The following is a 42,741-nucleotide window of genomic DNA, read 5'->3' as shown; positions in this document are numbered from 1 at the left end:
GGGACACTGAGTACTTCTTCCTGAAGATCAAAGACGCGTTTCCCGGTAAAGCGCGATGAACCAAACAAAAAACCCGGCGTCTGAACGACGCCGGGCTGAGGCTTGCAGAGGCAAGCGCGTGCCCAACCAGGCACGCGCTGTGAAGCACGCTCAGCGGGGTGCGAATTCGGGGTAGGCTTCGAGGCCGCACTCCGAGATGTCGGCACCGGCATACTCTTCCTCTTCGGAAATGCGCAGCCCGATCACCGCTTTGATCACCAGCCAGGTCACGGTGCTGGCAACGAGCACCCAGCCACCGATGACCACGAGACCGAGAAGCTGGCCGCCGACGGTTGCATCGCCGTTGCTCAGCAGGACCGCGAGAACGCCCCAGATACCGCACACTCCGTGCACCGAGATCGCACCGACCGGGTCGTCGACACGCATCTTGTCAAAGGTCACGATCGAGAACACCACGAGCACGCCACCGGCAGCGCCGATGACCGTCGAGAGCAGCGGCGTCGGCGCGAGCGGCTCGGCCGTGATCGACACCAGGCCTGCGAGGGCGCCGTTGAGCACCATGGTCAGGTCGGCCTTGCGGAACATCATGACCGAGGTGATCAGGGCGGCCACCACACCACCGGCGGCGGCGGCGTTGGTGTTGACGAAGACACGGGCAACGGCGTTGGCCTCACCGACATCAGACACCTTGAGCTCCGAACCCCCGTTGAAACCGAACCAGCCCATCCAGAGGATCAGGGTACCGAGTGTCGCCAGCGGCAGGTTGGCACCCGGAATCGGTGCTATGGAACCGTCTTCCCTGTACTTGCCCTTGCGTGCACCGACCAGCACTGCGCCAGTCAGGGCCGCCATGGCACCGCACATGTGCACCACCGCAGAACCTGCGAAATCCTGGAAACCGGCCGCATCGAGGAAGCCGCCGCCCCACTTCCAGTAGCCCTGAAGCGGGTAGATGAAGCCGCACATGACCACCGCAAACGCGAGGAAGGCGAACAGCTTCATCCGCTCGGCGACCGCGCCGGAGACGATGGACATCGCTGTGGCGACGAACACCACCTGGAAGAAGAAGTCCGAGTAGCCCGAGTAGTAGGTGTCGCCGCCGCTGGCGAGCACGGCCTCGACCGTGTTGTCCTCCGGGATCAGGGAGCCGAAGCCCGGCCAGTAGGCGCTGACGGCCTCGCCCGGGTACATCAGCGCGTAGCCCATGAGCAGGTACATGATCGAGGCGATGGCAAACAGGGCCACGTTCTTGGTGAGGATCTCCGCGGTGTTCTTGCCGCGGATCAGGCCCGCCTCGAGCATGGCGAAGCCGGCGGCCATCCACATGACCAGCACACCCGACACCAGGAAGTAGAAGGTGTCGAGCGCATAGGCGAGTTCAGTTACTGTCGATTCCATGGTCGTCCCCTTTTACAGTGCAGCGTCGGAGGTCTCACCCGTGCGGATGCGCACGGCGGCCTCAAGTGGCAATACGAAGATTTTTCCATCCCCGATGCGGTCGGTGTTCGCCGCGGTCTGGATGGCGGTGACGGCCGCGTCCGCGATGTCGTCGCTGACGGCCACTTCCACTTTCAACTTCGGCAGGAAGTCGACGACGTATTCCGCGCCACGATAGAGCTCGGTGTGGCCCTTCTGGCGACCAAAACCCTTGACGTCGGTGACGGTCATGCCGGTGACACCGATCTCGGCGAGTGCGTCGCGCACGTCGCTTTGCTTGAAGGGCTTGATGATGGCTTGAATCAGCTTCATCTGGTTTTCCTCTGTGAACAGTGCCCGTCAATGTCGCAACCGCTGTGCCAGCCCTTTTTTACTATATATATCAATACTTTATGAGAATTACAGGCGCGTAGAATATGGCTATTTGCACTTATTAAGTGCATGGAGATGATATGGACGCACTTTTTCAGTGCGTTTTTTGGGTCTGCGCTGCTGATGCACCATCTTGGTTCGCCACCCGGTGCGCGAGCCCCCTTCCGACGTGCCACAATGCCGCTGACACCCCCCAGTCATTCAGCCGATGTCTTCTCCGCCCCGCGCTGCCGCAGACCTCGCGGCCCGCTTGCACCGACGGCAGCCGTTGAAGGCCTGGTCGCTCATCATCACTTTCTTCGGCGACAGCGGATTACCGCGAGGCGGGTGTGTGCCGCTGTCGGTGATCGTCGCCGTGCTCGCCGAGTGTGGTGTGGACGCGACAACGGTGCGCACCGCGATCGCGCGCCTTACGCGAGACGGCTGGCTGGTGCGCGAACGCCGGGGACGCCGAAGTGACTACCGGCTCGACTCCCCGGGGTTGTCGACCTTCACCGATGCCGGCGAGCGGATCTACGCGCGCAACCCGCCGGCATTTGCCGAGCGTTGGGCCCTTGCAATCACCACATTGAACGCGGGCAAAGGGCGTAAGCAACTGCGCAGCCTGCTGCGCAATACCGGGTTTGGTGCGCTCGACGACACGGTGTTTCTGCGCCCCGAAAACAGGCCGATGCGCCCACTGCCCGACGCGGAAGGCGTGCATTTTCTGCGCACCGAGACGGCACCTGGCCCCTTGCCACCGGCACTGCTCGAGCGCGCTTTCGACCTGGTTGCACTCGATGCGCTCTACCAACAGTTCATCGCAGACGTCGACCCCTGGCTCGAACCACCTGCCCCCGACGACGGCGCTCAGTGCGCGGCCCTGCGCACCTTGTTGATCCACGCCTACCGACGTGTCGTGCTGCGCGACCCGCAGCTGCCGGATGATCTGGCGCCGACGCTGGTGCACCGCGCAAGGGCCCGCGACACCGCGGCTCGCCTCTACCGCCGCTGGACGCCCCGGAGCGAACACTGGCTGGACAGCGCCACCGACACACCGTGGCTCGCGGACGGTTCAGCCACGGTCTCGGCACGCTTCTAGCGTGACAATTATTAGATTGACGAATTGAAATTTGTCACATAATATTCGCCTGACACCCTCGCCTGATACCAGGAGACAGCGCATGTACTCACAAGGCCTGATTGGTGCCAACGGTGAGACCCACGAGGACGAGGCGTTCCTGGACGCGTTCCAGGCGCGGATCGACAACGAGGAGAAGATCGAAGCCAACGACCCGATGCCAGCGGGATACCGCCGCACCTTGCTCAGGCAGATCAGCCAGCACGCCCATTCCGAGATTGTCGGCATGCTGCCCGAGGGTAACTGGATCACGCGCGCGCCCTCGCTCAAACGCAAGGCCGCGTTGCTCGCCAAGGTCCAGGACGAGGGTGGACATGGCCTGTACCTCTACGCCGCGGCCGAAACCCTGGGCGCCTCGCGCGAATCGCTGATCGACGACATGCTGTCGGGCAAGGCCAAGTACTCGTCGATCTTCAACTACCCCACGTTGAGTTGGGCAGACATCGGCGCGATCGGTTGGTTGGTCGACGGCGCTGCGATCATGAACCAGATTCCGCTGTGCCGGTGCAGTTACGGCCCCTACGCACGCGCCATGATCCGCGTGTGCAAGGAAGAGAGCTTCCACCAGCGCCAGGGCTACGAAATCGTGATGGTGCTGGCCAACGGCTCGGATGAACAACGGGCGATGGCGCAAGACGCACTCAACCGTTGGTGGTGGCCTTCTCTGATGATGTTCGGGCCGCACGACAGCGAATCCGCACACGGCGAGCAATCCATGGCGTGGAAGATCAAGCGGTTCTCCAACGACGATCTGCGCCAGAAGTTTGTCGACGCCACCGTGCCACAAGCCGAGAAACTGGGGCTGACAGTCCCCGACCCGGACCTGTCGTGGAACGCCGAGAAGAACGACGGCGCAGGTGGCTACGACTTCGGGGCAATCGATTGGGATGAGTTCTGGCGAGTGGTCAAAGGTGACGGCATCTGCAACCGCGATCGGCTCGCCGCCCGCCGCAAGACCCACGCAGACGGCGCCTGGGTCAGGGAAGCTGCCGCCGCCTACGCCGAGAAAAACGCCGCACGCGCTGTGGCGCTCGAGGCTGCATCGTGACCACGCCCAACACGCCGCTGTGGGAGGTGTTCATCCGCGCACGACAAGGCCTGCACCACCGCCACGTCGGTTCGGTGCACGCAACTGACGCGACGCTGGCCCTGCAGGCTGCACGCGATGTGTACACCCGTCGCGGTGAAGGCGTCTCGATCTGGGTCGTGCCGGCGGGCGCAATCACGGCCTCCGACCCCGCCGACAAGGACATGCTGTTCGAACCGACGTCGGACAAGATCTACCGCCATCCCACGTTCTACGACATCCCGGACGACGTGGGTCACATGTAATGCAGCAGGCGCTCTTCAACACCCTGATTGCCTGGGCTGACGACCAGCTCGTGCTCGGCCACCGCCTGAGCGAATGGACCGGCAAGGCGCACGCGCTCGAGGAGGAACTCGCGCTTGCCAACATGGGACTCGACCTGGTCGGTCAGGCCCGCAATCTGTATCAGTACGCCGCAGAAGTCGAGGGGCTCGGCCGCGACGAGGACCAGTTGGCGTACCTGCGCACCGAACGCGAATTCCGCAACCTGCTGCTGCTCGAGCGCCCGAACACCGATTTCGCCCACACCGTGCTGCGTCAGTTCTACTACGCCGCTTTCATGCAACGTTACTGGGCTGCCCTCACGCACTCGACCGACCCACAGATTGCCGCAATTGCCGCCAAGGCGACGGTCGAGATGCAATACCACCGGCGCCACAGTGCCGAGTGGGTGGTGCGACTCGGTGACGGCACGGACGAATCCGCGCGCCGCATGGCCGAGGCCGTCGACAGCCTGCACCGGTACACCGACGAACTGTTCGACTGCAACGCCGATTTGAGCGCCTTGGTCGAAGCGGGTGTCGCGGTTGCCCCGAGCACGATTCGCGCGGACTGGCAGGCGGACATCGAATCCGTTTTCACGCGGGCGACCCTTGCGTTGCCCGACGCCGATGTCCCCGGCCAGCGCGGCGGCCGCGCGGGACTGCACACCGAATTTCTCGGATTCCTGCTCGCCGAAATGCAGTACCTGCAGCGCAGCCACCCGGGCCAGACCTGGTAGCCGATGTGAACGTCGCCTCTTTCGACAGCGCCGCCCGCCAACGCGAGGCCTGGGCCGTGGCCGCAGCGGTACCCGACCCGGAAGTGCCCTGTGTCACGGTAGCCGACCTTGGCATACTGCGCGCGGTGCGCGTGGAGGCCGATGGCGCTGTGGTCGCGACCGTTACACCCACCTACTCCGGTTGCCCCGCCACCGCGATGATCGAGGCGATGGTCGCGAGCGCGTTGCGCAAAGCCGGCTACCGGGCTCGCGTCGTCACGCAACTCAGTCCAGCCTGGACCACCGACTGGATCAGCGACGCGGGCCGAGAAAAATTGCGTGCCTATGGCATCGCGCCGCCGGTGGTCCGCACACCCGACCCGGACGCGCTGTTCGATCAGCCCGAGGTCGCATGTCCACGGTGCGCCAGCGTTGACACCGAACAGCTCGCCGCATTCGGCTCGACGCCGTGCAAAGCGCAGTACCGGTGCCGTCGGTGCCACGAACCCTTTGACTATTTCAAGTGCCACCGCCAGTTCGGCTGAACGGCGCCGCCACCGGATCAGACCATGTCAGGTTTTCATACCCTCACAGTCGACAAGGTGCAGCGCGAGACACCCGACGCCGTGTGCGTGAGTCTGGTCGTGCCGGACGCACTGCGAAATACATTCGCCTTTCAGCCCGGTCAATACATCACGCTGCGAGCGGTGCTCGAGGGCGAGGACGTGCGACGCCCGTACTCGATCTGCTCCACACCGGCTGACCGACTGTTGTCCGTCGGCATCAAGGCGGTTCCAGGCGGGCGATTTTCGACCTACGCCAACACCGTGTTGCAAGCGGGCGATGCGCTGGAAGTGATGCAGCCGTTCGGTCATTTCGGTTTCAATCCGGACGCTTCCCGTGCGCGCCACTACGCGTTGTTTGCCGCCGGCTCCGGCATCACACCCGTGCTCTCGATCGCGGCCAGTGTGTTGGCGATCGAACCCGACAGCCGTGTGTCGCTGTTTTACGGCAACCGTGACACCACCTCGGTGATGTTCAGAGACGCGCTGAACGACCTCAAGAACCGCCACCTTGAACGCTTTGATGTCATGCACTTCCTCTCGCGTGAACCCCAGGATGTGGCACTGCACGCCGGTCGTCTCGACGGCGACAAATTGCGCGACGTCATCGACAGCGGTTACCTCGATCCGGCCCAGGTGCACAGCGCGTACCTGTGCGGTCCGGGTGCGTTCATCAGCGGCCTGGAGACCGCGCTTGCCGACGCCGGTCTGACCCCCGATCACATTCACCACGAGCGGTTCACGACCGACAGCCAGGAGGCCGATGGCGACCCGGCCGACGCGCCGACACCGCGCGGTGCAGACGTTCAACAGGGCTGCGAAGTCACCGTGCACCTCGACGGCGCGAGTCGGGTATTCTCGCTCGAGGCCTCCGACGCGAGCGTGCTCGATGCCGCCCGCCGCAACGGTATCGAGTTGCCCTGGTCTTGCAACGGTGGCATGTGTTGCACCTGCCGTTGCAAGCAACTCGGCGGCGACGCCAGCATGCGGGTGAACTACTCGCTCGAGCCGTGGGAAGTGGAAGCCGGCTTTGTGCTCGCGTGCCAACTCGAACCCACGTCCAACCGGCTCGAACTCGATTTCGATGCGACCTGACGCGGCGCAGGTCTACAGCGTTGCCGGCCTGCGACCGGTCGTCGACCCCGGCGGCTACGTGCACCCGACGGCCGTGCTCGTCGGGGACGTGATCATCGGGCCCGAATGCGACATCGGCCCGAACAGTGTGCTGCGCGGCGATTTCGGTCGCGCGCGCCTGAGCCGAGCAGCCCATTTCCAGAAGACCTGTGTCGCGCACAACGTCCCGGGGGAAGACGCGACCGGCGAAGACCACGGTCACATCGGCCACGGCGCCATCCTGCACGGCTGCCACACTGGCGAGAACGCGAACCGACTGGGTCGCGCCAGCCGGGCACCTGATGGTTGGCAACCCGGCCCACGTGGTGCGCGAACTCGACCCCGGTAAGATCGACTGGACGCGGCAGGGCACGCACGGGTACCGCCGGTTGGCCCTGGACGCACCGACCCGCTGGGGGGTGCGCACACCGTTAGTATAAAAACAACCTAGCTGGCCGCGCGACCCGCGCTACGTGTTGCGCCGGACGTCGTATCGGGACTGATTCCGGGTCCCGGCTGACGGTGTTCGGTGCAATCGCCTTCACGCGTTGCATCGCCGCACCGCTCTTCTCTATAGTGGGGCGGTGCCGGCGCAGGCCAGCTCTGGCACCCACGCGTCAGGTTGTGCGACTGCAGTGTGGCTCGAGGCAAACTCGGTGGAGCTGCAAGGGGGCACGGCGCGCCGCTGTCCGCTCGCCGGTTTCGGTGGGAACCCACCACCGCGACCCGAACGTCTTCAAGACACTGAATCAGGAATGGACAGCCACAGATGCTCATTTTCAAGAGACGGGTGGGCGAAACCTTCACGGTGGGAGACAACGTCACGGTGACCGTCGTCGAGGTGCAGAACGGCCGCGTGCGGTTTGCCATCAGCGCGCCAGACCACACCCCGGTGCACCGCGAAGAGCTGCTGTCGCACCGCGCACCAGAGGGCGCGCCACACGAAAAAGGCAGCGACGCCTGAATGCAAACACGCAGCCGAGACTGCGCTGCGCTCTCGGCCCTAGGACGCGACCGGCGTCAGCCAGTCACGGTAGCGCTCGGCGCGACCGCTGACTGCGTCGAAGTAGAGCGTCTGCAAACGCTCGGTGACCGGTCCGCGTCCGCCCGCACCAATGGCGCGGTTGTCGACTTCGCGGATGGGCGTCACTTCCGCTGCGGTGCCAGTGAAGAAACACTCGTCGGCGATGTAGACATCGTCGCGGGTGATGTTGCGCTCAACCAGCTCGATGCCAAGGTCTGCGCAGAAGCGCATGATCGTGCGACGCGTGATGCCGTTGAGCGCCGAGGTGAGCTGCGGCGTGTAGACGACGCCATCCTTGACCAGGAAAAAGTTCTCGCCGCTGCCCTCGGACACGTATCCGTCGACATCGAGCATCAGGGCTTCGTCGTACCCGTCGGTGAGCGCTTCCTGCAGCGCGAGCATCGAGTTGATGTACTGACCGTTTGCCTTGGCGCGGGTCATGCCGATGTTCACATGGTGGCGCGTGTGCGACGAACAGCGGATGCGGATGCCCTTGGTCATGCCATCGTCACCGAGGTAGGCCCCCCAGGGCCAGGCCGCGATGATCACGTGGGTGCTGAGGTTGTCCGCCCGCAAGCCCATGCCCTCTGATCCGTAGAACGCCATGGGACGCAGGTAGCACGCGCCAAGGTTGTTCTCCGCGATCACGCGCACTTGCGCGGCGTCGAGCTCCGCGGCGTCGTAGGGCATGTTCATGCGCAGGATTTTGGCCGAGTCCAGCAGACGCTGGGTGTGGTCGTGCAGTCGGAATATCGCAGGCCCGGAATCGGTGTCGTAGGCACGCACGCCCTCGAACACACCGAGTCCGTAATGCAAGGTGTGCGTCAACACGTGCACCTTCGCTTCCCGCCAGGGCACCATTTCACCGTCGAACCAGATCAGGCCATCGCGATCAGCAAAAGACATTGTTCGTTCCTCAGCCACGGTGTACGTCCGAAGCCATCATGAGTTGTTCCCAGATCGCGCTAACGCGCGCTCTGTGTGCATCCAGGGTATCGGTTCGCATCGCCAGCGGCGAACCACCCTCCAGACTGAGTCGGTGGGCGGTTTCGCGAAAGTACAGGTACGCGTCCGAGAGTTCTGTCGCGGTCCGATGCGTCAGCACACCACACGCCGTCAGGCCGTCCAACAGCCGCACGGTGTCGGTGGTGTCCACCAGGCTCGGCGTCTCAGACGCTGCGCTCAGAACCGCGTATTGAACCATAAACTCGATATCGGCGATACCGCCCTCGCCCTGCTTGAGGTCGACCCGACCGGGGGCCGTGCGCACGAGTTCGGCGACCATGCGCGCCCGCATGTCGAGCACCTCAGCACGCACTGTGTCGCTGTCGCGCGGGCGACACAGCACAGCCCGCCTGAGGCGCTCGAAGCGCGCGCGATCATCCTCACCGCCGACGACTGCGCGGGCACGGATCAGCGCCTGGTGCTCCCAGGTCCGGGCCTTGGCGTGCTGGTACCGGTCGAACGCGTCGAAGCTGCTGACCAACTGGCCGGCGCGCCCATCGGGTCTGAGCCGGTGGTCGGTCTGGTACAGCACACCCGCGGGTGTCAGCGCCGTGAGGAAGTGGCTCAAGCGTTGCACGAAGCGCGCGTAGAACCGGGCGTTGTCGAGTGGCTGGGGACCGTCCGTGCGCTGGTTCGAGCCGGCCGAATCGTGCAGGAACACCAGATCCAGGTCCGACCCGTATCCGAGCTCGAGGCCGCCCAATGTGCCGAAGGCGATCACCGTGATACCGGGGGATCGCCTCGGGTCGCTGTCCCCGCACCGCGGCTGGCCGTGTCGCGCAACCAGGGCCTGCCACACACAGTCGGTCGATACCTGGAGCACCACCTCGGCGAGCAGACTGAGTTGCGTCGACACTTCACCGACCGTGAGCGCGCCGAGTACGTCGGCGATTGCCACGCGCGCGGTGACGCTGTGACGCACCTGCCGGAGCCGATCCATGCGCTGTTCGAGGTCACCGACGGGCACGGCGGCGATACGTTCGGTGAGGTCGGCCAGCAGCGCATCGCGCTCGATCGGCTCGCGCAGCGTGTTGTCAGCCAGCACATCGTCGATCACGATCGGGTTCCGAACGATGTAGTCACTGATCCCGCGGCCGGCCTGGCAGAGTGTCAGGAGCAGGTCGAGTGCCGCCGGGTGGTCGATGAGCAGCTGTGTGTAGGTACCCCGCCCGGCGATACACCGCACCACGTCCAGCGCGCGCTCGAGGGTTTCAGTCGGTCTGTCGACGGAGGCCACCGCATGAATCAAGCGTGGCACCAGGCGATCGAGCCGCGCCTGACTCCGCGCCGAGAGCCGACCGTAGAACGCGCCGGCGCGCAACGCCAACAGGCGTGACGCCACGGCGTCGGCCGCACCGAAGCCGTGTTCAGCCAGGCTGCACACGAGCTCGCCACGATCGGCGTCGGGCGTCCAGAGGGCGTGCACGTCGACGGGCGACGCGTCGTCCGAGTCCATGGCCAACACCCTGCTGAACAGCGTCTGCACGCGCTCGCGCAAGGTGGCGAGGTCGGCCTGCAGCTTGGACCAGTCGCGCCGGCCCAGCGCCAGGACCAGGCGTTGTCGTGTCGCGGTGTCCTCCGGCAGTGTGTGCGTCTGTAGATCGGCGATCATTTGCAGGCGGTTCTCGAGCACGCGCAAGTCGCCGTAAGCCTGCGCCAGAAACGCGTGTTCTTGCGCAGAGATCAGGCCCCGGTCCGCCAGAGCGGCCAACGCCGACATCAACGACTGGCCTTGCAGCCGCAGGTCCTGACCGCCGCGCACCAATTGGATGCTCTGGACGATGAACTCGATTTCACGGATGCCACCCACCCCCCGTTTCAGGCAGTGCTGCCGCCCCCGGCGCGCCGCGTCCGTGGCAATGGCGCGTTTGAGTTCACGCAACGACGCAAGCACGCCGTAATCGAGGTAGCGGCGGTAGACGAATGACCGGATCAGTGACGCCACCTCACGCCGGTCGGCGCTGTCGCCCGTCAACACGCGCGCTTTGACCAGGGCATAGCGCTCCCAGTCGCGGCCCTGGGTCTGGTAGTAGGCCTCGAGGCCATCGAGGCTCATGGCCAGCGGTCCGCTGGCGCCAAAAGGACGCAAGCGCGTGTCCACTCGGAAGACGAAACCCTCGCCAGTCACTGAATGCAACAGGTCGATCGCCTGTTGTGCCACCTTGGTGAAGAACTGGCCGTTGTCCAGCCGTCGTCGCCCGCGCGCGTCCACGCCACGGGTTTCACCCTCCTCGCCAAACACGAAATACACGTCGATGTCGGAGGAGAAATTCAGCTCCCCGCCACCGAGTTTGCCAAGGGCCACCGTGACCAGCCGTTGCGCGCGGCCCCGCTGGTCGAGCGGTTCACCGTGGCGCGAGACCCACGCGGCGTGGCTGTGCGCCACCGCCGCCCCGACCACACTGTCCGCAAACGCCGACAATTCGCGCAGCGTCGCGTGCACGCAGGGCTCGAGATGCAGCAGGTCGCGCCAGGCGATGCGCACCATCTCGCGGCGCCGCAGTCGCCGCAGCGCCGACTTCGCCGACGCGAGGTCGGTGCCCGCTCGCCGCATCGCCTCGTCGACCAGCGCCTGGTAGTCCGCGGCTGTTCGCGCGACGTTGAGCGCCCCGTCGAGCAACGCGGACAGCAGCCCCGGGGTGCTGAGCAGGGCCTGCGAGGCAAATTCGCTGCAGGCAGCAAGGTGCCGCAGCTGCACTCGGAGCTCCGCTGCAGCCTCGTCGTCCGCCAGCTCGCCCCGCGCTACCAGCGCCGCCACCACGCGCTCGCCCCGCTCCGCCAACGGCGCCGGTATGGGGGTGCTGCTCAGGGGTGACACGGGCAAGGCGTCCATCGACCACGGGCCCACCACGTCTTTGCGGAACAGCCGTTGTACCATAGGCAGGTCCGATCCCGGTCGATGCCGACACCCCAGCCACGCGCATGCTCACAGCGTCTCCAGAGCCCCAGCCCACGTCGCCTGCTCACCTTGCGTTCGACGCCGTCTGCGTGCGGCTCGGCGGGCAGGATATAGTCCGAACGGTCAGTTTCGATTTGTCTGCTGGCGAGATCGGGTGTTTGCTCGGGCCCTCGGGTTGCGGCAAGACCACGATCCTGCGCGCCATTGCCGGGCTCGAGCGTATCGATGCCGGATCCATCCAACTGGGCGGGGAGGAACTCTGCAGCGCCTCGCGGCACGTGCCCACCGAGCTACGCGGTGTCGGTATGGTGTTCCAGGATCTGGCGCTGTTCCCGCACCTCGACATCACCGCCAACATCGGCTTCAGTCTGGCCGCACAGCCGCGCAATGCGCGAAAGGCACGTGTCGAGCAGCTGCTCCGGTTGATCGACCTGCCCAACGCCGGAAAGCGCTTTCCGCACGAGCTGTCAGGCGGCCAGCAGCAGCGGGTCGCACTCGCGCGGGCCATCGCCAACCGACCGGCCTTGCTGCTGATGGATGAACCCTTCAGTGGCCAGGACGCCGAGCGACGGGAAATGCTCGCGCGGGATGTGCGAGACCTCCTCAAGCTCGAGGGCATCACCGCATTGGTGGTCACCCACGATCAACTCGAAGCCTTTGCGATTGCCGACACCATCGGCGTGATGAATGCCGGCCAGATCGCACAGTGGGACGTTGCCTACACGCTCTACCACGAACCCGCCGACCGCTTCGTTGCAAACTTCATCGGCGAGGGCGTGTTGCTCTGTGGCAGCGTGATGAACGCGCACGCGTTGATGACCGAACTCGGCGAAATTCCGCTGCAGACACCCTCGCCTTTCGAGGTCAACACGCCGATCGAGCTGCTGGTGCGACCGGATGACGTGGTGCTGGACGAGCGGTCGGCGTACACGGGCGACGTGGTCGAACGCAAATTCCGCGGCTCCGAACACCTCTACACCGTGCGCTTGCCCGGCAGCACACGCGTGCTGTGCGCCGCGCCGAGTCACCTCGATCGTCGGGTGGGTGAGCAGATCGGCGTGCGACTGGCGCTCGATCACCTCGTCGTGTTTCGCCGCGACGCGACGCTGGAAGCGCCGGTCTGACGCCGTCAGCGCGGCGCCGCCACCCTGTCGGAATCGCAGTCGCTGCGCCCGGGTTCGTCCTCAGCGCTCGGACCACCCGACTGCCGAGCAACCACCGCCCCGTTGCGCTCACCACAGGCCCACACCTCCGCCACGTCCTGTTGCAACGCAGCCGTGGGCGGCCCGACAACCACCGCAGGCGCCGGGCCCTGGGACAGCATCAGCCAACCGAGCAGCGCCAGCACGGCACTGTACGGCAGGCCACGGCTGACACGCCGCGTCACCCAAGCCACCTGCGACGCAATCCGAGCAATGCCAACGCACTCAGCAGCAACCACGACAGCGCACCCGAACTCGCGTTGTCGGCGCCCGTGCCCAGGCTGCCGATTTGCACCGGATAGACGAAGGTGCGTGCATCGCGCCCGTCAGACACGGTGGCGCGGATCACCGCCGAGCCGGCGGTGGCCACGCGGCCGCGAATCACACCGCTCGCGGCGTCGAAGCTCAACCCGGCCGGCAAACCCGCGACCTGGTAGCTGAGTCTGTCGCCGTCGAGGTCCTGGCCATTGAGGCTGATGTCGACGGCCTCGTTGACACCCAGTGTGAGCGCACCCGAGCTGGCCAGGGTCGGTGGCGTGTTGTCGTCGCCGTCCAACACCGTGTCGAAGTCGCGGTCAACACCGACCCGAGACTCGGTGCCGGCCATCACGAGGGTCACGGTCAGACTGCCGGCGCTGCTGGCGTCCACCAGCTGATCAACCGTCACGGCGACGGCGCCCGCGCGGTCGGGGACGAAACCCGTGCCGGCGTCGTACCGGTACCCGAACCACCGTGTGCCGTCGTGGCGCTTGGCCACGAGCGCCAGGTGCGGGTGACTGGCGTAGCCGACCAGCGTGTTGATCCGCTGCCGGTCGGCCAACGAGGGCGTACCGCGAACCGTGTGCTGGCGTCCGAGCGCCGCGTGGCTGTCCTGTCGCAACTGGGTCACGGCCAGGCCATTGTCCGGTCCGTCGAACGCCAGCAGGGCGGCGAGGATGTCGGCGTCCGGTACGGCCGCCATCAGGCTGTCGGCGCCATCGTGAAAAAAACCGAATCCGCTGGTTGACAGGTTGCCGTCGTCAGCGTTGAAACCGAGGCGCTTGTAGAACTGCACGAAGTCCGGCGGGATCACACTCTGACCCAACGCGTTCGATTGCACGTCGCTGCGACTGAGGTTGTTGCTGTGGCAGCCGATGCAGGCGTTCAGTTTCTGTCGGCCCAACACGGCGTCACCGGTCGCCGCCACCGGATTGTCCGGCAACAGCACACTGCCGGGCAGGCTGTTGTTTTCGTTGCGCCAGGGGCTAGGCGGAAAATGCACACCGGACAGGAAGTCTTCGAACTCGCCGATCTCAAGGCCATTGATCGGGGTCGCGGCTTGCAAATTAGTGAAGGTTTGCAAGAAGTCGCGAAGCTCGCTGCGATCGCCACGCCAGTGCATGTTGGGGTGGCGAATGGTGTCGAGCAGCGGCTGGGTGCGCATCGCACTCTTCATCGCGTGGTGCAACACACTGTTCTCGCCATCGGGCTTTCCGAGGTCCCAAACCAGGCGGTCGGTGCGACCGTCAACGTGGCAACTCGCACAGGCGAGGTGACCGTGACCCGAGCCCTTGTGCGTGTCGTAGAGGTGTGGCCTGCCAAGTCGAATGGACTCGTGCGTCGGGTCGAGAAACGCGGTGGTGCTGCGCTCCGCCAGCGGCTCCAGGGTGAATTCGGTGACGGTACCGTCGAAGCGATTGAGCGCAAAACCACGCCCCTGATCGGCAAGAAGTGCAAGTCCGGTCGGGCCCTGCCCAAGCGCGAGTTGGCCCAGGCGCTGACCGTTGAGGTCGAGCACCACGAGGTTGTTGGACCCCATCCCGGCCACGTACATCCGGTCGCCGCTCGGGTGCCACTTGACCGCCCGCGGGTCGCCGATGCTTTGTTGGCGCAGCACCTCGCTCGACGACGACCGCGTGTAGTCGATGTGGGGGTTCAAGTCGAAATTCTGACTCGGTTGCCCGGGCGTGAAGCGCGCGAACTCGACCCGCGCAAACACACCATTGAGGTTCGGTTCGAAGCGCCGGTGGTTGTCCGAATCGATGCCTACCGCCGTCACATCGCCAGTGACCGGGTTCGCGTCCAACGCCATCAGCATGGTCATCAAGCCGGTCTGGTAGTTATCGATGCCGAGTGTGGTTGCGTTGATCACCACCACGTCACGGTCCGGCAGGCGCCACGCGGTGCCGCGGCCGCTCGCGACAGCTCCCGCACCGGTCAAGAACCCGCGCCAGTCATTGCCGGCGTCGTCACGCCAGGCGCCGTCGGCTGTACCCTGCACGATCAGCGTGCTGAACCCCGGGTTGCCCGCGGTGAGTGGCGGCGAGAACTGACTGCCCTGATTCGGGACGGGATTGACCCCGCCCGTGGGGGTATCCACGCGGCTCACGACGTTCTCGGTACCGGGCACCGCACCGCTCGTGACCGGCCCGGGTCGGCCGCTGAGCACGGTGGTGTTGCTGCCGCTGAAGAACGACGACGCGTACACGCGCAGCCCGTCCGGACTGACGGCGAGTGCGCGGGGTTCCTCGAAACCGGCGTCGATACGACGCGGTGCCGTGTCGAGATCGGCGAGGTCGTACACTTCGATCTGGTTGGCGTCGGCGATGCTCACGAAGGCGCGGCCACGTGCGGTCGAGAACACGACATCGGCCGGTTCGTTGCCGGTTGTCAGCGTGCGGACTACGTCGCCGGTGTCGAGGTCGACCACGCTGATGCTGTCGCTGATTCGATTGACGACCCAGGCTTCGCTGTTGCTGCGCGCCCGCACGCTGACCGGGTCCAGCCCGACCGGCACACTCAGACGTTGAGAGAGACCGAGGGCCGAGACCGAGAACACTTCGAGCCGGTGCCCGGCCGTGTTCACGGCAAGCAGTTGGCGGCCATCGGGTGTGAGATCGAGCGGGTGGCCGTGCGGGCTTTCGAAATTGACGGTGCCGGCGAGCACGCGCACCCGGTGCCCGAAGGCGTCGCCTGGGTCGACAGCCGGCGCAGTGGTGCAGCGCGCCATCAGGGCGTTGTTGTCGATCAGGTCTTGAAGGTCGCCCGTGTCGTGGTCGATCTCCATCAAACTCTCGAACAGTGCCCCGCTGCACTCGGGCAGATCGTTGACGAACCGACCGGGTGGAATCACCGCGTTCGCCAGCTGACTGGCCACAGCGAGTCCGAGCACACCGAGTGTGATCAACGCCTTGTGCAATCGAGTCACCCCCGAGCACACCCAAGCCATAAAACTCCCCTCGACGCGCTGTCGCGCACTGGGCCACAAAAAAAGCGCGGACCAGCCGCGCTTTTTCTGTAGGCCCTGCCTCAGGGCATGGCGTTCTCAGTCGCGACGAGTCCACTCCGCCAGTCGTGCGCGCAACCGTACCATGGCTTGGCCATGAATTTGACACACCCGGGATTCACTGACCCCGAGAATCTCACCGATCTCTCTGAGATTGAGTTCGTCGTCGTAGTAGAGAGACATCACCAGGCTTTCGCGCTCCGGTAAGTTCTTGATCGTCTCTGCGAGCGCTTTCTTGAATGCGCCGTCGACGAAGGACTCCTCCGGGCTGTCGACATCTGCCTGCGGCAAGGCAATGGTCTCGCCGGTGTTCTCGTCCGGCTGATCGAAGCTGAACACACGGGCCGACGTGGATTCACTCAGGATCTGGTGGTAGTCCGACAGCGAGATACCCATGGTCTCGGCCACCTCGGCGTCGCTCGCATCGCGGCCACCCTCCTGCTCGATCTTGCGCAACGCCTCGGCTGCCTCGCGTGATTTGCGGTGCACCGACCGCGGGGTCCAGTCGGACCGACGAATCTCATCGAGCATGGCACCGCGGATGCGGATGCCGGCATAGGTTTCGAAGCTGGCGCCCTGCTTGGGATCGTAGTGCTTTGCAGCCTCGATCAACCCGATCATGCCAGCCTGAATCAGGTCCTCGGCCTGCACGCTCGGCGGCAGCCGATTCATCATGTGGAATGCGATGCGCTTGACCAGATTGGCGTTCTTGGTTACGAGGTCTTCGTTGTCCAGACTCTTGATCTGGGTGTACATTGCGTGCGCATTCATACCGCGTTGGCCCCATTGGCACTGTGACGGACCAGCCGCTCGACGAAGAACTCGAGGTCACCTCGGGGGTGTTGCGGCAGTGACAGTGCATCCATTTTTTTAGCTAGTTTTGCAATCGCCGTGGCGGCGCGACTTCGTGGGTACGCTTCGATAACCGGCCGCTGCTGTCGCACCGCACGCTCCAATTGCGTGTCGTGTGGCACGACGGACACCAGTTCGAGGCGAACCGACAGAAACTTGTTTGCGACCCGTTGCAAACGGTGAAACACTTCGCGCCCCTGCTGAACCGAGTCAACTCTGTTGGCAACAACCAAGAAGTGTTCCAGACCGTGTTCGCGGTTGAGTACCTTGATCGTGGCGTAGGCGTCGGTAATGGATGCCGGGTCGTCACAGACCATGACGAGCACGTGTCGTGATGCAGCACACAGCAGGCCGACCGATTCACCCACGCCCGCAGCGGTGTCGATGACCATGACGTCAAGCTGTTGGGTCAGGTCGCTGAAGGCCCGTACCAGACCTGCGTTCTCAGCCGTGCCCAGTTGCGCCAGCAGGCGGTTTCCGGAGGCGGCTGGCACCACCTGGAGCCCTGCAGGGCCGGGGGTGACAATCTCCGCAAGCGTGCGTTCCCCACGCAGCACGTGACCGAGGTTGAACCGCGGTTGCAAATTGAGCAGCACATCCACGTTGGCCAAACCGAGATCCGCATCGACGAGCAGGGTCTTGCGCCCGCCCTTGGCGAGTGCAACGGCAAGGTTTGCCGCCAGGTTGGTCTTGCCGATACCGCCTTTGCCGCCGGTTACCGCGATTACCTTGACGGGTTTGTCGAGGCGCAGCGACGCAGCGTCGTGGCAGTCGTCTGCCCAACCGGACAGGTCTACGCCGAAGGCCTTCACTGTGCTCCCCCGTAACGCGCCACCAGCGCCGGCTCGGACAGCGAGCTGGCTGCTTCACGCGCCGCCGGTGCCTGCTCGCACCGCTGTATCAGATGTTCCGTTTCCACTCGCTCTATGTCGTCCGGTATACGTGACCCGGCACTCACGGCCGCGATCGGCAATTGATGTTCGATCACTGTCGAAAACACGCTGCCGAGCTCGCGTGCTTCGTCCAATTTGGTCAGGATGGTGGCGACCGGCAGACTGCGTCCCAGGGCACCCAACAACTCCAGACTGCTGCCGGCCGAGGCGTTGGCCGCCATGACCAGGTAGTGCTGCATGGCGATCTCGGCGCGCTCGGCGATGTCGGCAAGCTCGAGCGCAAGCGCGCGGTTTCGGCTGCCATTGCCGGTGTCGATCAGCACGCGCGCATAGCGGTCGCGCAGATCGCGCAACAACGGGTCGAGCTCCTCGAGCGTGTTGACCGTGTGCACGGGCATGCCCAGCACGTTGGCAAACGCCCCCAGGCTGGCGTTGCCGCCCACCCGCTCGGTGTCCGTGCTGACCAGCACCACCGACTCGGTGCCCTCGGCCAACGCGAATTGGGACGCAATCTTCACGACCGTGCTGGTCTTGCCAACACCGGATCCTCCGAACACCGCGGAGACACCAGGGTCGCTCAGGGGGTTGCAGTCAGACACCGGCAGGCGCGCCGCAAGCCAGTGGCGTGCGAGCTGCCAGTTGGTATCGGGGTCGGCCTGCAGCGACAGCGCCTGGCTGACGCGTTGCGACAGCGGTGCGTGGAAACCCAGGGCGTGGAGGTCACGCAACAGCGCCACGCTGGCGGGACTGCGTTCGACCTGCGCCTGCCAGCCCATGATCGCGAGTTGCTGCGACATGAGTTGCCGAAGCCGTTTCAACTCCGCGTGCACCTCGGACGTCTGTGCGGGCGTGGCCGACGGGGCCGCGGCCACGCTCGGCGCCGTGGGCACGGCATCGGACGCGGGCGCTTCAGCACTGACCGCGTCGACCGGCGCCGATGTCGTGGGCGCGGTCTCAGCAGATCGCCCGACCGCGCGCGAGGACGCCGCGGCCTCAGCCCGCGCCATCGCCAGGCGCTGCTCGAAGCTTGGCACATCGGCCTCGGCATCGGCCGAGCTCGGTGTGTCGTTCGGGGTTGTGCTGCGCTCTGCGCTCAAGCCGGACGCGAACGCACGTCGCGCCGCTTTGGCCGACTCGAGCAGCTGCGCGGCACGCACAACCGTGCGGTTGGCATCGGCCTTGTCAGCGCTGGTGGCGGCGGTTATCTCGCTTTCGAGCTCGGCGATGGTGCCGCCGCGGCTGGTCCGTTCGGGCCGCGCGGCGCGGGGGGCGGGCGCTGCGGCCGACGGGACGTCGTTGGCATCAACGTCGATTGCCGACACCACTTCGATGCCGCCGGCAACCGTCCGCTTGCTCAGGATGACCGCCTCGGGGCCATGCGTGTCGCGGATGATTTGCATCGCCGCGCGCATGTCTGCTGCCACCGTACGCTTGATCTTCATGCCGCGCTCATCACCCGGTTGGCCCAACGTGGGCGGTGTGCCCGTTGCGTGTCAGAGGGTCACCCCCCGACACTCGCAACGATTTCTACATTCCACTCGTCGGGAATCTCATTGAACGCCAGCACGTTGACCGAACGCACCGCCTGCCGGAGCAAACGGGCCAGCACGGGCCGGAGGGCCGGTGCCACAGCCAACACCGTGGGCGCACCACGGGATTCCTGAGTTTCGGCGACAGTGCGGAGCTGCTGATACAGGTGTTCAGCCAAGCCCGGCTCCAGACCCGTGCCTGGCTGACCGTCGCCACCCTGTACTTTCAGCAACATCTGTTCCATGGCCGGCGTCAGCGTCACGATAGGCAAATCTCCCCTTTTATCAGACACTTGCTGGACAATCAGGCGACCTAGACCTTCGCGGACATGGGCAAGCAACGCCGTCGGATCTTTGGCGAGTTGCGTGTTGGCGCTCAGGATCTCGGTAATCGTGCGCATGTCGCGGATCGGCACAGACTCCTCGAGCAGGCTTTGCAGCACACGCACCACGACGGACAGCGGCACCTCGTCGGGCACCAACCCGTCGACAAGGCGCGGCGCCGATTCGGCGAGTTTGTCGAGCAACTGCTGCGCTTCATCGTGGCCGAGCAACTTGTGGGCGTTCTCCTTGAGCAACTTGCTGAGGTGGGTTGCCACGACCGTGCTGGCGTCCACCACGGTGTAGCCACGCACCTGCGCGAGATCCCGTTGGTCGTCGTCGATCCACACGGCAGGCAAGCCAAAGGCCGGGTCCTCGCCGACGATGCCGTCGAGTTCGCCGTACACCGTGCCGGGGTTGATCGCGAGGTGCTTGCCGGGGTGGATCTCGGCCTCCCCGACCGCGACGCCAAGTACGGATATCCGATAAGCGTTTGGCGCCAGGCCGAGGTTGTCGGCGATGTGCACCGGCTGGACCAGAAACCCGAGTTCCTGCGAGAGCTTCTTTCGAACCCCTTTGATGCGGTTCATCAACTGCCCACCCTGGGCCTTGTCCACCAGTGGAATCAGCCCGTAGCCCACTTCGAGGCCGACCACATCAACCGCTTTCACGTCGTCCCACGACAGATCGCGCGACTCCACAGCGTCGCCGTCGGCCGGGGCATCCACCGGCGTTTCGCTCACCGCCGGCACGCGGGTCCGTTTGTAGTGCAACCAACCGGCCCCGGCGGCGGCGAGCACGCCGAGACTCAGAAAGGCGAAATTGGGCATGCCGGGCACCACACCGACCCCCAGCAGGATGGCCGCGGTCACGATCAGCGGACGCGGGTTGTCGAAGAGCTGGCCGACCATCTGCTTGCCCATGTCACCCGACTTCGACACCCGAGTGATGATCACCGCGGCAGCGGTCGAGAGCACGAGCGAGGGAATTTGTGCCACCAGGCCATCGCCGATGGTCAACAGCACGTAGTTCTCGACTGCGGTGCCGAAATCGAGCCCGTGTTGCAAGGTGCCAATGAACAGGCCACCGATGATGTTGATGAACAGAATCACGATGCCGGCAATGGCATCACCGCGCACGAACTTGCTCGAGCCGTCCATCGCGCCGTAGAACTCCGCCTCCGCGGCGACCTCGACACGTCGGGTGCGCGCTTCCTCCTGGTTGATCAACCCGGCGTTCAGGTCCGCGTCGATGGCCATCTGCTTGCCGGGCAACGCATCGAGCGTGAACCGCGCTGACACCTCCGAGATCCGGCCTGCACCCTTGGTCACCACCACGAAGTTGATGATGACGAGGATCGCGAAAACCACCAGACCCACGGCGTAGTTGCCACCGATCACGAAGTTGCCGAAGGACTCGATGACCTTGCCGGCTGCCTGGGAACCACTGTGTCCCTCGAGCAGTACCACCCGGGTCGAGGCGATGTTCAACGCCAGGCGCATCAGGGTTGCAACCAGCAGGACGGTTGGGAAGGCGCCGAACTCGAGCGGGCGCATCACGTAGACAACCACCAGCAGGATGATCAGCGAGAACGCGATGTTGAACGTGAAGAACAGGTCCAGCGCGAACGGCGGCAACGGCATCACCATCATTGCGAGGATAGCGACGACCAGGATCGGCGCCCCCAGCCCCTGCCCCACGGTGGTCGCGGTTTCGCGCCAGGGTACGTTCGGCATCGCGAGATTCAGGTTTCCAAGTTTCACGTGTTCACACCAGGCGGTTCAAACGGGTCCAGAAAACCATCGGGGATTTCCGGGTTCGGCGGTTTGGGTAGCGGATCGCCATTGCGACGCGCGTTGCGCAGGTTCACCACAAAGGCCAGCACTTGCGCGACGGCGACGTAGAGCGCGCCGGGGATCGCGGCCATCAGCGGTGTCGTGTAGTAGACCGCCCGTGCCAGCGGCGGTGCACTCACGATCGGTACACGGTGTTGCTTGGCGATGTCCCGAATCCGCTCGGCTACCAGATCGGTGCCCTTCGCCACGACGACCGGTGCATCCATGGTCTTGGGCTTGTATTTCAATGCGACGGCGAAGTGCGTCGGGTTGGTGATGATCACGTCGGCCTTGGGCACTTCGGTCATCATGCGCGCACGGGCAAACTCGCTTTGCAACTGGCGAACCCGTTGTTTTACTTCGGGGCGGCCTTCGGTCTCTTTCGACTCGTCCTTGACCTCCTGCAAGGTCATACGTTGTTGCTGTGTGAACTGCCAGACCTGAAACGGGGCATCAATGGCGGCGACCGCGATCAGCCCGGCTGACAGTGCAGCAAAGGACAGCAACAGCAACTCGGCACTCTGCACCAGGGCCGCGCGCAGCGGCAGGTCGCCCATTGCAAGGATCTCGTCGCGGTAGACAAGGAACAGCACGTAGAAAATCGCACCGACCAGGCCGACTTTCAGAATCGACTTGAGCAACTCCATCGCCGACCGAGCCGAGAACATCCGCTTGATGCCGGCGAGCGGGCTGACGCGTTCGAACTTCGGCGACATGGCCTGCAGGCTGAAGGACCAGCCACCGAGCAGGATCGGCGAGAACAGCGCAACCACCAGCATGATGATCATGAGCGGCATCAACGCAACGCTGACGTCCATCGTGAAGCGCTTGAGCTGCAGGGCAATGAAGTGCGGCGCCAGCAGATCCCCGCGCTCGACTGAAAAGCTCGCCGACATCAGTCGCAGCAGTTCTTCAATCAGCACCTGTCCGCCAGTCCAGAGCGCGACCGCACCGGCCATCATGATGAACATGGTGTTGAACTCGCGCGAGCGAGGAATCTGACCCTGCTCGCGCGCCTGCCGAAGTTTTCGTTCGGTGGGTTCTTCGGTGCGTTCCTGACCGTTCTCCGATGCCGCCATGTCAGCCCCCGAACAGTGTCCGAACGAGGTCGAGGCTCTGCAGCATCAGCGCGCTGAAGTGCGAGCCAACCATGGGCAACACAAGCATGATTGAGACAAAGCCGCTGAGGATTGTCAGCGGGAATCCCACCGAGAAGATGTTCATTTGCGGTGCCGCCCGGGTCATCACGCCGAGTGCGATGTAGACCAGCAACAGCATCGCAATCACCGGGATCGACAGGAGCGCCGCGCCGACGAACATCTGGCTGGCCCAGGCGGTCAGCGCCCATATCGACTCGAGCGCAACCACCGACTGGCCGACCGGCATCAACTCGAAACTCGACACCATCAACTCGATGACCAGGGTGTGGCCCGAGACACCGAAGAACAGCAGAAAAGCGATGAGCTGCAGAAACTGCGAGACGATGGGCACATTGGTGCCATTGAGCGGGTCGACCATCGACGCAAAGCCCAACCCCATCGCGTTTGCCATCTGTTCACCGGCCATCACGAACACACTGAACAGCAGCGCCAACGCCAAACCCATCGCGAGCCCGATCAGGATCTCGTTCAATGTGATCCACAGACCGGCCGCCGACACCGGATCGATCGGCGTCACGGTGCCCACCAGCGGGGACACCAGCACGGTCAGTGCGGCACTCATGACAATACGCACCCGAACCGGCACCGACCGAGACCCGAAAACAGGGTTGGCCAGCAGCATCGCGCTGATGCGAATGAAGGGCCAGACAATGCCGCCGACCCAGGCGCCCAGCTGCTGCGCATCGAGGTCCACTAGCGACACCCGCTCTGGCACACGCTGAGGCTGTTAGACCGACACATGTCGTCACCCGACCAGCGTGGGTATGGCCAGAAACAGCTCTCGCGTGTAGCTCACGAGCGTGTGAAGCATCCACGGCCCGGCGATGAAGATCGCCACCACCAGCGCCCCGAGCTTGGGGATGAAGCTCAGCGTGGCTTCGTTGATCTGCGTGGCCGCCTGGAAGGTACCGATCAACAGGCCAATCCCGAGTGCCGTGGCGAGAGACGGTGTTGCAATCAGCGTTGCGATCTTCAACGCCTGTTCGCCGATCTCGATAACTTGATCCGGTCCCATCAGGGTGCCACTCCGAAGAAACTGCCAACCAAGGTGCCCGAAATCAGGGCCCACCCGTCAATCAGGACGAACAACATGATCTTGAACGGCAGCGAGATGATCATCGGCGACAGCATCATCATACCCATCGACATGAGCACGCTTGCGACCACCAGATCGATGATCACGAAGGGGATGAACACCAGAAAGCCGATCTGGAACGCCGTCTTGAGTTCGCTCACCACGAAGGCAGGCATCAGGACGGTCAGCGGGGTGTCACGTGGTTCATCAATCGCGTCGATGCCGGCGATGTTGGCAAACAGAGCAACGTCGGTTTCCCGTGTCTGGCGCAGCATGAAGTCCACCAGGGGCGCCTTGCCTTGCTCGAAAGCCTCGGACTCGCTCAACGTGTCATTGAGATACGGCTCGAGTCCCTGTGTGTAGGTTTGCTCGAGCACCGGGGCCATCACGAACAGTGACAGAAACAAGGCGAGACCGAGCAGGATGCTGTTGGACGGCGTTTGCTGCGTCCCCAGCGCCTGGCGCAGGATCGCGAGCACGACGATGATGCGCGTGAAGGACGTCATCGCCAGCACCATCGCCGGCATCAGCGTCAACGCGGTCATCAGCACCAGAATCTGCAGTGACAGGGACCAGGTCTGACCACCGCCGTTGTCGCTCACCGTGAACAACGGCAGCTCCCCCGCGGCGAACGCCGTCGGGCACCCGAACGCGAGCAACACCAGCAGTGCGCGCAACAGCAGATCACGCTGCATCCGAGGCCCCTTTCTGCGGCAGTGCACCCGAACTCACCGCTCGCTTGAGTACAGTGGAAAAGTGCGTGTCCTCGACCGGATCGAAGACGACCGGGTTCTCCAGCACGTGGACGCGTTCAACGCGGCCCGGGGAGACACCGAGCAGGATCTGTTCACCGCCCACCTGAACGAGCACCAGACGCTCGCGCTGACCCAGCGCGAGCGCATCGACAAACGCGATCTGCCGTCCGGCGCCCCGGGGACCGGCACCGGCTCGGCGCAGGAACCAGATGGCCGCAACGATCAGCACGATCAACAACACCAGAGAACCGCCGGTCCGCCAGAGCTGCTCCGCGGACAGGGGATCGGTCGTGCGCACTGCGGTGCTCTCGGCCGCGGCAGCGCTGCCGAGCGTCGCTGCGAGCAGCCACGTCGTCCGAATCAGGGTTTTCACGTCGATCAACGCAGCCGCTTCAGGCGCTCTGCCGGGCTGACAACGTCGGTCAGGCGCACGCCGTACTTGTCATCGACCTGTACCACTTCGCCGTGTGCCACCAGGGTGCCGTTCACCATGACGTCGAGCGGTTCGCCCGCAGCACGGTCCAGCTCGACAATCGATCCCTTGTTCAGCTTGAGCAGCTCTCGAATGGACAGACGCGAGCGCCCGACCTCGAGTGACAGCGACAAGGGCACATCGAGAATGACATCGAGGTTGACGTCGACCTCATCGGCGCTCAGCCCTTCCTCGTTGGCGGCACCGTCGACAAGGTCGGTACCGGGCTCGTCGTCGGCGTCGCCGACATCCAATGCTTCTTCTGACATGCTCAGGCTCCATCAGCCGGGTGTTCCACGCGTGCAGCGCGGTCGTCTTCGAGGCTCAGTCGAGCCGGTTCAGACGGATTGAGTTCGAGGACGCGATCGGCCACGGTTTCGATGCGTACAGCGACGTTGCCGCGCGTCTCCCCGTAGCGGCCTTGCAGAAACAAGGCACCCTCGACCAGGAGATCGACCTGGTCGGGCTCGTTGACCGGTAATATGTCACCGACTTGCAAATTGCCTAGCTTTCTCACCGTGGTGTCTACGGTGGCCAGGCGTGCAATCACGCTGGCTTCAGCCAGCATCAGCTCACGCCGGAAATCCTTGGACCAGTCGGGGCTGGAGTTGAATTCCGTGTCCTCCTGAATGTCCGAGGCCAGCTCGTCCCGAACGGGCTCAAGCATCGCGAGCGGCATCACCACCGCAAACTGGCCCTTGCCGGCACCCTCGAGGGTGACGGTGAATCTCGACACCACGACACGCTCGCTGCGTTCGGTGATCACGACCATGCGCGGATTGGACTCGTGGCCCTGGATGACACCGTGGATGTTCAGCACCTCGGACCAGGCCCGCGCGTACTCGGTGAGCGTCACGTCGACGAGGCTCTGCGCCACACGAATCTCCGTGGGGGTGAACTCGACCATCGACTCGGCGCGTGCATCCGCACCAGACCCGCCAAATAAGGTGTCGACCACGCGGTACAAAAGGTCGGCGGGCACGGCGACGACGCCCTGACCCGGCAAGGGGTCCATGCGCATGACCGTGAACGAGGTCGGCTCGACGCAACCGGCCAGAAACTCGTCGAAGGTCGGGCAGGTGGTCTCGTCGAAGCTGACGTCCACACGGTGGCGCAGAAAGGTGTAGAAGCCTTGCCTGAGTTGAAGCGCGAACTTGGCGTTGACCCGGTCGAGACCGGCCATCTTGAACGCACTGCCACCGCGGTCGGCCAGGTCGATCACTTTTGCCGGCCCCAAGGGCCCGCCGTCGACGTCGTCTGCATCGACGTCCTCGAGCAAGGCGTCGATCTCGTCGTTGCTCAGCAACGCCTCACCCTCACCCGCGTCGTCCGCACCGCCCTCCTCGCCGACGCCCTCGACAGACGCGTCCTCGGCGCCCGCGTCGGTCTCGGCGCCTTCAGGCGCAGCGGCACCGTCAGACTCGGGGGTATCCGGATTTTCTTCTTCGCTCATGCCGTCGGACTACTGCAGGAGAAATTTCGTGAAAAACACTTTTTCGACCTTGATCGTCTGCCCGGCCTGCAACAGGATGTCGTCGATCGCTGCGTGCAAGTCCTCGCGCAGTTGCTCGCGCCCACCGCCATCGAGCAGCTCTTCGAAGTTGCGGTTACTGATGGTCAGCAGCAGCTTGTTGCGCAGTAGCGGCCGGTACTCGCGCAGAATCGCGTAGGAATCCCGGTCGAAAGACAAGGCCGACAAGGTCAGGTCGAGGTAGTGCGTGCCGTTCTCGCCCGGGATATTGACGGTGAAGCTCGGATCGAACTCGGTGTAATACGGGGTCGGGATTTCCACTTCCTTCTCCACCTCGACGGTTTTCACAACCGTGCGGGTGCCAAAGGTGAAGTGGTTGAACGCCGCGCCGGCTGCAAAGGACACCGCAAAGAACAAGGTGAACAGCGCCAACTTGGCCAGTTTCCGGCTGTTGGTGGTTTTCCCCGCGTCCTCGTCACCGCCTGCGCCTTCGGCGCCCTCGTCTTCCGCGTTTTCGTCTTCGGCCATTGCCGTTCCTCGACTGCGTGGGCTCGCGTCGCGCACGCTGGCCCGATGGGGACCGTGCACAACCCGGTGTCTACGACGGATCAGCAATTCGCGTGCCGCAGTGTGCAGCGCCTGTTATGCGCCTTTTCAGCGACTTAGCAGCGCTGACAGCGACGTGACAATCGGCCGACGCACGCTGCAGTCAAGTTTGCGACGAAAGACGGTGCCACCTTCACTGCCTCAGCTGAACCGCGCACAAAAAAAGGCCGCGAGAGCCGCGGCCCGGATTCAGCGCTCGCCGATCAGGCGTAGAGGTTCAATCCCCCGGGGGTCGGGCCGTCGGCCACGGAGGCCGCCGGTTCTACCGCGGGACCTGCACCCGGTTGCGTCGATCCTGCGCTATCGTCGTCTCGCCAATCACGTGCCGCCTGCTGATCCGCGGATCGGCCGTCGGCCGAGGCGGCATGGCGCTGACGTTGATCGCTGTCACCCCCGCTGATGTCGAGCTCGGCACGGTCGAACCCGGCCTGCATCATCAACTCACGCAAGCGTGGTGAGGCCTGCTCAAGCGCCTCGCGCGTCAGACCGTGCTCCGCGCGGAACTGCACGGTTGCGACGTCGTCGACCACGTCAACGGTCACGTCCATCGGACCGAGTTCAGCGGGGTTGAGCTGGATGCGGGCACTCTGAACACCGCGTTGTGCCAACCACTGCAAGCGGTAATTCAGCGCCTCGCTCCAGTTGGGGTCATCAACCGCGGTCTCGATGCTGAGCTCGGCAACCTCCGCCGGTGCATCCATCATCTCCAGCGCCCCCGTGTCGACCGGGGCCGTCAAGGCTGGTCGCGTTGCGGGCTCAGCGGCCGGTGCCGTGACGGCAAACTCAGCGCCGCCGGTCGCCACCGCGGTCAGCGGCATCTGCCGCGTTGGCTGTTGGGCCAGGCCTGCCACCGCCGTGGCCGCCTCGGACATCAGCGGGCGCGACTCTGCCCGGAAGTCGAGTGACACGTCGCCGTCGACGCCTTCGGACACCGCGTCAACCGCCGCCGCGGCGGTGGTGCCAACACGGTTCGCGTTCACCCGAGGTTCCGGCACCGCGCCCGCGCCCGTGCCGGGGCGTTGCATCACGGCCGTCATCCCGGCGATGTCAGCGCCCGTCACCGTTCGCGTCGCGGACTGTTGCGCACCGTCGGCCAGGCGGCCATCGACGACGCGCGTGGCCTCCCGAAAGACCGGCGGCTCGGCGCCGCCCTCACCCTCGGCCGATGCGGCGATCACGTCAGCGGGGGCTGCCACGCGCTCGGGTGTCGTCAGCGGGGTGGCACGTGCGCCGCCCTGGACGTCGACCGCCACCGGGCGGAGTGGCGTCAACGGCCGTGCAGCGCTGTCAAATGACACCTCTGCCGGCCCGATACCGGCCGTGTCAACCGCACCGACGCCGCTGCGTGCCGCAGTGAGCTCGCCCGACAGACGAGGCTGCATCAGGCCGGGCAGCGGCAACTCGGCACGGGGTACAGCAGTCGCCCCCACGGCCGTGCTGGGTACACCGGTCGACTGTGCTCCGAGCAGGTTCGCTGGCCGGGCCTGCGTGAGCGGGTCGCTCAGCAGGATTCGCCCACTGCCGCCGGCAGCTCCGAACGGCATCCAGCCGCCGCCTGCCGGCTGGCGTTCTACCGGTCCGGCAACCGGGCCTGCAAGGGCTGTCGGCTGGGCTGTGTCAGCCCGAGGCTCCGCGTCGGGGGTTGTACTGTGTTGCCGTTCATTGAATACATCCGAAAACCGCCGGGTCGGGGCGGCATGCTCGGTCGGCTGCGGAGAACGCAGCACGTCCATGAGACCACTTCCTGTGGTAACAGCTTCCATAGTAAAAAATAAACCTAATAATTCCACTGGCACCTGAAAGGATTCGCTCCTGCTCAGGTGACGTGGTGCAATTGACGCGCCAGAATTTCGACGCCGGGTTATCGGCTTCTGTGCGCGTGAGCTTGAATCAGGTCGTCGATGGCCGCTTGCTCGCGTCGATCCCGCGCCGACGCCTGGCGGGCCGTTCGCATCGAAACGAGCTTCTCGAGGGCCAACTGCCGCGCTCGGCGCTCGCTGAGCCGAGCCTGCGCTTCGGCGTTCAGGGTGTGAAGGTGCTCGATCTGTGCCGACAACTGGGCAATCGCCACATCGAGGTTGTCGATGAACGCGCGCAGGTGCATCAAACGAGACAGACTCATGCGCCCACCGGCGGCGCTTGCCTGGTCGGCGTAGTCCTGGCGGAACATCTTTAACTGCTTTTGCTGCGTCTCGGCCTGGTCGAGTTCCAGGCGGTGCCGCATCAGCCGCTGTCGCGCGGTGGTGGTCTCCCGCGTCGCCTGTTCAATCAGCTCCTGCCAGACGCCCTGCTGCACGGCTCATCACACCGCGATCGCAGAGGCTGAATCGGGTTGCGCCGGGTCGTTCTGCAGCTGACACGCCGTCCCGACTGCGGTCACGCTGGCCTCGAATCCGACCGCCTCGTTCGTGCCCTGTTGCAGACAGCTGATCAGCCTGGGCTGCAACTGGATGGCGCGGTCGATGGCCGGGTCGGAGCCGGCCTGGTAGGCGCCGACCGAGATCAGATCCCGGTTGCGGTTGTAGGTCGCGACGGCCTGGCGAAAGGCTTGCGCGTGCAGCAGGTGCTGGTCCGAGACAATCGCGTGCATGGCACGGCTGATCGACGCGTCGAGGTCGATGGCCGGGTAGTGACCCGCCTCGGCGAGTTCCCGACTCAACACGATGTGCCCGTCGAGAATCGCGCGCGCGGCGTCGGCGATCGGGTCGGTGACCTCGTCGCCCTCGACCAGCACAGTGTAAAAGGCCGTGATCGAGCCACCGTTGTCGGTGTTGCCGGCGCGCTCCACAAGTCGTGGGAGCTGCGCAAACACGGACGGCGGGTAACCCCGTGTGGCAGGCATCTCACCGGCCGCAAGTGCAATCTCGCGTTGCGCCTGCGCAAAACGCGTGAGCGAATCCATCAGCAACAGAACGGATTTGCCCTGGTCGCGAAAATACTCTGCAATCGAATTAGCAAGCAAGGCACCGTGCAGGCGCATCAGCGGGGTGTCATCCGCCGGTGCCGCGACGACCACCGCACGCTCGCGCGCGGCTTGACCGAGGCTGGTCTGGATGAACTCGACCACCTCACGACCCCGCTCGCCTATCAGCCCGACAACGATCACGTCCGCTTCGGTGTGGCGGGCCATCATGCCGAGCAAGCTGCTTTTGCCGACCCCGGCACCGGCGAATAAGCCGATGCGCTGCCCTCGGCCCACCGTCAGCAGACCGTTGATGGCCCGAACGCCGACATCGAGTGGCGTCGAGATCGGGGGGCGACGCAATGGGTTGATGGCCTCGCCTTGCAGCGAGACCGCCGTACCCTGGGCCTCGAGTGGCGCGCCATCCAGGGGACGTCCGGCCCCATCGATGATCCGTCCGAGCAAATGCTCACCAACCGAGAACACCTCGTGGTCGCGCAGCGGAATCACGCGCGCATTCGGCATCACCCCGTGCAGGCGCTCCGCGGGCATGAGGTACATCTTGTCGCCATCGAAGCCGACGACCTCGGCATCAAACGGCGCCATGCCCGGCGAGATGATGCGGCACCGGTCGCCGACTGGCGCCTGGCAACCAACCGCCTCGAGCGTCAATCCGACCATGCGCGTGAGCCTGCCTTCGACCACCGGCGCGGGCATCACCGGCGGTGCTGCCGCGATGGACGCGATCCGCGACCGCATGCGGTCGCGGCGGCTCGACGAAACCGATGCGGAGTGCGTATCAGTCATCGGCCCGGCTGCGCGCCGAGAGCGCTGTGGCAATGTGCTGCAGTCGGGTTTCGAGCGTGGCATCAACGTGTGAATACCCGGCTTCGACACGGCAGCCGCCGCGGCTCAACAACGGGTCTTCCGACAACGTCCAGGCAGCGGACTCCGCGCTTTCGGCCAACACCTCACGAACCAACGCCGCGTCGTCCGGGTGCAGACACACCGACACGTTGCGCTGGCTGCTCGGCAGGGCCGCGAGGGCCTCGCGCACGACCGGCACGATTTCGCCCGGTGCAGTTGCGAGCTCGCGGCGGACCAGCTGCCGCGCCACGGCCACGCTCAGTGCAACCAATTCGTCCTCCAGGCGATCGTCGTGGTCATCGATTGGCCTGGCGAGGTAGTCGAGCACGCCTTGAAACGCCGTAATCGATACGTCCAGTTCGGCCCGCCCCTCAGCACGGCCAGCGTCCAGACCGGTCGCGTGGCCGTCGACCCGACCCGCCTCGAAGCCCGCAGCGTAGGCGGCTTCGCGCTCGGCAGCCAGGACGGCATCCGAGCAGGTCACCGGGTCATCAAAGGTGTCGTCCAACGCTTCCCCTGCACGCTCGCCGCTCGCCGGGTCGGCGGCCGGTGCGGGCGCTGCTGGTGCAACCGGCTCGACAGCCGGCGTCAGCACGTCCGGCGTGTCTCGTGTTTCCGGGGTCTCCAACTCGCTCGCCGCCGGTCGTGAGGCGTCGAGGCTCGGCAGGGTCCAGCGTACCGCCGTGGCGCTCATCGGGACAGGCGCATTGAGGTATCAGGGTTGCAATCAGACGAAATCATCGGACCCGCCCAACATGATCTTGCCCTGCGCCTCGAGCTCCTTGGTCTGGTTGCAGATGCGCTTCTGCGCCTCCTCGACGTCGGCCACGCGCACCGGACCGCGCGCGTCGATGTCGTCGCGCAGCATCTCGGCCGCCCGCGACGACATGTTGCGCAGGATCTTCTCGAACAAGGGTTCGGACGCGCCCTTGAGCGCAACCACCAGGTCGTCGGTCGACACATCGCGCAGCAAGGTTTGAATCGCGCGGTCGTCGAGGGCCATGAGGTCTTCGAAGACGAACAGCAGGTCGTCGATCTTTTTGCCCAGCGCCTCGTCGTGCTCGAGCAGGAAGGCCTTGAAGCCCTCCGCCATGTCGCCACCGACCGCATTGATGAGTGCCGCAGCCGTGGATGCCCCGCCGACCGACTGCGGCGTCGAGCCGGAATCGGTTTGCGTGCCCAGCGCCCGCTCGAGCACGTGGTCGAGTTCGCGCAGGGCTTGCGGCGTCACGGTGTTCAGGTTGGCGACGCGCAAGACGAAGTCGTTGTGGCTTTCTTCGGGGAACATCTTGAGCAGCTCCGCCGCCTTCTTGCCCTCGATCAGGGAGATGACCACGGAGATGATCTGCGGGTGCTCGTCACGCAGGATTTCGAAGATGACATTCGGTTCGAGTGACTTCAACGCCTCGAGGTTAGCCGGCTCGCCGAGCATGTTGAGTCGGTCGAGAACCCGTTGCGCGCGTTCCGAGCCGAGCGCATTGAACAGCAGCGACTCGAGATAGTCGTCGTTGTCGATGCCAAACGCAGTCTGATCGCGGATGTCTTCGACAAACTCGGCAATGGCGGTCTCGATGCCATCCCGTTTCACCTGCCCGAGCGAGGTGATGCATGCGCTGATGCGCTCGACGTCGGCATCGCTGAGGTTCGGAATCACCTTGCCGGCGTGTTCCTGGCCCAGTGCCATCAGAAAGATCGCGGTCTTGCGCGTCTCGTCGTCAAATTCCACCAACGCTGACATCTCTGTTCCCCCGAACGCCCCCCGGGCGTGTCCTGTCGTCGCTTAGGCCTCAACCGCATCCGTGCTGTCCGCCGACTGCACGTCGGCGCGACGCAACCAGGCGTTGAGCACATTCGCTGCACGGGCCGGGTCTTCCTCGACCAGCGCACGGGCGAACAACAGGCGTTTTTGCAAGGCCAGTTCTCGCGCTTCGTCACGGGCATCGATCACCCGTCCGTCGTCACTCAGCGACAGGTAGTCGTCCTCGAGCTCGTCGTCGCTTTCAATCTCACCCGACAACACCGGTGTGCCATCTTCACCGATTTCGACCGGCTGACCGTCGGCGTCGAGCAACGGCGTTTCATCCGTGTTGTCCGCCTCGTCCTGCGGTACCAGTGCACGCACCATCGGCCGCACCACCCAGAACACCAGCGAGAAGATCACCAGTCCGGCGAGCACGTACTTGACGATTTGCTGGAACCCCGCCTGCTCCCAGATCGCGGGCTCCGGCATGGGCTCGTAAACGACCGGCTGGAACGGCGAATTGATCACGCTCAGCGTGTCCCCGCGGTCCGGCACAAGCCCGATCGCGCTCTGCACCAGTTGGTTGAACCGGGCCATCTGCTCGTCGCTGTAGCCGGTTTCGGGTTCGACCGTGACGGCGCCTTCCTCGGCGTCTTCGGCCGCGCCCTCCTCCGCCGTGGCCTCGGTTGCCACCGGCTCCGGATCGTCGATCACCACGGCGACCGCAAGTCGCTGGACCGCGCCGACCGACCGGCGCGTGTGGCTGATGGTGCGGTCGATTTCGTAGTTTCGGGTCGAGCTCCGCTGCGACGATCCGTTGATGCCACCGAGCACCCCGGCCGATTCCGCGTCCGTCGTGCCCTCACCAGGCGGTTGGTTCGACAGCGCGCCGGGAATACCGATCGGGTCGTTGTCTGCCGACTCGCTCTCGTTGATCTGCTCGGAGCGCACCACGCGACCGTCGGGCAGGTACTGTTCGCGTGTGCTCTCCTGGGTGTCGAAGTTCAACTCGGCCGTGACCTCCGCACGCACCTTGCCCTTGCCGACCAGCGGCTCGAGAACGGAGAGGATGCGTTCACGGTAGTCCGATTCGAGTTGGCGACGGTATTCGTATTCTCGCGAGCTCGCCATCATCTGCGAGTTGTCGCGCGCCTCGGTAAGTAGCGCGCCGTGTTGGTCGACGATGGTCACACGGTCGGGCGTGAGTGCGGGGATACTCGAGGACACCAGGTTCACGATCGCCGTGACCTGATCCCCTTGCAGGCGCCGACCCGAACTCAACTCGAGCACCACAGAGGCGCTCGGCGGCGTGCGCCGACGGACGAACACCGACTCCTTCGGCATGGCGAGGTGAACACGGGCACTGCGCACGTTTCGCAACGAGGAAATCGACCGCGCCAATTCGGTTTCGAGCGCGTGGATGTACCGCATGCCCTCGACAAACTGCGACGTGCTGAGGTCCTGCTTTTCCCGCAGCATTTCCAGTCCGACCGCACCCGCCGTCTCAGGCAGGCCCATCGCAGACAGCTGCATGCGCACCTCGTTGACCCGCTCGGCGGGCACGAGTACGGTCCCGGTGGCCGAGTCGATCTGAAACGGCACACCGCTGGACGTCAAGGCGTCGGTGACGCTCACCGCATCTGAGCCCGACAGCTCGCTGAACAGCGGGCGGTAGTTCGGCTCCTGCGACCACAGCGCAACCCCGACGCCGATCGCAACCACAGCGGCCAGCGCTGCGAGCACAGCCACCTGGCGCACCACGGGCGCCTCGCGCCAGGGTGCCGGGGTGGTCAGTTTGCTCAACGAATCGCCAACACCGCCCGAAGCCAGCGACGGATCGACCGTTGCAGCATCGCCCTCAGCCATGAATCGTTCTCTCTCTCATTACGCGCTCGGCAACGATCAGACCTGCATGGACATCACTTCCTGGTAGGCACCCAACAACTTGTTGCGCACCTCTGCCAGGGCCTCGAACTGCACGCGCGACTTCTGCGCGGCGATCATCACGTCAACCAGATCGACACCCGGCTCGCCGAGTTCGAAGGCCTCGGCGAGGCCGCGCGCTGAATCCTGCGCGCGGTTGACGTTGTCCACCTGGGCCTTGAGCAACTCGGCGAACTGGCCCGCTGGCGACGACAAGGTCTGTGCCGAGGGCTCGAGCGAGCCGACTTCCTGCGCCGCCATGGCGCGCATCATTTCGAGTTGGCCCATCAAACGGGCAGTGTTGACTGGTGATGCCACGCGTCAGGTGCTCTCTCAAACGTTGCTGTAACCGTACGCTTCCGGCACGCGAATGCCTTGCTCGCGCAAGCGCGACAGCTTGTAGCGCAAGGTGCGCGGCGAGATACCGAGCGCCTCGGCGGCGGCCTTGCGGCTGCCGTTGCAGGCCTTGAGCGCATCGAGGATCATTTCGCTCTCGCGGCTCTTGAGCGTGTTGCCGAGCGGGCTGTCGCCACCGGCAGACGCCGACTCCTCGGCGTGGTCCGGTTGGGCACGCTCGTGCTCCTCAAAATGGATATCGGCCACGCCGATCTCCCGGCCCTCGGTCAGGACCAGCGCACGTTGCATCACGTTGTCGAGCTCACGCACGTTGCCGGGCCACTTGTGCTGTCGCAGTCGCGCAACCGCCGCGGCACTGATCGGCTTCGGCATGTCCTTGACCGGCGTGTGCTTGGCGACGAACAGGCGCGCGAGCGGCTCGATGTCGTCACCGCGCTCGGCCAGCGGCGGCAAGCGCAGCGGGAACACGTTCAGGCGGTAGAAGAGGTCCTCGCGAAACCGGTTGGCTGCGACCTCGGCTCTGAGATTGCGGTTGGTCGTGGCGAGAATGCGGACATCCAGCGAGATCGACTCTCGGCTGCCGAGCCGCTCGACTTCGCGCTCCTGGAGCACGCGGAGCAGCTTGGCTTGCAAACCGAGATCCATTTCCGAGATCTCATCAAGCAACAGGGTGCCACCCTGGGCTTGCTCGAATTTGCCGGGCATGGAGCGGTGAGCACCGGTGTAGGCGCCCTTCTCATAGCCGAACAACACGGCTTCGAGCATGTTCTCCGGAATCGCCGCGCAGTTGATCGCCACGAAAGGCTGTTCTGCGCGCTGCGAGTTGTTGTGAATGTAGCGGGCCATGACTTCCTTGCCCGCCCCGGAGGGGCCACTGATCATGACCGACACTTCGGATTCCGCAACGCGACGCGCCAGTTGCAGCAGATCGAGCGTCTTCTCGTCACCGGCGACGAAATCCCCACCGATCGCTTCACGGCGCTCGGTCAGGGAGCGCACGGTCGACAACAGCTTGTCCGATTCGATCGGCTTGGCGAGGTAGTGGGATGCACCGGCCTGCAGGGTCTCCACGGCCTGCTCGACCGTGCCGAACGCGGTCATCAGCACCACCGGCACGTCCATGCGCGCTTCGCGCACCGACTTCAACAGCGAGACGCCGTCCATCGGCCGCATCTGCACGTCGCTGAGCACCAGGTCGTAGTGCGCTGCGCTGTGCATCATGGTCAGCGCGTCGTGCGCATTGGCGGCGTCTGAAACGTCAAATCCATCGTCACGCAAGATGTCTGCGATGGCTTGCCGCATTGCTGCATCATCGTCTACGACGAGTATGTGGGCCTTGTTCATTGCTCTCCCCTGAGACAGGTTCCGTTCACTTAAATCGACACTTCGACACTGTCCGCTGCGCAGCGCGCAAGCGGCAGTTCGACGCACACCTGTGCGCCACCGTCGGGATGGTTTGAGGCGACCAGCGTGCCTCCATGCTGCTCGACGACGCGCCGGGCCACGATCAGCCCCAGGCCGCTGAGCGACAGTTCGTCGGTGGGCTGCGAGGCAGCCAGGTCCAGGTCGGCCGGGAATCCCGGTCCGGTATCCCGAATGACAACCGTGCCACGCCCGTTGACGCCCAGACCGGCCGTGACGGTCAGGTGTGACCCGGGCGCGTGCTGACACGCATTGGTCACGATGTTCGACAGCGCTGAGACGAGCGCAACGCGGTTGCCGAGCAACGGCATGGCCTCGTCTGTCACGCGGTATCGGCAGCGGATGTCCGCACGCCGGAGGTGGGCCTCGCAACCGGCTTCCAGCCCCTCGACGAGGTCGGCGAGGCGAAGGGTCTCGGTTGCAAACGCGCTGTCGCGCGAGAACATGGCGAGGTTGCCCACCATGCGCTCAGCGGCGGACAACTGCTCGAGGGTCCGGCTGAGCCACCGCTGGTGTTGCGGGTTCAGGTCGGCAGCGCCGACGATGTGCGACACGTAAAGTGTGGCTGCCGACAAGGGGGTGCGCAGTTGGTGCGCCAGCACCGAGGCGGACTCGCTGGTGGCACGCAACGGCGCGCACGTGGCGCGGTCGTGTTCGACCAACACCACCATGTGGGCACCGTTGGCACACCGATCACATTCGACGTACCGCAACGCATCCGATGCGACCGTGGTGCCGACACCGTCGGCACTGGCCCACCGGGTCTTGAGGTCGGCCCAGGGCACGCCGACAGGATCGTGACCCAGCAGGCTGGCTGCCTGTCGGTTGCTCGCCGAGACGATACCGGATGCGTCAACCGAGAGGATCGCGGATACCGGGACGCCGGCAGCGGACGGGCTCGGTTCAGCGGCAGCGCCCAGCGTCGCCGTGCAGGTGTCGCTTTCTGTCTGGTGGCCGGAAACGTCGGCCTTGGCGGGCTGCGGCATGAACTGCTCATCGAATGCAAAGTGGACCTTGCCGTCGATGCAGATTCAGTGCCACACGATGTTGTGACGAAAATCAGTGAGTTGCCGGCCTTGAATCAGACCGGCGACAGGATCATGACGCCGCTTCGAGCTCCGAGCGCTGAATGCTGTACTTGCGCATTTTCTCAACCAGCGTTGTCCGGCGGATACCGAGACGCTTGGCCGCATGCGCGACAACACCGTGCGTTTCGTCGAGCGCCTGGTGAATCAGACTGATTTCGATCTCGGTCAGGTGCTGTTTCAGGTCAATGCCGTTTCGCGGCAACCGCGGGTCTGCCGTGGCGGCAAAACTCGGCACACTGCCGACCAGATCGTCGCTCTCGGTGGGCACCGTACTGACGTTCGCGGGAATGTCTTCGTCACTGTGAAACACGTTGCTCGGCAGGTCGCGCGCGTCGACCACGCCGTAGGGAAAGAGGATCGCAAGCCGCTCGATCATGTTGGCCAACTCGCGCACGTTGCCGGGCCAGTCGTAATTGCACATCGACAACAGGGCCTGGTTGGTGAGCCTGACCGATGTGTTTTTCTCGTGCTCGAGGCGTGTGATCAACTCCTGCACGAGCAGGGGCAGGTCTTCCTTGCGATCGCGCAGGCGCGGCATCTCGATGGGGAACACGTTCAGGCGGTAGAAGAGATCCTCCCGGAAGGTCCCCTTGGCAATCTGCTTTTCGAGATCGCGGTGCGTTGCGGCGACAATGCGGACGTTGGTCTCAATGGTTTTGTTGCTGCCCACGCGCTCGAAGCTGCGCTCCTGCAGCACACGCAACAACTTCACCTGCATCGGCAGGGGCATGTCGCCAATCTCGTCGAGAAAGATGGTGCCGCCCTCGGCCAACTCGAACCGACCCTGGCGGGCCGTGATGGCGCCGGTAAACGCGCCCTTCTCGTGTCCGAACAACTCGCTCTCGAGCAGATCGGGCGGTATCGCGCCGCAGTTGATCGGCACGAAGGGCTTTCCCCGGCGTGCAGAGTGGTAGTGGATGTTGCGGGCCACCACTTCCTTGCCGGTACCCGATTCGCCGAGAATCAGCACAGTAGCTTCGGTCGGCGAGACCTGCTCGATCATCTCGCGCACCGAGCGGATGCCACGACTGTTGCCCACCAGCGAGCGAAACAACTCGATGTTTCCGGCCCGCTTGGGTTGCTGCTCGCCCGCGCTCTTCTTTTTCGAGAAGACTTGGGCCTTGTGCAGAAAATTGCTGATCACCGGGTAGCGCGCATCGTGCTTGGCCACGCCGAGAAAGGTGCCTGCGAGCACGCTCATCTCTGCTGTGCTCGGCTCGCCGTCGTTCAACAACACGAAGGCCGGCAGGTTGTCAGATTCGGATTGCAACCCCTGGACGGTCGACAGCGCGTCGGTACTTTGTGCGACAAACACCACCTGGTACTCGGCGAGTTTCGGCGATTGGGTCATCGATTCGAGGGAGTACAGGACGTCCGCCTCGCAGTCGATGAACTGCAACACGTTGACAAACCGGTCGGCGCGGTTCACGTCGTGGTCGATGACGAGTGCGCGTGATTGCGATGCTCTGCTCATGTGTCGCTACTTCGGTGGTCTGTTGGACGGCGATCCGGCAAACCAACCGGCAGAGCTGTGCGTTGCCCTATCAGTCAGTGCCTCTCATCGGACGTGGTTCAGGTAACTCGACACGCCCAACACGCCTTTCTGGTGTGTGCGCATCGACTGCACCACGTCGCGTTTTTTTTGCGTCGACAACCGCAGCGCCTGCCGTTGTCGCTCGCTGACGTATTGGAGTATAGACAATAAATTGGCAGTTTCCGGGGCGTCCGCCCGGCTCTGTTCGAGGTGTTCGCGCACTGTGGTCTGGAGCTCCAACGCCAGGGCATTGGCACGGGAAAAGTCGTCCTCTTCGATGGCCGAACACACGTCGTCGGCAAGGCGCAACAGGGCGACGTCCTCAGGCGCTTTGAACTCAGGGGGGTGCTCTGTCATGACGCTCTACCCCGCTTTGTCTGCTTCGATGCCGCGCATGTCGACCGGTATCAGCGCCCAGGCCTCACGCAATTCACGCAGCAAATCGACCGATTCCTGGACTGCCTCGCCGAGTTCGTTGTTGAGGTTGCCCAGCAACAACCGCCGGATCACGTAGACGTAGAGCTCGTGCAGATTGTCTGCGAGATCGCCACCGGCGTCCTTGTCCAGACACCCGTCCAGCCCCTCCACGATGCCGATCACCTCGCTCACAAGCCGATGGCATTCGGCCATCTCCTCCCGTCCCATCGCCGCTTGCGCCTGGGCCAACCGGTCCAGAGCACCGTCGTAGAGCAGTTGAATGAGCTGGTGCGGGTCCGCATACGTGGCGCCGGTTCCCTTGCCGACCTGACGGTACTCGTCTAGTGCCTCGTGGTAGGTCATGTGAATCCAATATCCCTGTGGTTCTGCGTCAGTGTCTGGCGCGCAGCACAGGTCAGCGGCTCACGGCATCACGCGGACTGGTCAAAAATCCGCGCAGAATCCATGGTGTCCACCGACTGGTACTGCACGTCGCGCATCAGATGCAAGACCTCCTCGCTCGGAATCTGACGCACGACTTCACCGGTGTGTCGACTGGTCACAGTGATCACGGTGCTGCCAGTGTCCTTGTCCACGCTGAACTCAAGGTCCTGATGCTTCAGGCTGTCATTCAGTTTTTTTGCCAACTGCTCGCTCGACTGCTCGATCAGAGCCGACTGGTCAGGTGCGTTCGGGTCGCGCCTGCCGCCGTCGTCGACCGCTTCGCTCTGGCGTGCCCGTTGAGTCGCGTCCACGTCGGAGAAGGCGGCCTCGTTGGCGGCCGACCGGGTTTGGTAGGGGTTGCCGTTGTGCGGTATCCAGCTCGCGCCTGCACTCGCTATGTCTGCAATTCTGTTCATCACTCTCTCACCTGTGGTGTCCAATGGACACCCGACTGGCCTTCCTTCCGGTGGAGTGAATTCCTTGGCGAACCGACGCCCTCGCTGGCGACGACCTGCCTGACGGGGACGCGTCAACCACGCGCCTCGGCCCCGTCAGACACGATAACGGCAGTACACTGACAATTCTTTAATGCCAGTGGTTGGTAAAGAGCGAGCACTCTTGATCGTCCACAGCCGAGCCATTGTTCGCTTACAAACGCAATCTGTTCAAAACACACCACGCAAGCCACTAAATGGGATTCACATACAAAGCTAATGAGTTGTCACCAGCTGAGCTGCTAATGTGCAACTTAAGGCTGCTCCCGCAAAGCTGGCGCCAGCAGAGACTCGGCGAGCGAGATGGCGGTATCAAGCGTTTGCGCGACGATTGTTGCCACGAACCCCTTTGTACAAGACATCATCTCGTTCAAACACTGAATACACTAAGACGGTTGTGTATGTGTTTGTAAAATGAAGCATTGTGAAGCTACAAACACTCTTAGATCCAACATCTCATACTGATGATTACTAAACGACGCACCGCTAAATTGCCAACTGACACTACACTTGTGCACATGCCTAAAACTCCCGCACTCATTCGAAGCTCCTCACCAAAAGCGATTGACCGTGGGTATTCGATTAATGCTAGAACACAAGCGCCGCGAGTTTGTAGGACACTCTTAAACACTCTTGAGCAGTAAGTCGCTCTGATCGCAGATTCTATGATGCCCAAGACGGTTCTGTTCTTGCAGCAGAGGGGAGGCGTTACTCACGAAAGTTATCTATTTTCGCGACAATAGTACGAACGCCTGCACGTAGTATGGAAATCGAAATACAACGGCATCAACCAAGCCAGGTACTAAAGCACCACGGCAGACTCAGCACACGGCACATCACGTTACGGTAGGGACCTCTGACAAGTCATAGTGCCTCTACGTTGACGAGAAGAACGGTTAGCAAAGCTGGTTACCGAACGCGCAGCAACTAACTCCGGAATAGCCCTCAAGGGTGAGGGACAGACTAGATGTGCGGGGACGCAGTCGATGCAGTGGATACAACCGTTATGTAACGTTGGAGGAGTACATATGAAAATCCCACCATATCTGCGCGCATACGCGACACTCGCACTGGCAGCCGCGTCAATATCAGTGGCAAGTTACATCGCATTGCGCTTCGTCCTATTCCTCCGCTCAGCATCTGCTGCACCCGAAACGGCCGACGGAGAATATCGCATAGGATGAAAAAGATCCACGCGCTTACGAAAAAAAAATCCAAACGCACAAGTTATTCTGAAGACAACGATCAACTACACGCGCTAGGTATTGGCACGCTGCCATATCTGATAAACCGAGAAATAGACAATTGAAAAAAGAACCATGTACCCCCGAACGCCATAAACCAAAAATGGCACAAGGACTCACCGCTGATACGTGCTATGGACGGCGGCAGCACTGATCTAAGCGGTTTGATCCAAAAGAAATAGACGTACACTGAACAGCCAGCGCCCGAAGTCAAGATAATCCCATCATTTTATTCTTGGGCTTCATTGACACCTTTAAATCACAATTCAACATGACTGATAGTGTTGATAAACGCTCACTTAGTCGATGCCCCAGTAAAAGCTAAAGCCTTGTTAAAAAAGGAGATAAACGATGATAGTCCGGCTACTGAGCATACTTGCATTGGTCACCAGCATTATGCACGCACGACCTGTTTTTCCTGAAGATATGGTTGAGACGGCAGTGTCCAACATGCACCATACGATAAAAAATACCAATTCCTTACGCAGCTTAATAAGAAACAACAGTGTTATAGAAGGTAGCGATACCGAGAACACTACAGTAGACAACACTAATTTCGCGAGAATCAAAACCGCAACACGGGACCTGCCCGTGGTCGGCTATGTTCCATTGGACAAAATTCCAATCACGAACAGCATTATTCACGGTGAAACAACCGCAGAAAAGTATTTTCGTCGTGCGTTACAACTACAGGCAACAGAGCCACAAATCGCAGCAAATCTGCTAGAGAAAGTCTTATCTCAGGAGCCAAACAATACTAAGGCAAGATTACTCCTTGGGCGGCTCCTTACTATGTCCCGAGACGCTAGTAAGGCCGTACTCGTTCTAAAACCTCTACTTCTTCAAGAGAATTATAACTGGCAACCTTGGTTCTGGGCAGGTACTGCACTGCTGCAGATCCGCGAACTATCTGGGGCTGCAAGGTTGCTAGACCAAGCGCTAGCACGCAATCGTAGTGTTCCTGCAATTTGGGTTCAACGTGCGATTGTTGAACAAGAGAACGGTTCAGCTGAAAGCGCACTTCAGTTACTGCACGCTGCTTCAAAGATTTCACCCCACAATACCAGTGTTTTGCTTAACATGGCCATTTCAACTAACAAGGTTGACCACTTAAGTCATCTAAGCGAAGGCTACTACAAAAAATATGTAAAAATGAAACTTCGATGTATGCATCAGTGCTGATGTAATTTAATACGTCGCACGTGTGCTTGTTCTTTGACAACTCTAGACAGACTCTTCCTTCTAGTTGAAATCGGCTGCCTTCCGGGGACGC

General features: G+C 63.6%; 41 protein-coding genes. 10 read left to right on the top strand and 31 right to left on the bottom strand.

Annotation, left to right across the window (positions count from 1 at the left end; genetic code table 11):
- Positions 1-150: 150 nt before the first annotated feature.
- Positions 151-1,398, bottom strand: coding sequence for an ammonium transporter (locus AAGA11_13555; GenBank protein ID MEM9603887.1), 1,248 nt, complete (start codon positions 1,396-1,398; stop codon positions 151-153).
- Between the two features lie 12 nt (positions 1,399-1,410).
- Positions 1,411-1,749, bottom strand: coding sequence for a P-II family nitrogen regulator (locus AAGA11_13550; GenBank protein MEM9603886.1), 339 nt, complete (start codon positions 1,747-1,749; stop codon positions 1,411-1,413).
- 268 nt (positions 1,750-2,017) lie between these two features.
- On the opposite strand from AAGA11_13550, the gene AAGA11_13545 reads away from it, so the two are divergent.
- From AAGA11_13545 to AAGA11_13510, 8 genes are all read left to right on the top strand, one after another.
- Complete coding sequence (locus tag AAGA11_13545) at positions 2,018-2,890, top strand: PaaX family transcriptional regulator C-terminal domain-containing protein (protein ID MEM9603885.1); 873 nt, start codon at positions 2,018-2,020, stop codon at positions 2,888-2,890.
- 82 nt (positions 2,891-2,972) lie between these two features.
- Positions 2,973-3,977, top strand: coding sequence for a 1,2-phenylacetyl-CoA epoxidase subunit PaaA (gene paaA, locus AAGA11_13540; protein ID MEM9603884.1), 1,005 nt, complete (start codon positions 2,973-2,975; stop codon positions 3,975-3,977).
- On the top strand, positions 3,974-4,261 hold the full coding sequence (gene paaB / locus AAGA11_13535) for a 1,2-phenylacetyl-CoA epoxidase subunit PaaB (protein ID MEM9603883.1): 288 nt from the start codon (positions 3,974-3,976) through the stop codon (positions 4,259-4,261). The genes paaA and paaB overlap by 4 nt, the downstream gene beginning before the upstream one ends.
- A complete protein-coding gene (paaC, locus tag AAGA11_13530) occupies positions 4,261-5,016 on the top strand; it encodes a 1,2-phenylacetyl-CoA epoxidase subunit PaaC (GenBank protein ID MEM9603882.1) in 756 nt (251 codons plus the stop codon). Before paaB ends, paaC begins: the two co-directional genes overlap by 1 nt.
- A 5-nt stretch (positions 5,017-5,021) precedes the next feature.
- Positions 5,022-5,540 carry a 1,2-phenylacetyl-CoA epoxidase subunit PaaD gene (gene paaD / locus AAGA11_13525; protein MEM9603881.1) on the top strand — a complete coding sequence of 173 codons (519 nt, stop codon included), beginning with the start codon at positions 5,022-5,024 and terminating at the stop codon, positions 5,538-5,540.
- A gap of 24 nt (positions 5,541-5,564) precedes the next feature.
- A complete protein-coding gene (gene paaE / locus AAGA11_13520) occupies positions 5,565-6,653 on the top strand; it encodes a 1,2-phenylacetyl-CoA epoxidase subunit PaaE (protein MEM9603880.1) in 1,089 nt (362 codons plus the stop codon).
- Positions 6,643-7,020: a hypothetical protein gene (locus AAGA11_13515; GenBank protein ID MEM9603879.1), complete on the top strand. Its 378-nt coding sequence runs from the start codon at positions 6,643-6,645 to the stop codon at positions 7,018-7,020. The genes paaE and AAGA11_13515 overlap by 11 nt, the downstream gene beginning before the upstream one ends.
- A gap of 420 nt (positions 7,021-7,440) precedes the next feature.
- Positions 7,441-7,635, top strand: a complete 195-nt coding sequence (locus AAGA11_13510) for a carbon storage regulator (protein ID MEM9603878.1) — start codon at positions 7,441-7,443, stop codon at positions 7,633-7,635.
- Between the two features lie 39 nt (positions 7,636-7,674).
- Here the strand turns inward: AAGA11_13510 and AAGA11_13505 are convergent, their stop codons facing one another.
- Entirely contained in the window at positions 7,675-8,601 is a 927-nt protein-coding gene (locus AAGA11_13505) for a branched-chain amino acid transaminase (GenBank protein ID MEM9603877.1), read from the bottom strand.
- A 10-nt stretch (positions 8,602-8,611) separates the two neighbouring features.
- Positions 8,612-11,578 carry a bifunctional [glutamate--ammonia ligase]-adenylyl-L-tyrosine phosphorylase/[glutamate--ammonia-ligase] adenylyltransferase gene (glnE, locus tag AAGA11_13500; GenBank protein MEM9603876.1) on the bottom strand — a complete coding sequence of 989 codons (2,967 nt, stop codon included), beginning with the start codon at positions 11,576-11,578 and terminating at the stop codon, positions 8,612-8,614.
- Positions 11,579-11,622: 44 nt separating this feature from the next.
- Here glnE and AAGA11_13495 point away from each other — a divergent pair, with 44 nt between their 5' ends.
- Positions 11,623-12,723, top strand: a complete 1,101-nt coding sequence (locus AAGA11_13495) for an ABC transporter ATP-binding protein (protein ID MEM9603875.1) — start codon at positions 11,623-11,625, stop codon at positions 12,721-12,723.
- A gap of 5 nt (positions 12,724-12,728) precedes the next feature.
- On the opposite strand, the gene AAGA11_13490 is transcribed toward AAGA11_13495, so the two are convergent.
- From AAGA11_13490 to AAGA11_13360, 27 genes are all read right to left on the bottom strand, one after another.
- Complete coding sequence (locus AAGA11_13490; protein ID MEM9603874.1) at positions 12,729-12,986, bottom strand: hypothetical protein; 258 nt, start codon at positions 12,984-12,986, stop codon at positions 12,729-12,731.
- Positions 12,983-15,988: a putative Ig domain-containing protein gene (locus AAGA11_13485; GenBank protein ID MEM9603873.1), complete on the bottom strand. Its 3,006-nt coding sequence runs from the start codon at positions 15,986-15,988 to the stop codon at positions 12,983-12,985. Before AAGA11_13485 ends, AAGA11_13490 begins: the two co-directional genes overlap by 4 nt.
- 117 nt (positions 15,989-16,105) lie before the next feature.
- Positions 16,106-16,837 (bottom strand): RNA polymerase sigma factor FliA, encoded by a 732-nt coding sequence (locus AAGA11_13480; protein ID MEM9603872.1) that lies wholly within the window; start codon positions 16,835-16,837, stop codon positions 16,106-16,108.
- Entirely contained in the window at positions 16,834-17,670 is an 837-nt protein-coding gene (locus tag AAGA11_13475) for a P-loop NTPase (protein MEM9603871.1), read from the bottom strand. The genes AAGA11_13480 and AAGA11_13475 overlap by 4 nt, the downstream gene beginning before the upstream one ends.
- Positions 17,671-17,726: 56 nt before the next feature.
- Positions 17,727-19,253, bottom strand: coding sequence for a flagellar biosynthesis protein FlhF (gene flhF, locus AAGA11_13470; protein ID MEM9603870.1), 1,527 nt, complete (start codon positions 19,251-19,253; stop codon positions 17,727-17,729).
- A gap of 59 nt (positions 19,254-19,312) precedes the next feature.
- On the bottom strand, positions 19,313-21,397 hold the full coding sequence (flhA, locus tag AAGA11_13465; protein ID MEM9603869.1) for a flagellar biosynthesis protein FlhA: 2,085 nt from the start codon (positions 21,395-21,397) through the stop codon (positions 19,313-19,315).
- A 23-nt stretch (positions 21,398-21,420) separates the two neighbouring features.
- Entirely contained in the window at positions 21,421-22,575 is a 1,155-nt protein-coding gene (flhB, locus tag AAGA11_13460; GenBank protein MEM9603868.1) for a flagellar biosynthesis protein FlhB, read from the bottom strand.
- Between the two features lies 1 nt (position 22,576).
- Positions 22,577-23,350, bottom strand: a complete 774-nt coding sequence (fliR, locus tag AAGA11_13455) for a flagellar biosynthetic protein FliR (protein MEM9603867.1) — start codon at positions 23,348-23,350, stop codon at positions 22,577-22,579.
- A gap of 51 nt (positions 23,351-23,401) precedes the next feature.
- Positions 23,402-23,671, bottom strand: coding sequence for a flagellar biosynthesis protein FliQ (gene fliQ, locus AAGA11_13450; GenBank protein ID MEM9603866.1), 270 nt, complete (start codon positions 23,669-23,671; stop codon positions 23,402-23,404).
- A complete protein-coding gene (gene fliP, locus AAGA11_13445) occupies positions 23,671-24,426 on the bottom strand; it encodes a flagellar type III secretion system pore protein FliP (protein MEM9603865.1) in 756 nt (251 codons plus the stop codon). The genes fliQ and fliP overlap by 1 nt, the downstream gene beginning before the upstream one ends.
- Positions 24,416-24,859 (bottom strand): flagellar biosynthetic protein FliO, encoded by a 444-nt coding sequence (gene fliO, locus AAGA11_13440; GenBank protein MEM9603864.1) that lies wholly within the window; start codon positions 24,857-24,859, stop codon positions 24,416-24,418. Before fliO ends, fliP begins: the two co-directional genes overlap by 11 nt.
- A gap of 5 nt (positions 24,860-24,864) precedes the next feature.
- Complete coding sequence (gene fliN / locus AAGA11_13435; GenBank protein MEM9603863.1) at positions 24,865-25,227, bottom strand: flagellar motor switch protein FliN; 363 nt, start codon at positions 25,225-25,227, stop codon at positions 24,865-24,867.
- A 2-nt stretch (positions 25,228-25,229) separates the two neighbouring features.
- Positions 25,230-26,411, bottom strand: a complete 1,182-nt coding sequence (locus AAGA11_13430) for a FliM/FliN family flagellar motor switch protein (GenBank protein MEM9603862.1) — start codon at positions 26,409-26,411, stop codon at positions 25,230-25,232.
- A gap of 9 nt (positions 26,412-26,420) precedes the next feature.
- Positions 26,421-26,957 carry a flagellar basal body-associated FliL family protein gene (locus tag AAGA11_13425; GenBank protein ID MEM9603861.1) on the bottom strand — a complete coding sequence of 179 codons (537 nt, stop codon included), beginning with the start codon at positions 26,955-26,957 and terminating at the stop codon, positions 26,421-26,423.
- 281 nt (positions 26,958-27,238) lie between these two features.
- Complete coding sequence (locus AAGA11_13420; GenBank protein ID MEM9603860.1) at positions 27,239-28,579, bottom strand: flagellar hook-length control protein FliK; 1,341 nt, start codon at positions 28,577-28,579, stop codon at positions 27,239-27,241.
- Positions 28,580-28,896: 317 nt separating this feature from the next.
- The gene (locus tag AAGA11_13415; GenBank protein ID MEM9603859.1) at positions 28,897-29,331 is read right to left on the bottom strand and encodes a flagellar FliJ family protein; all 435 of its coding nucleotides are present in this window, start codon (positions 29,329-29,331) and stop codon (positions 28,897-28,899) included.
- A 6-nt stretch (positions 29,332-29,337) separates the two neighbouring features.
- The gene (gene fliI / locus AAGA11_13410) at positions 29,338-30,696 is read right to left on the bottom strand and encodes a flagellar protein export ATPase FliI (protein ID MEM9603858.1); all 1,359 of its coding nucleotides are present in this window, start codon (positions 30,694-30,696) and stop codon (positions 29,338-29,340) included.
- A 40-nt stretch (positions 30,697-30,736) separates the two neighbouring features.
- On the bottom strand, positions 30,737-31,498 hold the full coding sequence (locus AAGA11_13405) for a flagellar assembly protein FliH (GenBank protein ID MEM9603857.1): 762 nt from the start codon (positions 31,496-31,498) through the stop codon (positions 30,737-30,739).
- A 33-nt stretch (positions 31,499-31,531) separates the two neighbouring features.
- Entirely contained in the window at positions 31,532-32,542 is a 1,011-nt protein-coding gene (gene fliG, locus AAGA11_13400) for a flagellar motor switch protein FliG (protein ID MEM9603856.1), read from the bottom strand.
- Positions 32,543-32,584: 42 nt separating this feature from the next.
- Positions 32,585-34,411, bottom strand: coding sequence for a flagellar basal-body MS-ring/collar protein FliF (gene fliF / locus AAGA11_13395; protein MEM9603855.1), 1,827 nt, complete (start codon positions 34,409-34,411; stop codon positions 32,585-32,587).
- 36 nt (positions 34,412-34,447) lie between these two features.
- Positions 34,448-34,786, bottom strand: a complete 339-nt coding sequence (gene fliE, locus AAGA11_13390; GenBank protein ID MEM9603854.1) for a flagellar hook-basal body complex protein FliE — start codon at positions 34,784-34,786, stop codon at positions 34,448-34,450.
- A gap of 15 nt (positions 34,787-34,801) precedes the next feature.
- Entirely contained in the window at positions 34,802-36,169 is a 1,368-nt protein-coding gene (locus tag AAGA11_13385; protein ID MEM9603853.1) for a sigma-54 dependent transcriptional regulator, read from the bottom strand.
- Between the two features lie 29 nt (positions 36,170-36,198).
- Positions 36,199-37,233, bottom strand: a complete 1,035-nt coding sequence (locus AAGA11_13380; GenBank protein ID MEM9603852.1) for a HAMP domain-containing sensor histidine kinase — start codon at positions 37,231-37,233, stop codon at positions 36,199-36,201.
- Positions 37,234-37,345: 112 nt separating this feature from the next.
- Positions 37,346-38,809 (bottom strand): sigma-54 dependent transcriptional regulator, encoded by a 1,464-nt coding sequence (locus AAGA11_13375; GenBank protein ID MEM9603851.1) that lies wholly within the window; start codon positions 38,807-38,809, stop codon positions 37,346-37,348.
- A gap of 84 nt (positions 38,810-38,893) precedes the next feature.
- The gene (locus AAGA11_13370; protein MEM9603850.1) at positions 38,894-39,226 is read right to left on the bottom strand and encodes a hypothetical protein; all 333 of its coding nucleotides are present in this window, start codon (positions 39,224-39,226) and stop codon (positions 38,894-38,896) included.
- Between the two features lie 6 nt (positions 39,227-39,232).
- Positions 39,233-39,649: a flagellar export chaperone FliS gene (fliS, locus tag AAGA11_13365; GenBank protein ID MEM9603849.1), complete on the bottom strand. Its 417-nt coding sequence runs from the start codon at positions 39,647-39,649 to the stop codon at positions 39,233-39,235.
- 68 nt (positions 39,650-39,717) lie between these two features.
- The gene (locus AAGA11_13360) at positions 39,718-40,146 is read right to left on the bottom strand and encodes a flagellar protein FlaG (GenBank protein MEM9603848.1); all 429 of its coding nucleotides are present in this window, start codon (positions 40,144-40,146) and stop codon (positions 39,718-39,720) included.
- A gap of 1,673 nt (positions 40,147-41,819) precedes the next feature.
- Here AAGA11_13360 and AAGA11_13355 point away from each other — a divergent pair.
- Complete coding sequence (locus AAGA11_13355) at positions 41,820-42,650, top strand: tetratricopeptide repeat protein (protein MEM9603847.1); 831 nt, start codon at positions 41,820-41,822, stop codon at positions 42,648-42,650.
- Positions 42,651-42,741: the final 91 nt, after the last annotated feature.

It is taken from the genome of Pseudomonadota bacterium (assembly GCA_039196715.1).
Lineage (GTDB): Bacteria > Pseudomonadota > Gammaproteobacteria > CALCKW01 > CALCKW01 > CALCKW01.
The sequence above is the reverse complement of the archived record's forward strand: the minus strand, read 5'-3'. Positions and strand labels throughout refer to the sequence as shown.

Coding starts and splice junctions, on each gene's coding strand:
- AAGA11_13555 (MEM9603887.1), bottom strand. CDS start 1,398: ATGGAATCGACAGTAACTGAACTCGCCTATGCGCTCGACACCTTCTAC.
- AAGA11_13550 (MEM9603886.1), bottom strand. CDS start 1,749: ATGAAGCTGATTCAAGCCATCATCAAGCCCTTCAAGCAAAGCGACGTG.
- AAGA11_13545 (MEM9603885.1), top strand. CDS start 2,018: ATGTCTTCTCCGCCCCGCGCTGCCGCAGACCTCGCGGCCCGCTTGCAC.
- paaA (MEM9603884.1), top strand. CDS start 2,973: ATGTACTCACAAGGCCTGATTGGTGCCAACGGTGAGACCCACGAGGAC.
- paaC (MEM9603882.1), top strand. CDS start 4,261: ATGCAGCAGGCGCTCTTCAACACCCTGATTGCCTGGGCTGACGACCAG.
- paaE (MEM9603880.1), top strand. CDS start 5,565: ATGTCAGGTTTTCATACCCTCACAGTCGACAAGGTGCAGCGCGAGACA.
- AAGA11_13515 (MEM9603879.1), top strand. CDS start 6,643: ATGCGACCTGACGCGGCGCAGGTCTACAGCGTTGCCGGCCTGCGACCG.
- AAGA11_13510 (MEM9603878.1), top strand. CDS start 7,441: ATGCTCATTTTCAAGAGACGGGTGGGCGAAACCTTCACGGTGGGAGAC.
- AAGA11_13505 (MEM9603877.1), bottom strand. CDS start 8,601: ATGTCTTTTGCTGATCGCGATGGCCTGATCTGGTTCGACGGTGAAATG.
- glnE (MEM9603876.1), bottom strand. CDS start 11,578: ATGGTACAACGGCTGTTCCGCAAAGACGTGGTGGGCCCGTGGTCGATG.
- AAGA11_13495 (MEM9603875.1), top strand. CDS start 11,623: ATGCTCACAGCGTCTCCAGAGCCCCAGCCCACGTCGCCTGCTCACCTT.
- AAGA11_13480 (MEM9603872.1), bottom strand. CDS start 16,837: ATGAATGCGCACGCAATGTACACCCAGATCAAGAGTCTGGACAACGAA.
- flhF (MEM9603870.1), bottom strand. CDS start 19,253: ATGAAGATCAAGCGTACGGTGGCAGCAGACATGCGCGCGGCGATGCAA.
- flhA (MEM9603869.1), bottom strand. CDS start 21,397: ATGCCGAACGTACCCTGGCGCGAAACCGCGACCACCGTGGGGCAGGGG.
- flhB (MEM9603868.1), bottom strand. CDS start 22,575: ATGGCGGCATCGGAGAACGGTCAGGAACGCACCGAAGAACCCACCGAA.
- fliQ (MEM9603866.1), bottom strand. CDS start 23,671: ATGGGACCGGATCAAGTTATCGAGATCGGCGAACAGGCGTTGAAGATC.
- fliP (MEM9603865.1), bottom strand. CDS start 24,426: ATGCAGCGTGATCTGCTGTTGCGCGCACTGCTGGTGTTGCTCGCGTTC.
- fliN (MEM9603863.1), bottom strand. CDS start 25,227: ATGTCAGAAGAAGCATTGGATGTCGGCGACGCCGACGACGAGCCCGGT.
- AAGA11_13430 (MEM9603862.1), bottom strand. CDS start 26,411: ATGAGCGAAGAAGAAAATCCGGATACCCCCGAGTCTGACGGTGCCGCT.
- AAGA11_13425 (MEM9603861.1), bottom strand. CDS start 26,957: ATGGCCGAAGACGAAAACGCGGAAGACGAGGGCGCCGAAGGCGCAGGC.
- AAGA11_13420 (MEM9603860.1), bottom strand. CDS start 28,579: ATGCCGTTCGGAGCTGCCGGCGGCAGTGGGCGAATCCTGCTGAGCGAC.
- fliI (MEM9603858.1), bottom strand. CDS start 30,696: ATGCGGTCGCGGATCGCGTCCATCGCGGCAGCACCGCCGGTGATGCCC.
- AAGA11_13405 (MEM9603857.1), bottom strand. CDS start 31,498: ATGAGCGCCACGGCGGTACGCTGGACCCTGCCGAGCCTCGACGCCTCA.
- fliG (MEM9603856.1), bottom strand. CDS start 32,542: ATGTCAGCGTTGGTGGAATTTGACGACGAGACGCGCAAGACCGCGATC.
- fliF (MEM9603855.1), bottom strand. CDS start 34,411: ATGGCTGAGGGCGATGCTGCAACGGTCGATCCGTCGCTGGCTTCGGGC.
- AAGA11_13385 (MEM9603853.1), bottom strand. CDS start 36,169: ATGAACAAGGCCCACATACTCGTCGTAGACGATGATGCAGCAATGCGG.
- AAGA11_13380 (MEM9603852.1), bottom strand. CDS start 37,233: ATGCCGCAGCCCGCCAAGGCCGACGTTTCCGGCCACCAGACAGAAAGC.
- AAGA11_13375 (MEM9603851.1), bottom strand. CDS start 38,809: ATGAGCAGAGCATCGCAATCACGCGCACTCGTCATCGACCACGACGTG.
- AAGA11_13370 (MEM9603850.1), bottom strand. CDS start 39,226: ATGACAGAGCACCCCCCTGAGTTCAAAGCGCCTGAGGACGTCGCCCTG.
- fliS (MEM9603849.1), bottom strand. CDS start 39,649: ATGACCTACCACGAGGCACTAGACGAGTACCGTCAGGTCGGCAAGGGA.
- AAGA11_13360 (MEM9603848.1), bottom strand. CDS start 40,146: ATGAACAGAATTGCAGACATAGCGAGTGCAGGCGCGAGCTGGATACCG.
- AAGA11_13355 (MEM9603847.1), top strand. CDS start 41,820: ATGATAGTCCGGCTACTGAGCATACTTGCATTGGTCACCAGCATTATG.